The organism is Pseudonocardia sp. ICBG601, from assembly GCF_020496245.1.
On sequence record NZ_JAHLJA010000150.1, the window covers coordinates 855,930 to 911,738 of the forward strand.

Genomic DNA, 55,809 nt, shown 5'->3' on the forward strand with positions numbered 1-55,809 from the left:
CGGGAGATGAGCACGACCAGCGGGAACGTCACGAGGAACACGACGACGAGGTCGAGGACCGTGGACATGCCCAGGGTGAACGCGAAGCCGCGGACCTCGCCGACGGCCAGGATGTAGAGCACCGCGGCGGCGAGGAAGCTGACCGCGTCGGCGGTGAGGATCGTGCGCCGCGCCCGCTCCCAGGATCGCGGTACGGCCGAGCGGAAGGTGCGGCCGTCGCGCATCTCGTCCTTGAGCCGTTCGAAGAAGATGACGAACGAGTCGGCCGTGATGCCGATGGCGATGATGAACCCGGCGACGCCCGCCAGGTCCAGGGTGAACCCGATCCAGCGCCCGAGCAGGATCAGCACCGCGTAGACGACCAGGCCGGACAGGGCCAGCGACAGCATCGTCAGGATGCCGAGCAGGCGGTAGTAGAACAGGCAGTAGGCGAACACCAGCACCAGGCCGACGGCGCCGGCGATGAGCCCGGCCTCCAGCGAGGCGAGCCCGAGGCTGGCGGAGACGGTCTGGGCGTTGCCGGAGTCGAACGACAGCGGCAGCGAGCCGTAGCGCAGCACCTGGGCGAGCTGCTGGGCCCGGTCCTGGTTGAACTGCCCCGAGATCTGGGTCTGCCCGAAGATCGGCTGGTTGATCGTCGGGGCCGAGACGACGTCGCCGTCGAGGACGAACGCGACGTTCTTGCCGACGTTCTCGGTCGTGTACCGGCCCCAGGTGTCGGCGCCCTGCGGCTTGAAGGTCAGCCCGACCACCCAGCCGACGCCCTGCTGGTTCTGCTGGGCCTGGGCCGAGGCGATCTCGGTGCCCTCGAGGAACGACGGGCCGAGCAGGTACTTGGTCTGCCCGTCCTCGCTGCAGGCGACCAGCGGCTTGGTCGGGTCGTCGTAGCCCTGCAGGGGGTCCGGTGCGCCGCAGTTCAGCGACAGCAGCGCCTGCAGCTGGGTGGCCTGGTCGGTGCTCTGTCGGGTCTCGCGGAGCTTCGTGACCTCGGCGGCGACGCGCGGGTCGTCCGGCGCGAGCCCGCTCGGGCTCGGCGTCGGGGACGGCGCGGGTGTCGGCGGCGGGTCCTGCAGCGGCGAGACCTGCGCGACCGGCGCGACGGGACGGCTCTGCTCACCCATGCCCTGCGGCTGCGCCGGGGCGGGGCTCGCGGGGGCCTGGCTCGCGGGGGCCTGGCCGGACTGCGCGTCCTGGCCCGGCGCGGGCTGCTGCCCGGCGGCCTGGTTCGCGGGGACGGGGCCCTGCAGCACCTCGCGGAAGCGCAGCTGCGCGGTCTGGCCCAGGGAACGGGCCTGCTCGCCGGCGTCGCCGGGGACGGTGATGACGATGTTGCTGCCGTCCAGCTGGACCTCGGCGCCGCTGACACCGAGCCCGTTGACGCGCTGCTCGATGATGTCCTGCGCCTGGATCAGCTGGTCACGCGGCGGTGGCTGCCCGTCGGTGGTGCGGGCGGTGAGCGTGACGCGGGTGCCACCCTGCAGGTCGATGCCCAGCTTCGGCGTGAGGTTGCCGCCCCCGGTGAGGAACACCAGTGCGTACAGCACCACGACGATGCCTGCGAAGGCCGTCAGGTAGCGCCAGGGGCGCACGTGCTGCTGCCCCGACGACGTTGCCACGTGATCGTTCTCCTGATCCGACTCGTGCGGCGGCCGCGGCCGGCCTCACGGTCGGTCGCCGTCCCACCGGGCCGGTGCGGCAGAGCCGCGGCCGGGCCCGGTACGGACGCCGAGGCCGCCGGAACGGGCCGCGCGGCCCGTTCCCGACGTGCTCAGTGGATGGTCGGCTTGTTCTCCGACGCGTCCTTGTCGGCCGGCTCGGCGACGGTCTCCTCCGTCGCCTCCTCGGCCGCGACCTTCTCCCGGATCGCCGCACGCAGCCAGGTGGTGACCACGCCGTCGGCGATCTCGAGGTCGATCGTGTCCTCGTACGAGGCGTCGACGATGGTGCCCCGCAGCCCGGACGTGGTGACGACGACGTCGCCGTCCTCCAGCGCCTGCTGCATCGCCTGCGTCTCCGCCATCTGCCTGCGCTGCTTGCGGCCGTTCAGGAACAACGGCACGAACAGCAGCAGGATGATGAGGAACGGCAGCAGGGAGAAGATGCTCGAGCCGCCACCGGCCTGCTGGGCGAGGATTGAAGTCATCGTGCGGGGTCTCCGTCTCGTCTCGTAATCGTGAGTGTGCCAGCCGGGACCGACACCGACGGCCGGCCCCCTCCCGGAGGCGGACCGCTCGTCGCAGTGCGACGGGCCGAACGGCGTCATCCGGGGCCCGCCGGCTGCCCGACATGCCCCGGAACGAGCCGGACGCCCGGATCGTTCCGGTACGCCCGCATCGGGACGCCCGCCGGGCACGCGGTGTCCGGAGGACTCCGCGCGGTGTGCGGACACCAGGGTGCCCGTGGTCCCGGCCGGGCGGTGCCCGATCCGTTCGGTCCGTCCGGATCCTCCCATGTGTGACGGCCCGCGCACTCCGGTGCCCCGACGGCACGCCGGGTCAGAACAGCGGGTCGACCCGGTGTCCGGCCGGTGCGTCCGCGGGCGGGGTCAGCCCGAGGTGGGTCCAGGCCAGCGGGGTCGCGACCCGCCCGCGCGGGGTGCGGGCGATCATCCCGGCCCGCACCAGGTAGGGCTCGCAGACCTCCTCGACGGTCCCCGGCTCCTCCCCCACGGCGACGGCGAGGGTCGAGACGCCGACCGGGCCGCCGTGGAAGGAGCGGACCAGCGCGCCGAGCACGGCGCGGTCGAGCCGGTCGAGGCCGAGCTCGTCGACGTCGTAGACAGCCAGCGCGTCGCGGGCGACCTCCCGGGTGACGACGCCGTCCGCGCGGACCTCGGCGTAGTCGCGGACCCGGCGCAGCAGCCGGTTCGCCACCCGCGGGGTGCCGCGGCAGCGCCCGGCGATCTCGGCCGCGCCGTCCGTGCGCAGGTCGATGCCGAGGATCCCGGCGGCACGGCGGAGCACGCGTTCCAGCTCGGGGACGTCGTAGAACTCCATCTGCCCGGTGAACCCGAACCGGTCGCGCAGCGGACCGGTCAGCGACCCGGCCCGCGTCGTGGCCCCGACCAGGGTGAACGGTGCGACGTCGAGCGGGATCGAGGTGGCGCCCGGGCCCTTGCCGACCACCACGTCGACCCGGAAGTCCTCCATCGCGAGGTAGAGCATCTCCTCGGCGGGGCGGGCGGTGCGGTGGATCTCGTCGATGAACAGCACGTCGCCGGGCACGAGGTTGGACAGCATCGCGGCGAGGTCCCCCGCCCGCTCCAGCGCGGGGCCGGAGGTGAGCCGGATCGCGGCGCCCATCTCCTGGGCGATGATCATGGCGAGGCTGGTCTTGCCGAGGCCGGGCGGGCCGGACAGCAGGATGTGGTCCGGCGGGTCGCCGCGGCGCCGGGCGCCCTCCAGCACCAGCTGGAGCTGCTCGCGGACCCGTGGCTGCCCCACGAACTCCTCCAGCGAGCGGGGCCGCAGCGACGCCTCGACGTCGGTGTCCCCGGGCTGGGCCGCGGCGTCGACGGCCCGCTCGTCGAGATGTCCGTCGATCCCGGCGTAGGGGTCGGGGTCGGTCACCGCGACCTGCCGAGGCTCGACAGCGCGGTGCGCAGCAGGTCCCGGGCGTCGGTGTCGGGTGCGTGGGCCAGCACCGCGTCCACGGCCTGCTCGGCCGGGCGCTGGGTGAAGCCGAGCCCGAGCAGCGCCTCGACGACCTGCTCGCGCACCCCGAGCACCGGGGCCGGGGCGGCCGCGACGGCACCCGCGGGCACCGCGACGGGCGCGGTCACCTTGTCGCGCAGCTCCACGACCAGGCGCTCGGCGCTCTTGCGCCCGACGCCGGGGATGCGGGTGAGCACGGCGAGGTCGCCGTCGGCGAGGGCACGGCGCAGCGTGTCCGGCTCCAGCACCGCGATCGTGGCGAGCGCGAGCCGCGTCCCGATCCCGGACACCGTCTGCAGCAGCAGGAACAGCTCGCGTTCCTCGGCGTCGGCGAACCCGTAGAGGGTCAGGGAGTCCTCGCGCACCACCAGCGTGGTCGGCAGCCGGGCCTCCTCGCCGCGACGCAGCCCGCCCAGCGTGGCGGGCGTGGCGTACACCGCGAGCCCGACCCCGCCGACCTCGACGACGGCGTGGTCCAGCCCGATCTCCAGCACCGGACCGCGCACCGAGTGGATCACTGACAGGTCCCCCTCCCACGAACGACCGTTCGAGGCACCGACGCTACCGGGCCGCACCGACGGGACCGCACGCGACACCACGCCACCACCGGGCGAGACGGGTCAGCGCGCGCGCCATCCGCCCGCCGAGCGGGCGTCGGCCGCGGCGCGGGCCGCGGCCCACTGCTGGGCGGCACTGGGCCGGGCGCCGCCCTGCTCCCGCTGCGCCTCGGCGAGCCGGGCCCGGTGCACCGCGGCCAGCTCCTCGGCGCGGGCCTGCGCCTGCGCCATCCGGTCGATCATCGGGGAGCGCCAGCAGTGGCAGATGGCCAGCGCGAGCGCGTCGGCGGCGTCGGCGGGCTTCGGGGGTGCGTCGAGGCCGAGCAGCCGGGTGACCATCGCGGTGACCTGCGCCTTGCCCGCGCGGCCCTCCCCGGTGACGGCGGCCTTGACCTCGCTGGGGGTGTGGAAGGCGACCGGCAGCCCGGCCCGTGCGGCGACGAGCGCGACGACCCCGCTGACCTGCGCGGTGCCCATCACTGTGCGGACGTTGTTCTGGCTGAACACCCGCTCGACGGCGATCACGTCGGGGCGGTGCCGGGCCACCCAGCGCTCCACCTCGTCGGCGACGGTGAGCAGCCGCCGTTCCAGCGGCAGGTCCGGCTCGCTGCGGGCGACGCCGACGTCGACGAACCCGACGGTCCGGCCCGCACCGGCCTCGACGACGCCGATCCCGCACCGCGTCAGTCCGGGGTCGACCCCGAGCACCCGCACCGCGTCCCCCTCGCCTCGGATCCGCACGGCCGTTCGAGAACCGTACCGGTGGGGGCGCTCCCACCCGTGCGGCACGCCGGACCGGCGGGTCCGGGCCGGGCCGGGCGGACCGGGATGACAGGGTGCGCGGGTGACGTCGTTCCTCCGGGTCCTCGCGTGGGTGTGGGCCGCGCTGCTGCTGGTCGTGCTGGTGGGGACCTTCCGCCCCGAGACCCCGGCGATCGGGCTCGCGGGGTCGTTCCTGTCCGGCGCGTACCCGCTGCACGTGGCACTGGCCGCGGTGCTGGGGATCCTGTTCGGGCTGGCGGCGCGGGCCGCGGGTGCCCGGTTCACCGGCGTCGCGACGGCGGTGCTCGCCCTGGCGGCGGTCGTCGGGTCGGTCACGGTGCTGGCCGCGCAGGGCCGGGCCGCGTCCGAGCAGGGCGTCCCGCTGGACTGGACGGCGGCGCTGACCGAGCTGGGCCAGCCGGACGGGAGGCCGGACCGGTCGGTGGAGTTCGCCCCCGGCCGCACGCTGGACCTCTACCTGCCGACCGGCGCGGGTCCGCACCCGACGATGGTGTGGGTGCACGGCGGGTCGTGGACGGGCGGGGACCGCGGCGACCGCACCGCGCTGAACCGGTGGCTCGCCGAGCGCGGCTGGGCGGTCGCGGCGGTGGACTACCGGCTGCCGCCGCCCGAGCCCGTCGGCCGCGACCAGCAGCGCGACGTCGCGTGCGCCGTCGACTGGGTGCGCGCGCACGCGCGCGAGGCGGGTCTGGACCCCGCGCGGCTGGTGCTGGCCGGGCAGTCCGCCGGCGCGACGCTGGCGCTGTCGACCACGTCCGGGCTGCTCGACGGGACGCTGGCGTGCTCCGAGGCACCGGCCGCGTACGGCGGCACCGGCCCGGCCGACGCCCCGCCGCCGACGCCCGGCCCGCCGCCGGTCGGCGTGGTCGCCTACTACCCGCCCGTCGACCTGACGCTGGTCGACCCGGACCTGCAGCGCACCCTGTTCGGCGGCACCGCCGACGAGGCGCCGGGCCTGCTGCGGCTGCTCTCCCCCGCCGAGCAGGTCCGCCCGGGGCTCCCGCCGACCCTGCTGCTGCTCGGCTCCGCGGACCACTACGTCCTGCCCGACCGGGTCGCCGCCTACGACCGGGAGCTCCGCGCCGCGGGGGTCGACGGCAGGTTGGTCACCGTCCCCTACGCCGACCACGTCTTCGACCGGCCCTTCGGCAGCCCGGGCGCGCAGCTGACCCGGGAGGCCGTGATCCGGTTCCTGACCGGGCTGAACTGATGCGGGTCGAGGTCACCGCCCTGCTGGCCGCGTCCCGGCACGCCTACGAGGGCAGGCCCGCGGACGGGCCCCGGCCCGACCCGGAGCCGCCGCTGCGCCGCGAGGTCCGGGTCCGTGCCGGCCACGGGATCGTCGGCGACCGCTACGCCGGCCGCCCGGCCCACGCCCGCGCCGCGGTGACCCTGCTGGCCGCGGAGTCGCTGGACCACCTGCGCGCGGTGCTCGGCGACTCCGTCGACGCGACCCCGCTGGCGGCGCGGCGCAACGTCGTCCTGCGCGGCGCCCCGGTCGATGCGCTCGCCGCACCGGGCCGCGGCGGCACCGGCGCGCTGTTCGCCCTGGACTCCGGCGACGGGCCGGTCCGCTTCCGCGCGCACCGCGCCGCCGCGCCGTGCCGCTGGATGGACACCGAGATCGGCGACGGCGCGTGGGCGGCGCTGCGCGGCCGGGGCGGTGTCCGCTGCGAGCCCCTCGACGACGGCGTGCTCCGCCTCGGACCGGCCGAGCTGACGATCCTGGAACCGGCGGCAGCCGTACCGCCGGACGCCGGGCACGGACCGTCCGGCGGGGTGTCCACACCGTCCGCCGCGACGACGTAACAGCAGGTGGGAGGTTTGCGACCCTACCGGCGTCGGCCCCGGAGGAGGTGACGCCGATGCCCCTGGTCCCGCATCCCCGCCGCCCCGACGAGCCACCGGCCGTCCCCACGCAGGCGGGCGTCGTCGTCCACCGGGGTCTGCCCGGGGACCGGGCGACCTGGGCGCGCCGGGCCGGCCGGATCGGCGGGCTCCTGGTCGCCCTGGCCGACGCCGAGTCCGCCGGACTGGAGCTGCCCGCGTCGCTGGCCGGGCGCCGCGCGCTGTGGGCGTGGTCGCGTTCCGCGGAACGCGCGGTCGCCGCGGCGGGCGACGCCGACGCGGTCGTCGTGATCCACACCGACGACGCCGACGTCCTCGCCGCCGCCGGACGTGACCTGGCCGCGGTGCTGCGCCACGAACGCGACACCCGCCGCACCGCCACCCCCGGCGACGCCCCGAGCGGCGGCACGAACGGCGGCACGGCCGCGACGGGCCCGGCCGGACGGCTCTGCGCGATCCTGCACGCGGCGGCCCGCCGGCAGGACGTCGCGGTGGAGCAGCTCGTCGCCGAGCTGGGCCGTGCCGCCCGGGTCCTCGCGCCCGGACACCTGCGCCACCCCTCCGGAGCCGGGTACGGCACCGGCGCCGCCCCCGCACCGGGAGCGGTCGCCGGCTGACCCCGGCCCCGGGGGCCGGGGCCCGGGTCAGTGCGCGGCGGCGTCCCAGCTGCGGCCGGACCCGACCGACACCTCCAGCGGCACCGACAGGTCGGCCGCGGCCGCCATCTCCCGGCGCACGAGTGCCTCCAGGGTCTCGCGCTCGCCGTCGGCGACCTCGAGGACGAGCTCGTCGTGCACCTGCAGCAGCATCCGGCTGCGCAGCCCCTCGGCCTGCAGCGCGCGGTACACCCCGAGCATCGCGACCTTGATGATGTCCGCCGCGCTGCCCTGGATCGGGGCGTTGAGCGCCATCCGCTCGGCCATCTCCCGGCGCTGACGGTTGTCGCTGGTCAGGTCGGGCAGGTAGCGGCGCCGCCCCAGGATGGTGGCGGTGTAGCCGTCCTTGCGGGCCTGGTCGACGACACCCGCGAGGTAGTCGCGCACCCCGCCGAACCCGGCGAAGTAGTCGTCCATCAGCCCCTTGGCCTCCTCGGTGGAGATCCGCAGCTGCCCGGACAGGCCGTAGGCCGACAGCCCGTAGGCCAGGCCGTAGTTCATCGCCTTGATCTTGGCGCGCTGCTCGACCGACACCTCGGTCGCCGCGACGCCGAAGACCCGGGCCGCGGTCTCGGCGTGGAAGTCGTGCTGCGAGCGGAACGCCTCGATCAGCGCGGCGTCCTCGGACAGGTGCGCCATGATCCGCATCTCGATCTGGCTGTAGTCCGCGGTGAGCAGCTCCGCGTACGGCGCGCCGTCGGGCCCGGACCCGACGACGAACGCGTCCCGGATTCGGCGCCCGGCGGCGGTGCGGATCGGCACGTTCTGCAGGTTCGGGTCGGTCGAGGACAGCCGGCCGGTCGCGGCGATCGTCTGCGAGTACGTGGTGTGGATCCGGCCGTCCTCGGCGACGGACTTCATGAGCCCGTCGACGGTCACCTTGAGCCGGGTCGCGTCGCGGTGCTGCAGCAGGAACTGCAGGAACGGGTGCTCGGTCTGCTCGTAGAGGCTCGCCAAGGCGTCCGCGTCGGTGGTGTAGCCGGTCTTGGTGCGCTTGGTCTTGGGCATCTCCAGCTCGTCGAACAGGACGACCTGCAGCTGCTTGGGCGAGCCGAGGTTGATCTCCTTGCCGATCACCTCGTAGGCCTGCCGCGCGGCCTCGCGGACCTGGCCGCCGAAGTCGGACTCCAGGTCGGACAGGGTCTCGCCGTCGACGGCGATCCCGGCGGCCTCGCAGTCGGCCAGCACGAACGCCAGCGGCAGCTCCAGGTCGGCCAGCAGCTCGCTGCCGCCCCGCTCGGCCAGGTCGGCGTCGAGGGCGTCGGCGAGCTCGGCGATCGCCGAGGCCGCGAGCATCTCCTGCCCCGCGGCCTGGGCGTCGGCCTCCTCCTCGCCGCCGAGCAGCGACAGCTGCCCGTCGGCGGGCTCCTCGGTGCGCAGCTCGCGGCGCAGGTAGCGCAGCGCGAGGTCCGCCAGGTCGAAGGTCCGCTGCCCGGGCTTGGCGAGGTACGCGGCGAGCGCGGTGTCGCTGGTCAGCCCGCCCAGGGTCCAGCCCCGCGCGCGCAACGCGTGCAGCACCGGCTTCACGTCGTGCGCGGCCTTCGGCACGGACGCGTCGGCGAGCCAGTCGCCCAGGGCGGCCTCGTCGTCCGGGGTGAGGCCGGTCAGCGCGAGGTAGCCGGCGGCCGGGACACCGGCGGTGGCGCCGGCGGCCCGTTGCTCGACGGTCGGCTCCCCCGCGGCGAGCGCGATCCCGTCGAGGTCGCGCCCGGCGATCGGGCCGGTGACCCCGGCGAAGCTCACCGCGACGCGACGCCCGTCGCGGGCGTGGGCGTCGAGCCAGGCCCGCACCGCGCCGGGTGCGACGACCTCGCCGGCGACCTCGAAGCCGGACTCGGCCTCGGGCTCGGCGGAGGACAGGGTGGAGAACAGGCGCTCGCGCAGCACCCGGAACTCCAGCTCGTCGAACAGGCGGTGCACCGCGTCGCGGTCCCACGGGCGCAGCTCGAGCTCCTCGGGGGCGGCGCCGAGGTCGACGTCGCGCACCAGCTCGGTGAGCTGGCGGTTGAGCAGCACGTTCGCCAGGTTGGCCCGCAGGTTGTCCCCGGCCTTGCCCTTGACCTCGTCGACCCGGTCGGTGAGCTCGGCGAGCGAGCCGAACTCCCGGACCCACTTGGCCGCGGTCTTCTCCCCCACCCCGGGGATGGAGGGCAGGTTGTCCGAGGGGTCGCCGCGCAGCGCCGCGAAGTCCGGGTACTGGGTCGGGGTGAGCCCGTAGCGCTTGTCGACCTCGGCCGGGTCGATCCGGCCGAGGTCGGACACGCCGCGCTTGGGGTACAGGACGGTGACGTCGTCGGTGACCAGCTGGAACGCGTCACGGTCGCCGGTGGTGATGAGCACCTGGTAGCCGCGCCCCTCGGCCTGGGTGGCGAGGGTGGCGATGAGGTCGTCGGCCTCGTACCCGTCGACGGCGAACACCGGGATGTTCAGCGCCGTCAGGACCTCCTTGATGAGGTCGATCTGGCCGCGGAAGTCGTCCGGCGTCGACGAACGGTTCGCCTTGTACTCGGCGTACCGCTCCGAGCGGAAGGTCTTGCGCGACACGTCGAAGGCCACGGCGAGGTGGGTCGGCTCCTCGTCGCGCAGCAGGTTGATCAGCATCGAGGTGAAGCCGTAGACCGCGTTCGTGGTCTGCCCGGTACCGGTGCGGAAGTTCTCCGCGGGCAGCGCGAAGAACGCCCGGTAGGCCAGGGAGTGGCCGTCGAGCAGCAACAGGCGCGGCTTCGCCGGTGCCTTCTTCTTCGCCGAGGCCGACTTCTGGGTGCCCTGCGTCGCTGTGCTCATCGGCGGCGAGTCTAGAACCGACCCCCGACAGTGAACGCGGCCGCCGGTCAGCTCCCGGCCCGGCCCAGCGGCACACCGTCACCCGCGGCGGTCCGCTCCAGCAGCGGCACCAGCGTCCGCAGCGCCCAGTCCACGCTCAGCGGGGACAGGTTCTCGGTCAGCCCCCGGGCGAGCACCGGGCTCAGGACGCTGTACCGGCCGGCCGCCACGGCGGGCAGCCGTCGCCACAGCTCCGAGGCCTCCGCCGCGGCGGTCCCGGCGGCGTCGGTCGCCGGGCAGAGCAGGACACCCGCCGGCCGCAGGACGTCCACCTGCTCGGGCGAGTACTCGGTGACCGCGTCCGGGCCGGTGGTGTGCACCCTCAGGCCGAGGTCGCGCAGCAGGCCCACCATCGGGCTCGCGTCGCCCTGGACGTAGACCTGGCCGTGGTAGGTCGACCCGACGACGACCGGCAGCCCGCCCAGCCCACGCAGCCGCGCCGCCGCCGTCGTCACCGTGTCCCGGTACCGCTGCGCCAGGCCCTCGACCCGGTCCTCGCGGCCGAGCGCCGCGGCCACCGTCGCGAGGCCGTCGTGCCAGGTGGTCTCCCACCCGAGGCAGACCGTCGGCGCGATCCGGGAGAGCACGTCGTACTGCTCGCCGGCCGGGGGCATCCCGACCAGCAGGTCCGGCCGGGCCGCCACCACCCGCTCGGGCTCGGCCTGCGACGTCGGGATGTCCATCCGGGTCAGCCCGGCCACCCCCGCCTCGGTCTGCCACGGCAGGTTCCCCGAGCCCCAGGCGTCGGTGAACCCGTAGAGGACGGGCCGCACGCCCAGCGCGAGGACCAGGTCCAGGTCGAGGTAGTCCGACAGCGCCACCACCCGCTCCGGGGCCGCGGGCACCGTGGTCTCCCCCGCCTCGTGGCGCACGGTCCGGGGGAACCCGCCGGCGGCCGGCGCCCCGTCGGTGTCGCCGGGGGCGGGGCGCCCGCAGGCGGCGAGCAGGGCCAGGCCGAGGCCGCCGGCGAGCAGCCGGCGACGGCTGGTGGCGGGGGCGGGCATGCGGGTCTCCGTCGTGGTCGCGCCGTCCCGGGTGGACGGCTCCCGGGGCAGGAGTCTCACCCGGTCCCGGCGTGCCAGACGGACACGACGTGTCGGCAGACGGTCAGCCCGTCCCGTCGAGCCGGGCGACCGGCGTCGACCAGCGTCCCGGTGTGGTCCCGGTCTCCCGGCGGAACGCGGCGACGAACGCCGCCTCCGACCGGTAGCCGACCCGGTGGGCGACCGCCCGCACCGGCCGCGCACCGGTCAGCAGCGGGAGCGCGGACAGCACCCGGCAGCGCCGGCGCCAGCTCTCGAAGCCCAGTCCGGTCTCCTCGGTGAACCGCCGGGTCAGCGTGCGGGCGCTCACCCCGACCACGAACCCCCACTGTTCCAGGGTGCGCCGGTCCTGCGGGGTGCCGAGCAGCGTGGTCGCGACCAGGCGCACCGGCGCGGACCGCGGCATCGGCAGGTCCGGGAGCACCGTCGGCCCACCGACGAGCTGGTCGCACAGGACCTCCTCGGCCCGGGCGCGCACCGGCGCGTCGAGGACCGGTGACAGCAGGTGCTCGGCGAGCGCGGTCGTCAGCGGCGGGGTCGGGAACCCCGTCAGCCCGACCGGCACCGTCGCGCGCCGGTCGCGGTCGACGTAGCCGACGAGGAAGGTCGTCCCGGCCGGGGCCGACACCGCGTGCCGGACACCGGCGGGGATCCAGACCCCGCTGCCCGGCACCGCCGTCCGCACGAGGTCACCGGCCCGGACCCGGACGCCGCCGGAGACCACGACGAGGAACTCGTGGTCGACGTGGGAGTGGACCGCCCACGCGGTGGGCGCGGTGATGATCCACCGGTACACCTCGATCCGCGGCCCGACCGCCCGGTCGACCACCTCGAGGACCTGCGCCCCCACCGACACGACCACCACCCCACTCAGGACAGGCTCACCTTACCCAGTGGTGTGCCGACCCCGAGGACGACGATGCGGCCGCCCCCACCAGGGGGACGGCCGCACCGGGACGGGACCTGCCGCTCAGCCGACCTCGGCCATGACCTCGTCGGAGACGTCGAAGTTGGCGTAGACGTTCTGGACCTCGTCGGAGTCCTCGAGCGCCTCGATCAGCTTGAAGACCTTCTTCGCGCCGTCGGCGTCCAGCTCGACCTGCATCGACGGCACGAAGACCGCCTCCGCGGAGTCGTAGTCGATGTCGTTCTGCTGGAGCGCGGTCCGCACCGCGACGACGTCGGTCGGCTCGGAGACGACCTCCCAGCTCTCGCCGAGGTCGTTCACCTCCTCGGCGCCGGCGTCGAGGACGGCCATCAGCACGTCGTCCTCGGACAGCTCGGCCTTCGGCAGCACCACGACGCCCTTGCGCTGGAACAGGTACGCCACCGACCCCGGGTCGGCCATGGTGCCGCCGTTGCGGGTCATCGCCGTCCGGACCTCGGTCGCCGCCCGGTTCCGGTTGTCGGACAGGCACTCGACCAGCACCGCGACCCCGTTCGGGCCGTAGCCCTCGTAGGTGATCGTCTGGTAGTCGGCGCCACCGGCGTCGGCACCCGAACCACGCTTGACCGCACGGTCGATGTTGTCGTTCGGGACCGAGCTCTTCTTCGCCTTCTGGATGGCGTCGTAGAGCGTCGGGTTGCCGTCGGGGTCACCGCCGCCGGTCCGGGCCGCGACCTCGATGTTCTTGATCAGCTTGGCGAACATCTTGCCGCGGCGGGCGTCGATCACGGCCTTCTTGTGCTTGGTCGTCGCCCACTTGGAGTGACCGCTCATCGGCTCGTCTGCCCACCTCTCGTGCTCGCACCGCGCACGAGACGCGCGGTGAGGGGCAGGTCCGACGCCCCGCAGCGCGAGCTGCGGTCGGGCCGACCTGCGGGAACCCGTCAATGTTACCGACGACGCGGCTCCGTGCCGGGCCGGGCCCGCGCACACCCCGCGCGTCACCGACATATGCAAGATCGACTATGCTTCGCCACCGCGTCCCGCCGGGAACCCGGCGAGGACTACTCTGACAACCGTTATCGGCACCTGCACCGGGCGCCGGTCGCGAGAGGAGCGCACGTGTTCGGAGCAGTGGCAGGCAAGGCCGTCGGGCTCGTCGTGAGCGGGCTGGCCGGCGCGGTCGCCTACGACGGCGTCAAGAAGGTCGCGCGCTCCGGCGCCGTCCGCGAGGCCGCCGTCTCGGTGACCACCTGGGGCCTCAAGGGCGCCCGCGCCGCCGAGACCGGCGCCGAGAAGGCCCGGCTGGCGACCGCCGACATCGTGGCCGAGGCCCGTGGCCGCATCGGCGAGGAGGCCCCCGCCCCGGGCAACGGCCACGGGCACGGCCACGAGCACTGATCCCGGTCCTCCGGGCACGACGAGCGAGACGAGCGAGACCGTGAGCACCGACACCGCCGGCCCGGACGCCACCGTCCACAGCGACGCCGCGGGCCGCATCCGCTTCGCCGTCCCCGCGCTGCGCGGGCGCACCGCGCTGGCCGTGGCCGTCGAGGACGAGCTGGACCACGTCGGCGGGGTGCGGCAGGTGCACGCCTACCCGCGCACCGGCAACGTCGTCGTCTGGTACCGCCCCGGCTGCGACCGCGTCGAGCTCGTCGAGGCCATCGGCAAGGGCCTGGGTGCCGAGCCGGAGGCCACCGCGGCCCGCACGCCGCGCTCGGCCGACCAGCACAACGGCGAGCTGGCCCGGCTGGTCGTCGGCGGGGTCGCGCTGGCCGCGCTCGGCTTCCGCCGCTACGCGCTGCGCCGCCCGCCGCTGCTCGGCCCGGCCAGCCGCACCGTCGCCACCGGCGTCACGATCTTCACCGGCTACCCGTTCCTGCGTGGCGCGCTGCGCTCGCTGGCCGGCGGCCGGGGCGCGGGCACCGACGCGCTCGTCTCGGCGGCGACCGTCGCCAGCCTCGTGCTGCGCGAGAACGTCGTCGCACTGACCGTGCTGTGGCTGCTCAACATCGGCGAGTACCTCCAGGACCTGACGCTGCGCCGCTCCCGGCGCGCGATCTCGGAGCTGCTCACCGGCGCCACCACCCGTACCTGGACCCGCACCGTCACCCCCGACCGCGGCACCGTCGAGGTCGAGGTCGACATCGCCGACCTGTCGGTGGGCGACGAGGTCGTGGTGCACGAGCGGATCGTGCTGCCCGTCGACGGCGAGGTCGTCGAGGGCGAGGGCGTCGCCGACCAGGCCGCGATCACCGGCGAGCAGCTGCCGGTCTCGGTCGCCCCGGGCGACACCCTGCACGCCGGGTCGGTGCTGCTGCGCGGCCGGATCGTGGTCCGGGCGACGGCCGTCGGCCAGGACACCGCGATCGGCCGGATCATCGACCGGGTCGAGCAGGCCCAGGACGACCGGGCCCCGATCCAGACCGTCGGCGAGAACTTCTCCCGCCGGTTCGTGCCCGCCTCGTTCCTCCTCTCGGCGCTGACCCTGGTCGTCACCCGCGACGTGCGGCGCGCGATGACGATGCTGCTCATCGCCTGCCCGTGCGCGGTCGGCCTGTCCACCCCGACGGCGATCTCCGCGGCGATCGGCAACGGCGCGCGGCGCGGCATCCTCATCAAGGGCGGCGCGCACCTCGAGGCGGCAGGCCGGGTCGACGCGGTCGTGTTCGACAAGACCGGCACGCTCACCCAGGGCCGCCCGGTCGTCACCAACGTCATCTCCTTCCACGACGACTGGTCGCCCGAGCAGGTCCTGGCCTACGCCGCGTCGTCGGAGATCCACTCGCGGCACCCGCTGGCCCAGGCGGTCATCCGCTCCACCGAGGAGCGGCGGATCGAGATCCCGCCGCACGAGGAGTGCGAGGTCCTGCTCGGCCAGGGCATGCGCGTCCAGGCCGACGGCCGGGTACTGCTCATCGGCTCGCGCGACCTGCTCCGCGCCCAGGGCGTCACGGTGCCGCGCAAGGCCGCGGACTGGGTGCGGCGGCTGCAGAAGGCCTCGGAGACGCCGCTGCTGCTGGCCGTCGACGGGGCACTGGTCGGCCTGGTCTCGCTGCGCGACACCGTGCGGACCGAGGCCCGTGACGTGCTGGACCGGCTGCGCGCCGACGGCGTCACCCGGATCGTCATGCTCACCGGCGACCACCCGCAGACCGCGAAGGCCGTCGCCGAGGAGCTCGGCATCACCGAGTACCGGGCCGAGGTCATGCCCGAGCAGAAGCAGGACGTGGTGCGGGCGCTGCAGGCGCAGGGCCACACCGTCGCGATGATCGGCGACGGCACGAACGACGCCCCGGCGCTGGCGCTGGCCGACATCGGGATCGCGATGGGCGTGGCCGGGACCGACGTCGCGGTCGAGACCGCGGACGTCGCCCTCGCCGCCGACGACCTCAACGCACTGCTCGACCTGCGCGACCTGGGGCGGCGCTCGATCACCCTGATCCGGCAGAACTACGGCATGTCGATCGCGGTGAACGCGGCCGGGCTGCTGGTCTCCGCCGGCGGGGCGATGTCACCGGTGGTCGCGGCGATCCTGCACAACGCCTCCAGCGTCGCGGTCGTCGCCAACAGCTCCCGGCTGATCCGCTACCGGATCCCCGCGGGGGTGGCGACGACCGTCGTCGAGGGTGAGGTCGTCGCCGGATCCCCGGCCGCCTGAACCCCGCAGCCGGACCGGCGGCGGTTCAGCGCGCGGCCCGTCCGCCGGGACCACCGCGGTAGAAGGCCCGGGCGGCCGGGTGGAACAGCAGCGACATCGCGGCCACCACCTCGACGACGTGCAGGGCACGCAGGGACGCCGCGAGGAGCTCGGCGCTGCTCGCGTCGGCGAGGAAGCCCGCGACGGTGGTGCCGGCCGCCAACGCGCGCAGCGGCTCCGCCACCAGGGACGCCGTCCCGAGCAGCCCGAGCACACCGACCACCGTCCAGCGGTGCACCGCCGACCCGGACCGCAGCTGGACCACCAGCACCACCAGCACGGTGTACACCGCGCTCCGGAACGCGACCTCGGCGCCGCTGGGCGGGAGCGGACCGGCCAGCCGCACGAGCGTCTCGCTCAGTCCCGCCAGTAGCGCGCCCAGCCACAGCACGACGCTCGCCACCACCGCACCGGGCGGCGGGGCCGGGCGCAGCGCGGTCGGGTCGACGAGGAGGGACACCCCATCACTGTCCCCGCGGCGGACGGCCCGGCCCACACGGCACGCCCCCGGGTGGCCCTGGGGAATCCCCCACCCCGGGTCCGGTTCCCCGCGCGCGGGGACTAGCGGGGTCCGGCGCCCGCCCGGCGCTTCGCCGCGCCCCAGACGGCGGTGCCGACGAACAGGACGACCCCGATCACCGTCAGCCAGAACAGCCCCTTGACCACCAGGCCGAGGACGGCGAGCACCAGCCAGACGACGAGCAACACACCGATGAGAACGAGCACTCTTCAACCGTACGCCGGTGCAACGGTGCCGTGCGTGGCCGCGACCGGCCGCGGGCGGGTCAGCCCGCCGCGGCGCGCACCATGTCCACGAACAGCCCGTGCACCCGGCGGTCCCCGGTCAGCTCGGGGTGGAACGAGGTGGCGAGCACCGGGCCCTGCCGGACCGCGACCGCGCGCCCGGCCGCCTCACCGGCGTCGGCACCGGCGCTGGTGACGTCCGGGACGGAGGCGAGCACCTCGACGTCGCCGCCGGTCTTCTCCACCCACGGGGCGCGGATGAACACCGCGTGCACCGGACCACCGGTGAGCCCGGTGAACTCCAGGTCGGTCTCGAACGAGTCGACCTGGCGGCCGAAGGCGTTGCGCCGCACGACGACGTCGAGACCGCCGAGCTGGTGCTGGTCGGGGCGGCCGTCGAGGATCTCCTCGGCCAGCAGGATCATGCCGGCGCACGAGCCGTAGGCGGGCAGCCCGTCGCGCAGCCGGGCCCGCAGCGGCTCCAGCAGCTCGAAGGTGTCGAGCAGCTTGGACATGGTCGTCGACTCGCCGCCGGGCAGGACGATGCCGTCCACCGTGGCCAGCTCGGACGCACGGCGGACCGGTACGGCCTCGGCGCCCGCCGCGGTCAGCGCCGCCACGTGCTCGCGGACGTTGCCCTGCAGGGCCAGCACACCGATCCTCACCGCCATGCCCGCCAGCCTAGACCCGTGCGACCTGCGGTAACCGCCCGTCCGGGGGTGAGCCGCGGCACCGTACGGCGGTGCCGCGGCCCGGGGTGCGGGACGGATCCTGGGTTCCCGCGCGGTGCCGGGCACGGTCCGCCCGGGGACACGGGGGTGGGGCGTCATGGACATCGGAGCGACGGTGCGGGTCTTCCGGGCCGAACCCCTGGCCGCGCCGGGCGACCCGGTCCGGGCGCCGGCGCACCCGCCGACCGACGGGGCGGCGCCCCCGGCCGCGCCGGTCCCGGACGGCACGCCGCCGAGGGTCCCCGGCCGGGCCGGTGAACCGGTGTGTGCCCCGCGCTGACCACACCGTCGGACGGCACCGCACCGGACGTCGCGGGCGTCGTCGTCGGCTGGCGGTGCTGGCGTGTCGCGGGCCCGGCCACCGCGCCGCGGCTGCGCTCCCCGGTGCACGTGGCCACCGAGTGGCCGCCCGGCGGGGTCGTCGCCGCGCACTGCGAGCTGCGCGGACACGAGGCACCGGACCCGGCCTGCACCTGCGGGGTGCACGCGGTCCGCGACCCGGCCCGGGTCGGCGGCGTCGGGTTCGGTCCCGGCACCGTGCTGGGCTGCGTCGCGCTGTGGGGTCTCGTCGTCGAGGGCGAGCACGGCTGGCGGGCCGGCGCCGCGGCACCGCTGGTGCTGTTCTGCGGGCCCGCGCTGGGCGATCCGGAGCGCAGCGGGCTGGCGCGGACCTACCGGGTCGGGGTGCACCGGCTGCCGCTCCCGGTCGCGGCCACCGTCGAGCTACCGCTCCCGGTCGCGACGGCGGGCGCGGTCCGGGCCGCCGCCGCCGACGGCCGGGGCCTCGACGACGCCGCGGCCGCGTTCGTGACGGCCGTGCCCGTGCCGGACGCCCCGGCGCGCCCGGTGCGCGTGCCGCGACCCCGCCGGTTCGCGCTCGGGACGACGGCGGTGCTGGCCGTGCTCACCGCGGCGGCGGCCTCCCCCGTCGAGCACGTCCCCGTGCCCGGGCCGGTGCCCGCGCCGCCCGGGGAGGTCGTCCCCCGGTGAGCCGGGTCAGCCCGCCTCGACCTCGCCGCGCTTCGCCTGCTTCGCGGCGGCCCCGCGCAGCGCCTCGGCGACGGCCGGGGCCACGCTCGTGTCGAACACGCTCGGCACGATGAACGACGGGTTCGGCTCGGCGACGACGTCGGCGATCGCCTCGGCCGCGGCGAGCATCATCTCGTCGGTGATGTCGTGCGCCTGGGCGTCGAGCAGCCCGCGGAACACACCGGGGAACGCGAGCACGTTGTTGATCTGGTTCGGGTAGTCCGACCGGCCGGTCGCGACGACGGCGGCGTGCTTCATCGCCAGCGTCGGGTCGACCTCGGGGTCCGGGTTGGCCAGCGCGAACACGATCGAGTCGTCGTTCATCGACCGCAGCTCGTCCTCGCCGAACAGGTTCGGCGCGCTGACCCCGATGAAGACGTCGGCCCCGACGAGCGCGTCGGCCAGGGTGCCCCGCTTGCCGTCCTTGTTGGTCTGCGCGGCGATCGAGACGAGGTTGTCGTCCATCCCCTCGCGTCCGGTGTGGACGATGCCGTCCACGTCGACGGCGACGACGTCGGCGGTCTGCTCCGAGCCGAGCAGCCGGATGATCGCCGAGCCGGCCGCGCCGACCCCGCAGACGACGACGCGGATGTCGGAGAACTTCTTGCCGACCACGCGCAGCGCGTTGCGCAGCGCGCCGAGGACGACGACGGCGGTGCCGTGCTGGTCGTCGTGGAAGACCGGGATGTCGAGCAGCTCGCGCAGCCGGCGCTCGATCTCGAAGCAGCGCGGCGCGGCGATGTCCTCCAGGTTGATGCCGCCGTAGCCGGGGGCGATCAGCTGGACGGTGCGGATGATCTCCTCGGTGTCCTGGGTGTCGAGGCAGACCGGCCAGGCGTCGACGTTGGCGAACTGCTTGAACAGCGCCGCCTTGCCCTCCATCACCGGCATCGCCGCGGCGGCGCCGATGTTGCCCAGGCCGAGCACAGCGGACCCGTCGGTGACGACGGCGACGGTGTTGCGCTTGATCGTCAGGCGCCGGGCGTCGGACGGGTTCTCCGCGATCGCCATCGACACCCGCGCGACGCCCGGGGTGTAGGCGCGCGACAGGTCGTCACGGGTGCGGAGGTTCACCTTGGACCGCACCTCGATCTTGCCGCCGAGGTGGAGCAGGAAGGTCCGGTCCGAGACCTTGCGGACCGAGAAGCCCTCGAGCTGCTCGATGGCGGTCTTGATCTCCTCGACGTGCTCGGTGTTGCGGGCGTTGACCGAGATGTCGACGACGAGACTCTCGGTGCGTGCCTCGACGACGTCGAAGGCGGTGACGACGCCACCGACCTGGCCGACGGCGGCGGTGAGGTCACCGGCCGAGGTGGGGTGGGCGGGGGCGTCGACGCGTGCGGTGATGGCGTAACCGGGACCGGGAATGGACACGGCCCGGAACAGTACCGCCGGGAGTGTGGTTACCGTGGGGTCAACGATGTGACGACGCGCGTCACCGCTCGTCGGCGTCGTCCGCGGGGATCCGCGGCAGCGGCCCGGTGGGGGCGTCGGCGACGGCCATCTTCGCCGCCGAGTCGGTCGGGGCGTGCCCGCCGAGCGCGGCGAGCGCGGCGTCGTTGCCGACGTCGGCCCCGGCCCGCTCGGACAGCAGCCAGCGCACCTCCAGCAGGTCGCAGTAGGCCTGCACGGCGTCGCCCGCGCCGCCGAGCGCGGCGTGCGCCCGCGCGGACCCGGGGTCGAGGCAGTGGTCGATCCAGCTGCGGGCCGCGGCGCGTTCGGTGACCGGGTGGCCGGTGCGGCGCTGCATCCAGTCGCGATGGGCGTTGAGGTCGCCGAGCAGGATCCGGGCCTGGCCCTCCCCCACGCCGACGCCGGTCAGCCTGCGCAGCGTCTCGGAGTGGTAATTGCGGTCGCCGACGGCGATGTGCAGCCGCGACCGCCCGTCGCCGACCGGGAGCAGGGACACCTCGTCGACGGCGAAGCCCAGGTCGTTGAGCTCGCGGATGGCGCCCTCGACGCGGTAGCGGTCGCCGAAGGCGAAGACCGGCGAGGTGTGCAGCGCCTCCCACAGCTCCCGGTAGCGCTCGGGCAGGGCGGTCGCCTCGTCGATGAGCTGCGGGATCATCTCCGGCGGGCGTTCCAGCGAGGTCGCGAGGTCGATCATCCCGGCGGCGATGTTCTCGACCAGGATCGTCACGTCGTGCTCGCGCTGGCCGTCGGACAGGCCGTCCGGGTGCACCTCGCTGGTCTCGGCGTCGACGAGGAAGGCCTGCAGGGTCTGCCCGTCGCGGGTGAACAGGGTGTTGTTGAGCGAGCAGTCGCCCCAGAACACGCCGTGCCGGTGCAGCTCGACCAGCAGCGAGATCATCGCGTCGAACAGCCGCGCGCGGTGTCGCGGCCGGTTCGGGGGCAGCCGCAGGAACAGCCTGCGGTACTGCCAGGACCCGCTCAGGTACCGGGTCACCAGGATCGCGGTCTCGTGCGCGGGCTGGTTCACCAGCCCGGCCGGGCGGACCGCGGGCAGGCACTGGTGCTCGAGGCGGCGCAGCACGTCGTACTCGCGCCGGGCGATCCGCTCCGGCATGTCCTTGAGTGCCCACAGTGCACCGTCGGCCTCGACGAACCGGACCAGGTGCCGGCTCGGGCCGACCTCCATGTCACGCAACGGGACCCGCGTCTCGTCCCACCGTTCCAGCGGCTCGTTCCAGGGCAGCGCGATCAGCTCGGGGCCGGGGGCCCGCAGCACCAGCTCCGGCGGGGCGTCCATTCAGGACACCCCCCGCACGCCGCGGGCGGGTGGGGCGGTGGAGCCGCGGATGACCAGCCGGGTCGGCAGGGTCGCGAGCGGCTCGACCGGCTCGCCGGCCAGCGTCGCCAGCGCCATCCGGGCCGCGACGGCACCCTGCTCGGCCGCCGGCTGGGCCACGGTGGACAGATCGGTCAGCGCGGCCAGCGGGTGGTCGTCGATGCCGATGACCGACACGTCGCCGGGCACTGCGAGCCCGGCCCGGCGCAGCGTGCCGACGGCGCCGAGGGCGACCTCGTCGGTGTGGGCGTAGACCGCCGTCGGCGGGTCGGACAGCCCGAGCAGCTCCCCCATCGCGCGCGCCCCGCCCTCCGGGCTCCAGGGCACGCTCACCGTCAGGGCGGGGTCGTACTCCACGCCGGCGTCGGCGAGCGCCGCCCGGTAGGCGGCGGCACGCCCCTCGGGCTGGCCAGGGTCGAGCTCCGGGTCGGTGGTGACGATCATCCCGATCCTCCGGTGTCCGAGGTGGAGCAGGTGGTCGACGGCCTGGCGACCGGCGACGCACTCGTCGATCGACACCGAGGGGTGGTTGCCGATCCGGGTCCCCGCCGACACGATGCCGACGCCGATCCGCTCCAGCCGGGCGCGCTCGGCGTCGTCGACCCCGAACCCGAGCAGCACGACGGCGTCGGCACGCCGGCGGGCGGGCAGCTCGGCGAAGAACGCGCGCCGGGCCGCGGCGTCGCCCAGGTGGTAGAGCAGCACGTCGCGCCCGGCCTCGCGCAGCACGTCGGACAGCCCCTCCAGCGCGGCCCCGAACCACCACCGCGACAGGTGCGGGACGACGGCGGCGATCCGCCCCGTGGTGCCCCGCGCGAGCCCGGAGGCGTCCGGGCTGACGACGTACTCCAGGGCGCGCGCGGCCTCCCACACGCGGGCGCGGGTGGCCTCGGCGACGTGGGGGTGATCGCTGAGCGCGCGTGACGCGGTGGCCGGTGAGACCTTGGCCAGCCGGGCCACGTCGGCCAGGTTGACCGGTTCGGGCACGACACATGTATGCCCAAAGCTGGAAGCGATTGCAAGAGCGGATGTTATCCGACTGCGCTGGACCATCGCCTGTCGATCAGTAAGGATCGTCGCCGACCAGCCCGACTGCTGTGAGCCTTGACACTCCCGAGTGAAAGGCTCACAGTCTCGGTTGGAAACGCTTCCAACGTCGCCGACGAGCGACGGGACACAGCAGCGGTATCGGACACGGGAGTTCGGAGTTGACCATGCGTCGCACACGGTGGAGGAGGACGCTGGCCGCCGGTGCGGCCACCGTCGCCCTCGCCCTGCTGGCGGGCTGCGGAGGCGCACCCGCGGGCCCGCCGGTCCTCAACTGGTACATCAACCCCGACGACGGGGGGCAGGCGGAGATCGCCCAGCGCTGCTCGGCGGCGTCGAACGGGCAGTACCAGATCGCGGTGTCGGTGCTGCCGCGCCAGTCCGCGGAGCAGCGTCAGCAGCTGATCCGCCGGCTCGCGGCCAACGACAGCTCGATCGACATCATGTCCATCGACCCGCCCTACATCCCCGAGTTCGCCGAGGCGAAGTTCCTGGCCCCGGTGCCCGAGGAGGTCGCGCAGCGGACCACCGCCGGGATCGTGAACTCCGCGAAGGAGGGCGCGAGCTGGAACGGCAAGCTGGTCACGGTGCCGTTCTGGGCCAACACCCAGCTGCTCTGGTACCGCAAGTCGCAGGTCGCCGGCACCGGGCTGGACCTGTCGAAGCCGGTCACCTGGGACCAGGTCGTGCAGACCGCGCAGGCCAAGAACTCGATCATCGCCGCGCAGGGCATCCGCGCGGAGTCGCTGACCGTCTGGCTGAACGCGCTGGTCGAGGGCGGCGGCGGGCAGATCGTCACCAACGCCTCGCCGCAGAACCCGGAGGGCGTCCAGCTCGGCCTGGACTCCCCCGCCGCGACGAAGGCCGCCGAGATCATGAAGGCCGTCTCGGCCGTCGGCGGTCCCGGCTTCTCGACCAACTCCGAGGACGAGAACTCCAACGCCTTCCAGTCCGGTGACGCGATGTTCCAGGTCAACTGGCCGTTCGTCTGGGGCAAGGTCAACAGCGCCGTCGAGGAGGGGACCGTCCCGCAGTCCACGCCGGACGACTTCGGCTGGGCGCTCTACCCGCAGACCGAGGCCGGCAAGCCCTCGGCCCCGCCCTACGGCGGCATCAACCTCGGCGTCGGCGCCTTCAGCAAGCACACCGACCTGGCCTACCAGGCCACCGAGTGCATCACCTCGACCGAGAACCAGAAGCAGTACTTCCTCACCAACGGCAACCCGGCCGCCCGGATCTCGGTCTTCACCGACCCGGACGTGGTGAAGAAGTTCCCGATGGCCAAGGTCATCGCGCAGTCGCTGCAGCAGGCCAAGCCGCGCCCGCAGACGGCGTACTACAGCGAGGTCTCCGAGTCCATCCAGCGCACCTACCACCCGACCGCGGGCATCGACCCGCCGACCGTCGGCCCCGCGACCGCCGCGCTGATCAAGGCGGTCCTCGCCAAGGAGGAGCTGCTGTGACCACGACGACCGAGCGGCCCGGGACCGGGACCGGGGCCTCCCCGGCCCCGCGCGGTGCCAGCGACCGCAGCCGGGCCGAGCAGAAGCTCGGCTGGTACCTCGCGGGCCCGGCGTTCGCCGTGATGCTGCTGGTGACGGCCTACCCGATCATCCAGGCCGTCTACTACTCGCTGTTCGACTACCGGCTGACCGACCCGGACAACATCTCCTTCGTCGGCCTGAAGAACTACGCGGTCATCCTCACCGACTCGATCTGGTGGACCTCCTTCGGCGTCACAGTGTTCATCACCGTGGTCACCGTCGCGGTCGAGCTGGTGCTGGGCTTCCTGCTCGCGCTGGTCATGATGAACGCGCTCAAGGCGATCCGGCCGGTGCTGCGCGCCGCGATCCTGATCCCCTACGCGGTCATCACGGTCGTGTCGGCGTTCGCCTGGCAGTACGCGTTCTCCCTCGACTCGGGCTTCGTGAACTCCTGGTTCGGCTGGCTGCCCGGGATCTCGGCCGACACCGACTGGTTCGGCTCGACCGGCTCGTCGCTGTTCGTGATCTGCCTGGCCGAGATCTGGAAGACCACCCCGTTCATCTCGCTGCTGCTGCTCGCGGGTCTGGCCCAGGTGCCCGACGTGCTGCAGGAGGCCGCCCGCGTCGACGGCGCGACCTGGTGGCAGCGGATGTGGAAGGTCACCCTCCCGAACATGAAGGCGGCGATCATGGTCGCCCTGCTGTTCCGGACCCTGGACGCGTTCCGCGTGTTCGACTCGGTGTTCGTGATGACGGCCGGGGCGAACAACACCGAGACGGTGTCGTTCCTGGCCTACCGCCAGACCATCGCCCGCGTCGAGATCGGGCTCGGCTCCGCGGTGTCGGTGCTGCTGTTCCTGTCCGTCGTGATCATCTGCATCGGGTTCATCAAGGGGTTCAAGGTCGACCTGTCCCAGGCCCGAGGGGAGAAGTGATGTCCACCCGCGAGAGAGTCCTCTGGATCGTCGCCGGCATCGCGATCGTCATCTACGCCCTGTTCCCGGTGGGCTGGATCGTGTCGCTGTCGCTGAAGTCGAGCGACGACATCGCCAACAAGCAGTTCCTGCCGACCTCGGTGTCGTGGAGCAACTACGAGCAGATCCTCGTCGGGGACGCGGCCGGGCTGTTCCTGCCCGCGCTGCGCAACTCCTTCGGCATCTGCATCATCGCGACGTTCCTGGCGTGCGTGCTGTCGATGTTCGCCGCCTACGCGATCGCCCGGCTCGACTTCCGGGGCAAGCGGCTGATCCTGTCGACCGCGCTGGCGGTGGCGATCTTCCCGGTCATCTCGATCGTGACGCCGCTGTTCAACCTGTGGCGCCAGATCGGGCTCTACGACACCTGGCCCGGCCTGATCATCCCCTACCTGTCGCTGACCCTGCCGCTGTCGATCTGGACCATGTCGGCGTTCTTCCGCGAGATCCCGTGGGAGATGGAGCAGGCCGCGCAGGTCGACGGCGCCACCACCTGGCAGGCGTTCCGCAAGGTGATCGTCCCGCTGGCGACGCCCGGGGTGTTCACCACCGCGATCCTGGCGTTCTTCATCGCCTGGAACGACTTCGCCTACGGCATCTCGCTGACCTCGACCGGCGCGTCCCGCCCGGTCCCGGCCGCGCTGGGCCTGTTCTCCGGGGCCTCGCAGTTCGAGTCGCCCAACGGCCCGATCGCCGCCGCCGCGGTGATCGTGACCATCCCCGTCGTCGTGCTCGTCCTGCTGTTCCAGCGGCGCATCGTCGCCGGGCTCACCAACGGCGCCGTCAAGGGCTGACACCCCCGTACACAGAGAGAGGAACCGACCGGCCATGGCGTCGATCGAGATGAAGAACATCGTCAAGAAGTACGGGGACGGCTACCCGGCCGTGAACGACGTGAGCATGGACATCGCCGACGGCGAGTTCATGATCCTCGTCGGCCCGTCCGGCTGCGGGAAGTCGACGCTGCTGCGGATGATCGTCGGCCTGGAGGACATCACCTCCGGCGACATGGTCATCGCCGGCAACCGCGTCAACGACAAGGCCCCGCGGGACCGCAACCTGTCGATGGTGTTCCAGAACTACGCGCTCTACCCGCACCTGTCGGTCTACGAGAACATCGCGTTCCCGCTGCGCCTGGCCAAGGCCCCCGAGGACGAGGTCAAGCAGAAGGTCGACACCGCGGCGAAGGTCCTGGAGCTGCAGGAGCACCTGCAGCGCAAGCCCGCGAACCTGTCCGGCGGTCAGCGCCAGCGGGTCGCGATGGGCCGCGCCATCGTCCGCGACGCCGACGCGTTCCTGTTCGACGAGCCGCTGTCCAACCTGGACGCGAAGCTGCGCGGGCAGATGCGCACCGAGATCGCCCGCCTGCAGCGCAGGCTGGGCATCACCACGGTGTACGTCACGCACGACCAGACCGAGGCGATGACCCTCGGCGACCGGGTCTGCGTGCTGCGCAAGGGCGTCATCCAGCAGGTCGCCTCGCCACGCGAGCTCTACGAGCAGCCGGTCAACCTGTTCGTCGCCGGGTTCATCGGGTCGCCGCCGATGAACTTCCTGCCCGCGACCGTGTCGGGGAACCGGCTGGAGACGCCGTTCGGCCCGATCGAGCTCGACGCCGCGCGCGCCGAGAAGGTCGCCGGTCGCGAGCTGGTGCTGGTCGGCATCCGGCCGGAGTACTTCGAGGACGCGTCGCTGGTCGACGAGGCCAAGAAGCACGTCGGGTCCACCTTCACCGCGAAGGTCGACGTGACCGAGTGGCTGGGCGACTCGCAGTACGCCTACATCCCCTACGAGGCCCCGGCCGAGGTGGAGACCAAGCTCAAGGAGCTGTCGCGCGAGCTCGACGCCGACCAGCTGCGCACGCAGGCGATCGTGTCGATCGACTCCACGAGCCGGATCCGGGAGGGCCGCGACGCCGAGTTCTGGCTGGACGCGCGCAAGATCCACGTGTTCGACCCGGAGTCGGGCGAGAACCTCACCCGCGACCCCGAGGCCGGTGCCGAGCTGACCCGGATCGCGGCCGAGGACCGCGCCGAGCAGGTGGCGCAGGCCCGCGGCGAGGGCTGAGCCTGTCCGACCCCCGGGGGCGCCTCCGTGACGCACGACGTCACGGGGGCGCCCCCGGTGCCGTCCCCGGTGTCGCGGCGGGGACGGGTCAGAGGGCGCGGACGTCGCGCCGGTAGCGGGTCTCGGCGACCCCGGCCAGCGTCCGGGCCATCACCGCGAAGACGAAGCGCTGCGACGGGTAGGCCGCCAGCCATCCCAGCCGACCGGCCATCCCGCGCGGGGTGAACCGCAGGGTCTGGGTGTACCGGCTGGTCAGCCGGTCGGTCGGGGTGACGGCGAGCTCGAGCCGGGCGTCGCCGGGGAGTCGGTCCGCGGCACGCAGCACCAGCCGCCGCCCCGGCTCGACCGTCTCCACGGTCCAGCGGTCCAGCGGCTCCCCTGGGACGAGGCGGGCCGGGCCGTCGCCGTGCCGGCGCGGGACGACACCGGGCCCGCCGGCGAGGACGTCGAGGTGGCCGGTCAGCGTCGCGACGCCCGGGACGGTGTACCAGCCGTGCGGGCCGCCGAGCGTCTCGATCACCGACCAGACGGCGCGGGCGGGGGCGGCCACGTCGTGGGTGTCGGTCGTCGACCACTCGAGCGGACCGCTGCCGGGCGGGTCGGACGGTCCCGGTCCGGCCGCGCCGACGCCGTCGAGGGCACGGCGGACCGCCGTACGGTACGGGGTCCGTCCGCCGGGCGGGGTGCCGATGAGCGCGTCGAGGGCTGCGAGGTCGTCGGGGTCGGCCACCAGCTCGTGGCGCATCGACTCGACCAGCGGCTCGGCCAGGCCCCGGCCGACCGGGGTGAGCGCGGCGACGGCGCGGGCGGTGAGCCGCGGCGCCGACAGGGGGACGGGCACCGGGAACGGCCGCAGCAGCCCCGCCTCGGCGGCGAACTCGCTCATCAGGGACCGGTAGGTGTGCACGTCGGGGCCGCCGACGTCGAACGCCCGGTCCACCCCGGCGGGCAGGTCGAGGCAGCCGACGAGGTCGTACAGCACGTCGTCGACGGCGATCGGCTGGATGCGGTTCCAGGCCCGGTCGGGCAGCGGCAGGACCAGCGGGCCGCCCATCGCGGTCTCGGTGAGGTGCCGGATCATCTCGAAGCTGGCCGAGCCGGTGCCGACGACGATCCCGGCCCGCAGCACGGCGGCCGGGACCGGACCGGCGAGCAGGATGTCCCCGACCTCGCGGCGCGACGACAGGTGCTGCGACACCCGCCGGGTGCCGGCCTCGGGCTGCAGCCCGCCCAGGTAGACGATGCGGCGCACGCCGGCCGCGGCGGCGCCGTCGGCCAGCGCGTGCGCGGCGGTGCGGTCGCGGTCGGCGTAGCCGGGGCCGTCCATGGCGTGCACCAGGTGGACGACGGCGTCGACGCCCGCACAGGCCCGGCGCACGTCGGCCGGGGTCTGGGCGTCGCCGCGCACGGCGTCGACCGCCTCGCCCCACGGGTGCGCGGCCAGCTTGCCCGGGGTGCGGACGAGCACCCGGACGTCGTGGCCGGCGTCGAGCAGGCGCGGGACGAGCCGGGAGCCGACGTAGCCGGTGGCGCCGAGGACGAGCACGTGCATGGGCTGATCCTCGCGGTCCCCGGCGCCCGGCGCGCGCCGGGGTGACGACCGGCTCAGGCGATCCCGGCCAGCCGCAGCCCGGCCGTCGTCGCCGCGGCGAGGACGACGACCAGCACGAACGGCACCCGGAGGACCAGCGCACCGGCGGCCACGGCGACCCCGGCCGGGCGGGCCCAGCCGGCGAACCCGGCGCCCTCGAACCAGGTGCCGGTGGCGACGAGCGCGACGAGCAGCCCGACCGCGCCCAGCTCGACCAGGCGCACGGTGCGCGGGGACAGGGTGACCCGGTCGTGCAGGACGAGGGGCAGCAGCCGCATGAGGTAGGTCCCGCCGGCGAGGACGAGCAGCGCGGCGACGGTCACGACTCCTCCTCCGTCCGCCCGGCGGCGGTGACGCCGAGCAGCCCGGCCAGCACGGACAGGCCCGCCGGCAGGAACGGGGCGCAGGCCAGCGAGACCGCGGCGGCGGCCGCACCGACCCGGCGGGCGTCGACCCGGCGCAGCATCGGGACGAGCATCGCCAGCATCGCGGCCGGGAAGGCGGCGTCGAGGCCGAACGCGGCCGGGTCCGGCACGCTCGCGCCGAGCACGAGACCGGCCGCGGTGCCGAGCTGCCAGGACACGTACTTGACAACGCCGAGGATCCGGAACGCGCGCCACCCCCGGCCGGGGACGTCCGTGCGGGCCAGCACGAACGCCGTCGACTCGTCGGTGACGACGTGTGCCGCGGGCACCCGCGCCCAGCCCCCGCCCAGGTGCCGGGCCAGTGCCAGGCCGAACGGCAGGTGCCGCAGGTTGAGCACCAGCCCCGCGGCGACGGCGGCCCACACGCCTCCCCCGGCGGCCAGCACCCCGGTGACGAGCAGCTGGGCGCCGCCCGCGAACACGAGCAGCGACATCGCCATCGTCATGGCCGGGGACAGCCCGGCGGCCGGCGCGAGCGCGCCGAACGACACCCCGACGACGGCGACGGCCACCGAGATGGTGACGGCGTCGCGGACGTCCCCGCGGGTCGTTCGCTGTATCGAACGCATGCCCGATACAGTGAACAACGATGCCTGTGTTCGTCAAGCCGAACGAGGAGACCGATGGACCGAACGTCTGGGCCGCCGCTCGCGACGATCGCGGCGGCGATCCGCCGGGAGCGCGAACGCCTCGGGATCTCCTCGGCCGAGCTGGCCCGCCGGGCCGGGATCGCGAAGTCGACGCTGTCGCAGCTGGAGGCGGGGACCGGGAACCCGAGCGTCGAGACGCTGTGGGCGATCGCCGTCGTCGCGGGGGTGCCGTTCAGCGCGCTGGTGGAGCCGCCGTCGTCGCCGGTGCGGGTGGTGCGCTTCGCCGACCGTCCCGCGATCCGGTCGGAGGAGGCCGCGTACACCGGCGCGCTGCTCTCGCCGTGCCCGCCGGGCGCCCGCCGCGACCTGCACCTCATCACCTGTGAGCCCGGGCCGGCGCGGACGGCGCACGCCCACTCCCCCGGCACCGTCGAGCACATGGTGGTGTCCACGGGCCGGTGGAGCGTCGGACCGGACGACGAGCAGATCGAGCTCGACCCGGGTGACCACGTCACCTTCCCCGCCGACCGGCCGCACAGCTACCGGGCGCTCACGCCGGGTGCGACCGCGGTGCTGGTGATGGAGTACCGCTGATCAGGTTCCGCTGGCGCCGCGGGTCGCCGAGCCGGGCTCGCGGTCCGGGCCGCCCTCGGTGATGCGGTGCAGCAGCCCGTCGAGGAGCCCCTCGTCGTTGCCGCCCGCGTCGCCGGAGTCGTCCCCGCCCTTCTCGGACTCGGGCAGGGCGTACTGGCGGACCCAGTCGACCTGCATCTCCGAGGGCTTCACGTCGCCGCCGCCCTTGGGGAACCAGTCGAGCTGGATCGTCAGGTGCATCGGCCCGGGAGGCAGGACCGAGGTGTCGTCGGTGTGCCACCACTGCTTGCCGTCGACGAAGGCGGTCACGCCCTTCGGCGTCCACTCGACCGCCCAGTTGTGCCACTGGGTCGCGTCGATGTCGACCGAGCCCTGGACCTGGGAGTTGTCCTCGCCGTAGTGCAGGAACAGGTTGGTCTTCTGCCGGGTGTGGTCGGTCATCTCCATGAAGTCGATCTCGCCGCCGACCGGGAAGTTCTCGGCGGTCGGCCAGAGCAGCAGCAACGCGTTGTACGACGGGTCCGACGCGGGCGCCCGCACCCGGCCCTCCCAGCGGCCGTACTTCTGGCTGCTGTCGGACCAGGCCATGCCGCCGGTGGTGCCGTCGGCGTCGCCGTCGATGGTGAGCAGACCGTCCTTCACCGAGATCGCCGACGGGGAACGGGTCCCCTTGCCGGCGTGGCCGGGGCCGTCGTAGGGGCTCCAGCCCGTGAGGGCGTCGCCGTCGAAGTCGTCGACCTTGGTGGGCTCGCCCCAGTCGTGCGCGACGGCGGCGGTGGTCGCCGCGCCCGGGTAGGACGGGACCGCCGGGGTAGCCGGGGCCGCGCCGGCGGCGCAGTCCGCGGGGGCGGGGGCCGCGCCGGGGGCCGGCTCGCCGGCCGGGGTGGCCGCGGCGCCGCCGGGTGCCGTGCCCGGGGTCGCGTTCGCCGAGGTCGTGTCGGCGGGTGAGCCCGTGCCGGGGCTCGTGTCGCCGCTGGGGCTCATGTCGTCGCCGGAGCCCTGGTCGTCGCCGGAGCCCTGGTCTCCGCCCGGTTTCCGGTCGCCGCCGGAGTCCTGCCCCTTGTCGCCGGTGCCGGAGTCGCCCGCGCCCGATGTCGTGTTGCCGGAGTCCCCACCGGAACCCGAGCCCTGGTCCGAGCCGGACCCGGAACCGCGGTCGCCCCCCGAGCCGGACCCCGCGTCGTTCCCCGAGCCGCCCGATCCCGACGGTCCCCCGCCGCCGCCGGAGCCGTCGCCGTCATCGGACCCGGAGCCGGAGCCGGAGTCGTCGCCGCTCCCCGAGCCGCCGTCGTGCCCCGACCCGTCGCCGGAGGAGCCGTGGTCACCACCGGAGGAGCCGTGGTCGTCCGAGGAGCCGTGGTCGTCGCCCGAGCCGCCCGCGGAGGGGCCGTCCCCCTCGGGCCCGGCCGCCCCGGGAGTGGCGGAGGCGCCGGGCTTCCCCGATCCGGCGCCTCCGTCACCACCGGTGGCCGGACCACCCGAACCGGCTCCCCCACCCGGGGCGGCACCCGTCGTGGGGCAGTCCGCGGTCGTCGTCGTTCCCGGTCGGCCGTCCCCGGTGTCCGCGAACGCCGCAGCCGGAAAGCTGATCAACATCGCGGCGGCGATCGCCACGACCCTCACAGAGCGTCCCATCAGGCTCCTCCGTAACAGTGGTCTCCTGATCCCCACGGAACGCTAGATGCCACAGAGTCACCATGAGCACCTGTGTCACCACATCGAGTAGGCAACCCCTCCACCGAGCGACCGCGGACCGTGGCCGGAACGGACACCCCACGCGTCCGAGGGACCGATCGGGTCACCGGACCGTGGCCCGCACCCGGGCGGGAACGACGAGAGCCCCGTCCGGCGGTGTGCCGGACGGGGCTCTCGGGGCGGAACGGGGGTGCTTACCAGCCGCGAGCGGCGTAGCGCTGCTCCTCGGGGATGTCGGCGATGTTGATGCCGACCATGGCCTCACCGAGACCGCGGGAGACCTTGGCGATCATCTCGGGGTCGTCGTGGAAGGTCGTGGCCTTCACGATCGCCGACGCGCGCTGCGCCGGGTCGCCGGACTTGAAGATGCCGGAGCCGACGAACACGCCCTCGGCGCCGAGCTGCATCATCATCGCGGCGTCGGCCGGGGTCGCGATGCCACCGGCGGTGAACAGCACGACCGGCAGCTTCCCGGTGCGGGCCACCTCGGCGACCAGCTCGACCGGGGCGCGCAGCTCCTTGGCCGCGATGTAGAGCTCGGCGGCGTCGAGCGAGGCGAGCCGGCCGATCTCGGCGCGGATCGAGCGCATGTGCCGGGTGGCCTCGACGACGTTGCCGGTGCCGGCCTCGCCCTTCGAGCGGATCATCGCCGCGCCCTCGGAGATGCGGCGCAGGGCCTCACCGAGGTTGGTGGCACCGCAGACGAACGGGGCGGTGAAGCTCCACTTGTCGATGTGGTGCGCCTCGTCGGCCGGGGTCAGCACCTCGGACTCGTCGATGTAGTCGACGCCGAGGGACTGCAGGACCTGGGCCTCGACGAAGTGGCCGATGCGGGCCTTCGCCATGACCGGGATGGACACGGCCTCGACGATGCCGGTGATCATGTCCGGGTCCGACATGCGGGCCACGCCGCCGTTGGCACGGATGTCGGCCGGGACGCGCTCGAGGGCCATGACGGCGACGGCCCCGGCGTCCTCGGCGATCTTGGCCTGATCCGGGGTGACGACGTCCATGATCACGCCGCCCTTCAGCATCTCGGCCATCCCGCGCTTCACCCGCGCGGTGCCGTGCTGCGGACCGGCGGTGTCGGGGGTGTTCTCAGCTGCGGACACGGGTGATCGGAGCTCCTCACATGACGGTCGGACTGCGTGGCGATTCTACGTGAGGTCGCGCAGGTGAACGCGGCGGTTCCGGATCGGCGATCTCGAAGTACACCGGCTCCGGTGCGGTGCCGTGCAGCCGCAGCATCCGCACCAGCCGCCGGGACCGCAGGGCACGGGTGTCGCGGACGGCGTCGTTGTGCACCCGGCGGGCCAGCACGACCAGTACCTCGGCGTCGGCGAGGTCGCCGCAGGGCCCGGGCTGCCCCGGCCCCCGCCCGACGACGGCGAGCTGCCTGGTCAGGGCGTTCTCCGCGGCCTCGCGGGCGGCGCGGCTCCCGGCCGGGTCCCGGCCGTCCGGGGCAGGAGCGGGCAGTGCCCGCGCGGCGACGGCGGCCCGGCGCAGGTCCGGCGGTGCGGCGGGACCGAGCGCGTCGGCGACGGCGAGCGCCACCCGGGCCCGGGCGTCCAGCGCCGCGGCGAGCCCGGCCCGGGCGGCGTCGACCCGCACGTGCAGCCGGTGCAGGCGCCGGACCCGTGTCACGCACCACAGGGTGAGAGCCGCCACCAGCAGCGCCGCGAGGACCACTCCCCCGGCCACGACGACCGTGCTCACCGCGCGCCCCCGCGCACCAGCGGCCGCGGTGCGCCGGCGATCGCCGCCCGGTACACGCGCAGCACGTCGGAGGCCACGACCGGCCAGTCGTAGCGCTGCGCCCGGTCCCGCCCGGCGGCGGCGAGCCGGGCGCGGGCGGTGTCGTCGTCGAGCAGGCGGGTCAGCGCCGCGGCCAGGGCGGCGTCGTCGCCGGGTGGGAACAGGGCACCGGCACGGCCGTCGTCGAGGACGGCGCGGAAGGACTCCAGGTCCGCGGCCAGCACCGGGGCGCCCGCGGCCATGGCCTCGGTCAGTACCATCCCGAAGCTCTCCCCGCCGCGGTGCGGCGCGCAGAACACCGCGACCGAGCGCAGCGCGGCGGCCTTGGTCACCTCGTCGACCGGCCCGAGCAGGTCGATCCGGCCCGCCAGCCCCGGCCCCGCGGCGCGCCGCAGCCGGTCGCCGTCGCCGCGGCCGACGACGAGCAGCCGCACGTCCGGGCGGTCGGCGACGACCCGGCGCAGTGCGGCCAGCAGCACCGGCATGCCCTTGCGGGGCTCGTCGAAGCGGCCGACGTACCCGACCCGCACCGCGGGCGGCAGGTCCAGCGCCGGACCGTTGGCGAACCGGGCGACGTCGACGCCGTTGGGGATCTCGGTGGCGTCACCGCCCAGGTGCTCGACCTGGACCCGACGGGCGGTCGCCGACACCGCGATCCGCGCCGTCACCCGCTCCAGCAGGGGGCGCGCCACGGGTCCGAACGCGGCGAGGACCCGGGACCGCTCGGTGGAGGTGTGGAAGGTCGCGACGACCGGCCCCCGGGCGTCGAGCAGCGCGAGCGCCGACACCGACGGGGTCGTGGGCTCGTGGACGTGCAGCACGTCGAAGTCGTGCGCGGCGAGCCAGCGCCGGGTGCGGTGGCGGGTCAGCGGGCCGAACGCGACGCGGGCGACGGAGCCGTTGTAGGGGACGCCGACGGCCCGCCCGGCCGGGGTGACGAACTCGGGCGCGGTGCCGGTCGTCGGGGCCAGGACCTCGACCGTGTGCCCGAGCGTGCGCAGCGCGGCGGCCAGGTCCAGGACGTGGCGCTGCACTCCCCCGGCGACGTCGAGGGAGTACGGGCAGACGATCCCGATCCTCATCCCGTGCCGACCGGCTGGAGCATGTGCCAGTCCCACGGACGGCGGGCGATCATGTCGCCGAACGCGTCGGCGAGGTGCTGGACGGCACCGGGACCGGGCGGGACCGGCGCGCCGACCTCGACACCCCAGGCGTCGTCGGTGAAGTAGGGGTAGGCCGGGTGCAGCGCGGCGCCGGTGAGCCGGGCGAGACGCGCCGGGCCGGACGGCAGCCGGGCGGGCCCCCCGAGGAACGTCACGTCGGTCCCGGTGCCGGTCAGGTCGCGGTCGGCGACCAGGCAGACGACGCCGCCGCGGCGCAGCCGCCCGGTCAGCGCGCGGTGCGCGGCGCGGGGGTCGTCGGCGGTCACGACCTCGAACCCGAGCGCGCGCCGGTAGGCGAGGAACCGGCGGAACAGCGGCTCGGGGCGCAGCCGCTGCACGACGGTGGTCAGCGCCGGTTCGAGCCCGAGCCGGTCGAGCTCGCGCAGCAGGTAGAGCCCGGCGAGGTCCCAGTTGCCGGCGTGCGGGAGGGCGAACACGACCCCGCGCCCGGACCGGGTGGCCGCCAGCGCGCCGGCGACGCCGTGGGCGTGCGGGTGCATCGCGGCGTGCACCGCGGCGGGGTCGAGGCCGGGCAGCGCGAACGCCTCGCGCCAGTAGCGGGCGTAGCTGCGCATCCCGGCGGCGACCAGGGCGTCGAGCTCGGCGGGCGTCGCGTCGGGGCGGGCCCGGTGCAGGTTGTGGCGCAGCCGTCGCACCCCGGGGCCGTCGCGGCGGACCGCGAGCGCGGCGCCGGCGTCGAACACCCGTCCGACGACGCCGGCCGGCAGCCGCCCCGCGACCCGCCAGCCCGCCGCGTACCCGGCGGCGCTCAGCGCGTCGGTGGTGCGCGTCCGCAGGTCAGGCACGCGGTGCCTCGCGGGAGCTGAGCCGCACCGCCAGGATCCGCTGGCCGAGGGTCACCGCCGTCCCGATCGCCAGCACGACGAGGGTGACGGTCAGCGCCCACGGCACCCCGATGCCGGACAGGAACGCCCCGACCAGACCGAGGATGAGCCGTTCGGCGCGTTCGACGAGGCCGCCCTCGGCGGTGAGCCCGACGGACTCGGCGCGGGCCTTGACGTACGACACGATCTGGCCGCCGACCAGGGCCACCAGCGCCGCGGCGCCGGCCAGGGGCTCGGCCCCGCCGGTCAGCGCCCACCAGGCGAGCCCGGCGAACAGGGCGCCGTCGACGATCCGGTCGCAGGTGGAGTCGAGCACCGCCCCGAACGGGGTGCCGTGCCCGCGGGCCCGGGCCATCGCGCCGTCGATCAGGTCGGTCAGCACGAACAGCGTGACCAGCACCGCGCCGAGGGCCAGCCAGCCGGTCGGCAGGAACGCCAGCGAGCAGGCCACGGCCCCGACGGTGCCGAGCACGGTCACGGTGTCCGGGCTGACACCGCGGTCGATCAGGGCCCGCCCGACGGGGTCGGTGAGCCGGTTGACGTGCGCGCGGGCGAACAGGTTCAGCATCGGCGGCTGCGTGCTCCCGTGCAGGACGGCGGCGGTGGGGGACGCTGCCAGCGTAGTCCGACACCGGGTCCGCCCGCCGTCGGCGCGGCCGCAGTCAGCGGCGTGGCGGTTCCCACGCCTGCGCCAGCTGGTCGCGGGTCTCGGCGAGCAGCTGCGGGATCACCTTCGTCTGCCCGACGACGGCGATGAAGTTCGCGTCCCCGCCCCAGCGCGGGACGACGTGCTGGTGCAGGTGCTCGGCCAGCGACCCGCCCGCGACGTGGCCCAGGTTCAGGCCCACGTTGAACGCGTGCGGCGCCGCGACCTTCTTCATGGTCACGACGGCCTGCCGGGTGAACGCCATCAGCTCGCCGGCCTCGGAGTCGGTGAGGTCCTCCAGGTCCGCGACGTGCCGGTAGGGCAGCACCATCAGGTGCCCCGGGTTGTACGGGTGCAGGTTCAGCAGGGCGAACACCTCGTCGCCGCGCGCGACGACGAGGTTGTCCGCGTCCGGGTCCGTCGAGTCGCCCAGGGTGTCCCCCCGGGCGATCCGGCAGAACGGGCAGCCGGTGTCACCGGCGCCCTGGATGTAGGCGAGCCGGTGCGGGGTCCACAGCCGGGCGAAGCCGTCGGGCGTCCCGGTCCCCTCCTGCGGGACCCACTCCTGCTCCATGAGCCGATCCTAGGCGCCGGGCCCGAAGCTCTCCGCGGTCGGCGAGGTGTTCGTGCGCGAACGCACCCACTCGATGATCGAGGTGACCGCCTGCTCGACCGGCACCGCGTTGGTCTGCGAGCCGTCACGGAAGCGGAAGCTGACCGCACCCGCCTCGACGTCGCGACCGCCCACGAGCAGCAGGAACGGCACCTTCTGCAGCGTGTGGGTGCGGATCTTCTTCTGCATCCGGTCGTCGCCGGAGTCGACGTCGATCCGGATGCCCGCGGCGCGCAGCCGGGCGGCGACGTCGCGGACGTAGTCGTCCTGGGCCTCGGTGACCGGGATCCCCACCACCTGGACGGGGGCCAGCCACGCCGGGAAGGCGCCGGCGTAGTGCTCGGTGAGCACGCCGAAGAAGCGCTCGATCGAGCCGAACAGCGCGCGGTGGATCATGACCGGGCGCTGCCGGGAGCCGTCGGAGGAGGTGTACTCCAGCTCGAAGCGGTCCGGCAGCATCAGGTCGACCTGGATGGTCGACATCTGCCAGTAGCGGCCGATCGCGTCGCGGGCCTGCACCGAGATCTTGGGGGCGTAGAACGCGGCGCCGCCCGGGTCGTCGTGCAGGGTCAGCCCGAAGCTCTCGGCGGCGTCGCGCAGCGCCTGGGTGGCCTCGGCCCACGACTCGTCGGAGCCGATCGACTTCTCCGGGTTGCGGGTCGACAGCTCCAGGTAGAAGTCGTCGAGGCCGTAGTCGCGCAGCAGGTCCAGCACGAACTGCAGCAGGCTGCGGATCTCACCCTGCATCTGCTCGCGGGTGCAGTAGATGTGCGCGTCGTCCTGGCTGAACCCGCGGGCCCGGGTGAGGCCGTGCACCACACCGGACTTCTCGTAGCGGTAGACGGTGCCGAACTCGAACAGCCGCAGCGGCAGCTCGCGGTAGGACCGTCCGCGCGAGGCGAAGATCAGGTTGTGCATCGGGCAGTTCATCGGCTTGAGGTAGTAGTCGACGGCCGGCCGCTTCAGCTCGCCGTCGGCGGTGTACTCCGCGTCGAGCTGCATGGGCGGGTACATGCCCTCGGCGTACCACTCCAGGTGGCCGGACTTCTCGAACAGCGCGCCCTTGGTGGCGTGCGGGGTGTAGACGAACTCGTACCCGGCCGCGGCGTGCCGCTCGCGGGACAGGTCCTCCAGCTCCTTGCGGACGACGCCGCCCTTGGGGTGGAAGACCGGCAGGCCCGACCCGATCTCGTCCGGGAAGCTGAACAGGTCCAGCTCGCTGCCCAGGCGGCGGTGGTCGCGCCGCTCGGCCTCGGCGATGCGCTCCAGGTAGGCGTCGTGCGCCTCCTGCGACTCCCACGCGGTGCCGTAGATCCGCTGGAGCTGGGCGTTGCGCTGGTCGCCCCGCCAGTACGCGGCGGCCGAGCGGGTCAGCGAGAACGCCGGGATGAACTTGGTGGTCGGCAGGTGCGGGCCACGGCACAGGTCCGACCAGACGACGGCGCCGGTGTGGGCGTGCACGTTGTCGTAGACGGTGAGCTCGCCGGAGGAGTCGACCTCCATGACCTCGCCGTCGTCGGCGCCGCCCTTGAGGTCGATCAGCTCCAGCTTGTACGGCTGGTCGGCCAGCTCCGCGCGGGCCTCGTCCTGCGAGGCGTAGCGACGGCGCTCGAAGCGCTGCCCCGCCTTCACGATCTTCTTCATCGCCGACTCGATCTTCTTCAGATCCTCGGGGGTGAAGGGGGTGTCGACGTCGAAGTCGTAGTAGAAGCCGTCGGTGACCGGCGGGCCGATGCCCAGCTTGGCCTTCGGGAACAGCTGCTGGACGGCCTGGGCGAGCACGTGCGCCGCCGAGTGCCGGATGACGCTGCGCCCCTCCTCGGTGTTCGCCGGGACCGGCACGACCTCGGCGTCGGCCTCGGGGGCCCAGGCCAGGTCGCGCAGGGCGCCCTCGGCGTCGCGCACGACGACGATCGCCTCGGGACCGCTGGTCGGCAGCCCGCCCTCCCGGACGCGCGCGCCGGCGGTCGTCCCGGCCGGCACCCGGATCGGGGCGGACGCGGGCGGGGCGGACGGTGCGGACACGGGGGTGCCTCCAGGGTGGTGCGAACGGATGGACCTCCGATGCTAGTCGGGGGCCGCGAACCGGTTTCGACCGCCGGGAAGACACCCGGCGGGTGCGGGTGTTGCAGCCGTCGTGGTCCCTCTCTCCGTGCTCGACCTGGTCCCCGTGGCCGACGGCTCGTCGGCCACCGACGCGCTGGCGCACAGCACCCGCCTGGTGCGACGGGCCGAGGAGCTGGGCTTCACCCGCTACTGGGTCGCCGAGCACCACGGCATGCCCGGGATCGCCAGCTCGTCGCCGCCGGTGCTGATCGCGCACCTGGCCGGGGCGACCGAGCGGATCACCGTCGGCTCGGGCGGGGTGATGCTGCCCAACCACCGCCCGCTCGTCGTCGCGGAGCAGTTCGGCACCCTCGAAGCGCTGCACCCCGGCCGGATCGACCTCGGCATCGGGCGCGCCCCGGGCACCGACCCCCGGACCGCCGCCGCGCTGCGCGGGACCGGGGCGGACCGGCTGCACGCCCCGGACGACTTCCCCGACCAGCTCGTGGAGCTCGCGGCCTACTTCCGTGGCGACGCCGGGGTGCTCGCCGTCCCGGCCGCGGGGAACGCGCCGACGATGTGGCTGCTCGGCTCGTCGGGCTACTCGGCGAAGGTCGCCGGGATGCTCGGGCTGCCGTTCGCCTTCGCCCACCACTTCTCGGCCGCGAACACGCTGCCCGCGCTGGAGCTCTACCGCGAGCACTTCCGGCCCTCGGCGATGCTGGAGCAGCCGTACTCGATGATCGCCGCCGCCGTGACCTGCGCCGACACCGACGAGCGCGCCCGCGAGCTGGCGGTGCCCTCGGCGCTGCAGTTCCTGCACCTGCGCCTCGGCGACCCGCGCCCGCTGCCCGGCCCCGAGGAGGTCGCGGCCTTCGACTGGACCGACGCGGCCCGGGCGTTCGTCGAGCAGCGCCAGGCCGACCAGGTCATCGGGTCGCCGGAGACCGTGCGGGCCGGCGTCGAGGAGCTCGTGGCCCGGACCGGGGTGGACGAGCTGATGGTGACGACCTCGACCTTCCGCGGCGAGGACCGGCTGCACTCCTACGAGCTGCTGGCCGGCGCCGTCGGCCTGCGCCCGGCGGCCGCGGCCGCCTGACCCGGGGAGTGTGGGGCATGATCGCGGGCGTGAACGACGCCGCCGCCCGCTTCCGGGCCGCGATCGAGGCCGGAGACCTCGACGCGGCCGTCGCCCTCTGCCGCGACGACGTCGAGTTCCGCTCGCCGGTCGTGCACCGCCCCTACCGGGGCCGGGACGCGTTGCGCCCCATCCTGGGCGCGGTGTTCACCGTCTTCGGCGGGTTCCACTACGTCGCCGAGTACTCCGGCGACGACGGGCACGTCCTCGAGTTCGCCGCGACCGTCGGGGAGCGCGAGGTGCAGGGCGTCGACGTCCTGCGCACCGACGACGAGGGCCGGATCCGCGAGCTCACCGTGCTCGTGCGGCCGCTGTCGGCCGCGGTCGCGCTGCGCGACCGCATGGGCCCGCTGCTCTCCTGACCCGTCGCCGCAGGTCGGCGTCGGGGTTGCCGCCGCCCGTCGATCGACGACGGCCGGTCGTCCCGCCGGGTGCGGCCGTCCGGCCGTCCGGCGCTGGGCCGCCCGCGCGTCGTCGCACGCAACCGGCCGTTGCTCGACGCAGTGATCGTGTCGCCTGTGCATCCCTTCGGCCGCGGGCACGATGGTCCGCATGCCGCACCATGATCGGGCGATCCGGTCACGGAGCGCGCCATCACCCCGCTGACGTGCCGACATTCGAGTGACGTCGATCGGGTGGGCACAACGCCGCCCTCCGGTCCCTCGTTGACACAGCGAACTCGTTGACCGGGTGAGACCACGCCACCGTCCGGCTCCGCCGGCCGTCGACCAGAAGGGAGAGCCGGTTGCCCGCAGGCCCGCCCCCACCGCCGCGGTCGCGCCGCTCCCCCGAGTCCGATTCCCACGGATCGTCCGGCTCCGGTCGTGCGGTCGACACCGAGGAGCGCCCGACCGGTCGGCACGGCAGCGACCAGGTCGCCCGCGCCGACTCCGGCGCCCCGGCCCGGCACGGCGCCCCCGCCGGTGGACGGCGCGCGCGGTCCGCCGAGCCGGAGGCCCGTTCCTTCGCCGACGTCGTCCGGGCGACCGGGTCGACCGGACGTTCCGGCCCGGACGGGGCACGCGGCACCGGGGAGGACGGCGGCACCGGCCGTCGGCGCTCCCGGCGGGCCGGCGAGGCCGCTCCCGCGACCGCCGCCCCCGGTACCGGGGCCCCGGCGGATGGCGCCCCCGCACACAGCGCCCCTGCGAACGGCGCTCCCGTGAACGGCGCTCCCGTGAACGGCACCTCTGCGAACGGCTCGAGCAACGGCTCCGGGGGCAGCGGCTCCGGCACCCCCGGCCCCGCGGGCAGCGGCTCGGGCGGCAACGGCTTCGGCACCCACGGATCCGGGGGCAACGGCTCCGGCGTCAACGGCTCCGGGGGCACCACGAAGGTCGGGCTGCGCGTGCGCGGCGGCACCGTGCCCCGCGAGCCCGGCAGCACCCCGCGGCCCGGCACCACCGGCGCGACCCCCGCGGGCCCGCCCCCCGCGGCCGAGCCCCGGCACACCACCGGCCCGCAGCGGCGCCCCGGCGCCGGCGGGCCCGGCCGACCGGGCCCCGCGCCGTCGTTCCCGGCCGGGCAGCCCACCGCGCCGGCCCCGGCCGGGCCGGTCGACCACCCGGGGACCGGGGCACCACGGCCCGGCACCGGCGACGCCCACGGCGCCGCGCCTGCCCCGGGGCACCGGAACACCGGGCCGCAGGCCCGGCCCCGCCCCGCCCCGGCGGCGCCGAGCGCCCCCGGCGCCGGTCCGCAGAGCGCCGCGCCGCGCCCCGGGCAGCACCCGTCGCTGCCGCCGGTCCCCCGCCCCGCCGTGCCCCCGACCGGTGCCACCCGGCCCGGCCCGGCCTCCGCCGCCACCTCGGCCAGCACCGGGGCCACCGCTGCGGCCACCACGGCCGTCGCCGCGCCCTCGGCACCGTTCCCGGGCCCGGCGGCCCCGGACGGCGCCGCCGCGGCCACCCGCACCGGCCGCCGTCGTCGTCCCGAGCCGGACGAGGGCGCCGGGTCCACCACCGACGCCCTGCCCGCGCGCACCGGCGGGCGCCGCCGCCGTCCCGGACCCGGCGACGCCGCGACCGCGCTCGCCCCCGCCGCCGAGGCCCCGACCGGGCTCGTGCCCGCCACCGCCCCGCGCGGCGACGGCGGTGCGCCCACCGCCCTGGTCGCCGCCCCCGGCGACGAGGCGGGCACCGAGTACGTCGACGCCGCGGCCCCCGGCCCGCGCCGCCGTCGCCGCGCCGAGCCCGACGGACCGTTCGACCGGGTCATCGCACTCGTCGGGCCCGGCGTGGGTGTCGTGCGCCGCCGCCTCGGCATCCTCGACGCCGACCAGAAGGCCGCCCTCTCCCCCGAGGAGCGCCGGACCCGGCGTCGCCGGCAGGTCGTGTACTCGCTGGTCGGTACGGCCGCGTCGGTCGTGCTGCTGCCGCTGCTGCTGCTCGGGCTCGGCTGGCTGCTGTTCCCGATCCCCAGCACCGACGACGCGGTGCAGAACCAGATCGCCACCGTCTCCTACGCCGACGGCGGCCAGCTCGCCCGCCTCGTGCCCGAGCAGGGCAACCGGATCAAGGTCGGGATGGACGCCATCCCGGTGCACGTGCGCGAGGCCGTGCTGGCGGCCGAGGACCGGTCGTTCTACTCGAACCCGGGCTTCGACTTCACCGGCATCCTGCGTGCGATGGTCGCCCAGCTGACCGGCGGCGTCGGCGGCGGGTCGACGATCACCCAGCAGTACGTCAAGAACACCCTGGTCGGCAACGACGCGACGTACTGGCGCAAGTACAAGGAACTGATCGTCTCGCTGAAGGTCTCCGGGCAGAAGTCCAAGGACGAGATCCTCAACGACTACCTCAACGCCATCTACTTCGGTCGCGGCGCCTACGGCATCGAGTCCGCCAGCCTCGCCTACTACGGCAAGCCCGCGGCCCAGCTGACCCCCAGCGAGGGCGCGCTGCTCGCCGGGATCATCCAGTCGCCCTCCAACTGGGACCCGGCGAACTCCCCGGACCGGGCGAAGCAGCGCTGGAACTTCGTCCTCGACGGCATGGCCGCCCAGGGCTGGATCTCCAAGGCCGACCGGCAGGCCGCCGTGTTCCCGCAGACCATCGCCCCGGAGAACACCTCGCGCTCGTCGTCGCTGACCGACGCCCGCGGCCACATCCTCAACGCGGTCCGCTCCGAGCTGGGCTCGCTGGGCATCTCCGAGCAGGCGTTCGCCCAGGGCGGCCTCCAGGTGACGACGACGATCGACCCGCAGCGCCAGCAGCAGCTCACCGACTCGGTCGAGCAGAAGCTGCGCGGCGAGCCGGAGCTGCTGCGCACCGGCGCGGTCGCGATCGACCCGCGGACCGGCGGCATCCTCGGCTACTACGGCGGGTCGAACGGCACCGGCCTGGACTACGCCCAGGTCATGAAGCAGCCCGGGTCGACGTTCAAGCCGTTCGCCGTGCTCGCCGGGCTCCTGAACGACCCGCCGATCGGCCTGGGCACCACCTTCGACGGCTCCGAGCGGCCGGGGCTGCGCAACGCCGAGGGTGCCAACTGCCCGCGCTGCGACCTCAAGCAGGCGATGACGATCTCCAACAACGTCGTCTTCACCAAGCTCGCCGCGCAGGTCGGGCCGCAGAAGGTCGCCGACGCCGCCCGCCTCGCCGGGATCACCGCGCCGCTGGAGAACCCCGACGCGCGGCTCCCGCTGGGCAACAAGGAGGTCACGCCGGTCCAGCTGGCGTCGGCCTACGCCACCATCGCCGCGGGGGGCGTCTGGCACGCCCCGCACATGGTGTCCAAGGTCGTCGACTCCGACGGCCGGGTGCTCTACGAGTACCAGCCGGGCGAGGGCGAGCAGCGCTTCCCCGAGCAGGTGGCGCGCAACGTCGTCGAGGCGATGATGAACGTCGTCGACAACGACGGGCTGCAGCTGCCCGACGGGCAGGAGGCCGCCGGCAAGACCGGCACCGTCCAGTCCCGCTTCGAGGGCCAGAACAACGACGCCTGGTTCGCCGGTTTCACCCCCGGGATCGCGACGGCCGTGTGGGTCGGCACCGACCGCAACGACCCGATCCAGGACTCCGCGGGCCGCCCGATCAACGGCGCCGACCTGCCCGGATCGGTGTGGAAGGCGTTCATGTCCGACACCGTGCGCACCACCGGCACGGCCGAGTTCCCGGCGTTCAGGCCGATCGGCGAGTCGCCCTCCACCCTGGCGCCCAACGAGCCGACCGCCCCGCCGACGCCGACGAGCACGCCGTCGGCCGAGCCCACGCCGGAGCCGAGCACGGACCCGGTCGCCCCCACCGATCCCCCGGCCCCGGTCGAGCCGACCGGCGTTCCGGAGCCCACCGGCGACCCGGTGCCCGCCCAGCAGGACGAGACGCAGCCGGGTGCCGACGCGGGCCGCGCCGCCGACCCGACCGTCGGCTGATCCGCCCCGTTCGCGCCGCGGTCGGGCTACCGTGGACGGGTGACCGGTGACCATCACTTCGAGGTGGTGGCCTGGCGGGCGGACCGCAGGCTCACCCTCTACGTGCCGGGCATCGAGGCGTCGACCACCGTCGACGACCCCCGGGTGGCCGAGGACGCGGTCCGCGACCTGATCGCGGACCTCACCGGCGTCGACCGCGGGGTCATCACCTGCGACATCCGGCTCGGACGCCCCTGGCGGTCCGGGATCTGAGACCTCCCGGTCAGCGGGCCGGCGGCACCAGGATCGTCGCCGCCGCCGCGCAGACCGACTCGGTGAGCGCGTCGAGCACCGTGGTGCTGAGCTTCCAGTGCTGCCAGTACAGCGGGACGTCGAGGTGCCGCTCGGTGTCGAGCAGCACGAGCCGCCCGGCGGCCGCGGCCTCCCGCGCCGGGCCGTCGGTGAACATCCCCCAGCCCAGACCCGCACGGATCGCCTCGTGGTACCCGTCGGCGGCGGGCACCCGTTGCGCCGGGCCGGTGCACGGCCGGTGGGTGAGCCCGCGGACGAACCGGGTCTGCAACACGTCCTTCGACCCGAAGTCGACCCGCGGGGCGAGCGGGAACGCCTCGGCCGGGTCCCGCCCGGCGAACCACCGGTCGTACACCGGCCGGGCGGCGACGGGCCGGTAGCGGGTCGCGCCCAGCGGCCGGACCGCGCAGCCCTGCACCGGTGCCGACGACGTCGTCACCGCCCCGACCACCGAGCCCTCACGGAGCAGGGCCGCGGTGTACTTCTCATCGTCGACGTGCAGGTCCAGCCGGACCCCGTGCCGCGCGGCCAGGGGGACCACCGCGGACAGGAACCAGTGGGTCACCGAGTCCGCGTTCACCGCGATCGGCAGGTGCGTGCCCGCGGTGTCGGCGCTGCCGAACCCGGCCTCGACCTCCCCCTCCAGCACCGCGATCTGCCGGGCCAGCCGCAGCAGTGCGGCCCCCTCCTCGGTCGCGACGCACGGACGCGTGCGGCGCACCAGGATCCGGCGCGCCTGCCGTTCCAGGGCCTTGATCCGCTGGGACACCGCGGACGGCGTGATCGACAGCCGCGCGGCGGCGGCGTCGAAACCGCCCTCCTCCACCACGGCGCTCAGGGTGGCCAGCCGCTCCCGGTCGTACATGAAGCGAATCTACAGTTCATGACGTTCTTTCAGTTGCTGACACACTTCTGATGCGATCGGCCTAGCGTCGGTGGCGTGAGTGTGCTGGCGGGATTCGGGACGGGACTGTCGCTGATCGCGGCGATCGGGGCGCAGAACGCGTTCGTGCTGCGGCAGGGGCTGCGACGCGAGCACGTGCCGGCGGTGGTGGTGTTCTGCGTGCTGGCCGACCTGGTGCTGGTGACCGCGGCGGTCGCGGGCGTCGGGCTGCTCGTCGACCGCGTACCGGGGCTGGTCGAGGTGGTGCGCTGGGGCGGCGTCGTGTGGCTGACCGGCTACGGCCTGCTGGCGCTGCGGCGCGCCCTCCGGCCCGGTGCGCTCGACGCCGACCCCCACGGCTCGGCCCGGCCCCTCGTGCCCGTCCTGGGGAGCGCGGCGGCCCTGACCTTCCTCAACCCGCACATGATGCTGGACCTGCTGGTGCTCGGGTCGCTGGCCGCCGCGCACGGCGACGACGGCCGGTGGGCGTTCGGCGCCGGGGTGGTCGTGGCCAGCCTGACCTGGTTCTCCGGGCTCGGCTTCGGCGCGGCGCGGCTCGCGGGGCTGTTCGCCCGGCCGACGGCGTGGCGGGTGCTCGACGGCGTCGTCGCCACGGTGATGCTCGGCCTGGCGGTCGCGCTGGCCGCCGGATGAGGAGTGGGGGTACAACATCGTCCATGTCCGCCGAGTACGTGCCGGGGCGACCGCCCGCCGCGCTGCACGGGCACGTGCTGCGCTACCTCGGCTACCGCGAGCACGCCGCCGCTCCCCTGCGTCGTCGCCAGCCGCCGTCCGCCGGGACCGCGCTGATCCTGGGGCTGCACCCGCTGACGCTGTCCGGGCCGGCCGTCGGGACCGGGTCGGCGGCCGCGTTCGTCGGCGGCCTGAGCGACACCTGGGTGCTGACCGAGTTCACCGGCCCGCAGGCCGGGGTGCAGGTGGACCTGACCCCGGCGGCGACCTACACCCTCCTCGGCGGGCGGGCGCTGCCCGGCGGCACGGTGCCCCGCCTCGACGAGCTCGACGACCCCGTGCTCGCCGCGCTGCCCGCCCGGCTGGCCGCCGAGCCGACCTGGGACGGCCGGTTCGCGCTGGTCAGCGCGCTGCTCGCGGACCGGCTCCTGGACGACCGGGCCCGCGTCCCCGCACCCGAGGTGCGCTACGCCTGGGACCGGCTCAGTGCGACCGCGGGCCGGGTCGGCGTCGCGGAGCTGGCCGCCGAGACCGGCTGGAGCCGCCGCCACCTGCAGTCCCGGTTCCGGACCCAGGTCGGTCTCGCGCCCGGGACCGTCCGCCGGGTGCTGCGCTTCGCGCGCGCCGCGGAGCTGGTCGGGGCCGGGCGGGCACCGCTCGCCGTGGTCGCCGCCGGCTGCGGCTACGCCGACCAGGCCCACCTCACCCGCGAGTTCCGGGCGCTCGCGGGGATCACACCCGCCGCGTTCCGGGCCGAGCAGTTCCCATTGCTTCAAGACGCACCGCCGCGTCCCGGTCAGGATCGGGCGTCATGAGCATCCACCCCACCCTCCGCTACGACGACCCCCGCGCCGCGATCGCGTTCCTCACCACCGCGCTCGGCTTCCGGGAGGTCGCCGTCCACACCGGCGACGACGGCGGGGTCGCCCACGCCGAGCTCGCCTGGGACGACGGCGACGACACCGGCCTGGTCCTGATCGGACCGCGCCGCGCCGGGGGCGACCGCTTCGACACCGGTCGCGCCGTGATCTACCTGACCTGCGACGACCCGGACGCGGTGCACGCCCGCGCGGCCGCTGCCGGCGCGGAGATCACCATGGCGCCGGTCGACCAGGACTACGGTTCGCGCGAGTGCGCCGTCGCCGACCCGGAGGGCAACACGTGGAGCGTGGGGACCTACCGGCCGTCCCCGGGGCGCCCGTGACCGCACGCCACCCGGACCCCGCCGACCCGCTGCCGTGGCTGCGGGAGATCTGCCTGTCCCTGCCCGAGGTGACCGAGAAGGTCAGCCACGGGTCGCCGTCGTGGTTCGTGCGGAAGATGTTCGTCTCCTACGCCGAGCACCACCACGGCCACCCGCACCTGGCGTTCTGGTGCGCCGCGCCGCCGGGCGTGCAGGCCGAGCTGGTCGCCGAGGACCCGGCCCGGTTCTTCCGGCCCGCCTATGTCGGCCACCGCGGCTGGCTCGGGGTGGTGCTCGACGGCACCGGCCCCGACGCCGCCGACCGCGACGAGATCACCGAGATCGTGACCGACGCGTGGCGCTGCGTGGCCCCGGCCCGGCTGGCCGCCCGGCTCGACAGCTGACTCAGGCCGCGGCGCCCGACTCGCGGACGGACCGGAGCAGCGCCGTCAGCAGCCGGGCGTGGTCGGCGTCGGCCTGGCTCGGGACGAGGAAGCGGCGGCGCAGGAAGGCATAGGACAGCTCGTTGCGCGGGTCGGCGAGCGCCTGCTGGCCGCCAGCTCCGCTGTGGCCGAACGACCCGGCCGCGAGCATCGGGTAGACCTCCGAGGAGACGTGGAACCCGACCGCCCACGCCTTGTGCCGGCGCAGGACCAGGTCGAACCCGGCGGTCTGGATCTGGGCGAACGCGGCGAGGGTGTCCGGGCGGAGCAGCGCGGGGCGGCCGTCGACCGGGCCGGTCGCCGCGGCGTAGAGCGTCGCGAGCGCGCGGGCGGTCCCGATCCCGCCGAGCGAGGCCGGCCCGCGGGAACGGACGACCGGGTGGGCGGGCAGCTCCCACACCTCGCAGCCGTCGGGGTGCCTGCGGTTGAACGCGATCCCGGGGAGACCGTCCGGTGCACCCGCGCCCGCGGCGAGCTCCCGCAGCCGCTCGGGCGTGGCGATCATGGGCTGGGGGGCGAGGAACCGCCGCTCGTCCTCCGCGGGCAGCCCGAGGTGCAGGTCCAGGCCCAGCGGCCCGGTCAGCAGCTCGCGGACGAGCGCGCCGACCTCGGCCGAGGTGGCGCGGCGGACGACCTCGCCGGTGAGGGCCGACTCCACCAGGGCGTGGTAGCCCGACGACGTGCCGGGACGCCAGAACGGGCGCTGCGCGCCGAGCCGCTCGGCGACCAGGTGGTCGTCGGAGAGCTCGTCGACGGAGAAGCCCTCGGGTGTGCCGACCAGGCCCGCCTGGTGGGCGAGCAGCTCGCGCAGCAGCAGGTCCTGCTTCCCACCGGTAGCGAACTCCGGCCAGTAGTGCGCGACCCGCTCGTCCAGGTCGAGGACGCCCTGCTGGACGAGCAGCGCGACCAGGAGGTGGGTCACGCCCTTGGACGCCGAGTAGATGCCCTGCAGCGAGTCGGGCCCGGTCTCCGGCCCGGCCCACAGGTCCACCACCGGGCGCCCCCGGTACCGGGCCGCGACCTGGGCGTCGAGCGGCGCCCCCTCCGCCGCGAGCAGCGCGGCGAACGCGTCCCGCACGGGCTCGAACCCGTCGGCCACCGTGCCCCGGACCGCGTCCGTGGCCGTTCCCGTGATCGTCATACCGCTCCCCGCTCTCCCGCCGACGCCAGTTAGTAACCATTGGATACTAACCGGCGCGGGAACCGGGTCGAGCCCCGACCGCCGCCGCCGGACGAGGGACCGGTCACGTCCTAGAGTCCGGGGCATGACCCGGACGCCGGAGGAGCCCGCAGCGAAGCGACCGCCGGGCCGCCCGGCGCGGATCAGCCGCGACGCGATCGTCGAGGCGGTCGCCGCCACCGCGAACCTCGACACGATGACCGTGCGCGAGGTGGCCGCGCGGTTGCAGGTCACCCACGGGGCGCTCTACCGCTGGGTGCGCACCCGCGACGAGCTGGTCGACCTGGTCAGCGGGACCCTGGTCGACCGCGTCGTGCGCAGGATCGACGGCGCCGCCGGGGAACCACCGACCGCCCCGGAGCTCCTGCGACGCCTGGGGTGGGCCATGCACGACGAGTTCCTCGCCCTGCCCGGCTACGCCACCCACCTGTCCCGGCCGCACCGCCACCACGGGCCGTCGGTGGAGCGGATCCGGGACACCGTCGTCACGGCGCTGGTCCGCGACGGCGTCGACGGGGCGATGGCCGAGCAGAGCTGGCAGATCTTCGTCACGTGCACGGTCGGCTGGCTGGCCGCCGTCGAGAACGCCCAGCACCCCGGCGCGGGGACGCCGCACTTCGCGGTCTTCCTCGACGTCCTCGTCCGGGGGCTGCCCGCCCGGGACCCCGGCACCGGCCGGTAGCGCGGGACCACGCGCTCCCACGTCCGGATCCCCGCGGGAGGCACGGCGGTGATCACCGGTTGTGGAGGATGGCGCCCGCGTCGCGAACGGATCGCTCCATAACCGGTGATCTTCCGGCGCCGGCGGGGCCGAGGCGGCGCCCGGTCAGGCGTTCGCGCCGCTCACCGCGGAACCGGCCGGAGCCGGGGAGGTGTGCTCGGCGGCCGGCGCCGCGGCCTTCTGCGGACGGCGGGCGCGCAGCCGCGCGAGCAGGCTCCCCTCGGGGCGTTCGGCCAGTGCCGAGGTGAACCGGTCGAGGAAGATCGCCACGATGACGACGGCGAGCCCGCCCTCGACGCCGGTCGCGATGTCGAGCTGGGTGACCGCGCTGACCACCGTCGTGCCCAGCCCGTCGGCACCGGCCAGGCCCGCGACGACCACCATCGACAACGCCAGCATGATCACCTGGTTGACGCCGGCCATGATCGAGGGCAGCGCCATCGGCAGCTGCACCTCGCGCAGGATCTGACGCGGGTGCGCCCCGAACGCGTGCGCGGCCTCCACGACCTCACCGTCGACACCCCGGATGCCCAGCTCGGTGAGCCGGACCGCCGGCGCGATCGAGAACACGATCGTCGCGACGACGCCCGGCACCACGCCGATGCCGAACAGCAGCACCACCGGGATCAGGTAGACGAACGCCGGGACCGTCTGTGCCAGGTCGAGGACCGGGCGCAGCGTCCGGCTCGCCGCGCGGCTGCGGGCGGCCCAGATGCCCAGCGGCACACCGATCGCCACCGCGATCAGCGCCGCGACGAGCACCAGGCCGAAGGTCTCCATCGTCTCGGTCCACAGGTCGAACGAGGACACGAGGAGGAAGCCGACCAGGGTGAACACCGCGAACCCGACCCCGCGCACGAGCAGCGCGAGCGCCACGAGCAGTACCAGCCAGACCCACCACACCGGGGCGGTGAAGACCGAGGTCACGGCCTCGACGACGGCAGTGATCGCGACCCCGATGGCGTCGAACACGACCCCGGCGTTCTGCAGCAGCCAGAGGATGAACGCCTCGACGTAGCTCCCGAACTCGAACCTGGGCATCAGGCGTTCCTCCCGTCGGCGGCGGCCTCGTCGTGGGTCGACAGGGCGGCGAGCACGGCACCCCGCGGGACGACGCCGGTGAGGCGGCCGTCGTCGACGACCGCGAGCGGGACCGGGTTGCGTCCGACCTGGTGCAGCAGGTCGATGAGCGGCCGGTCCGGTTCGGTGGTGCGGTACTCCTCGACCAGGGCGGACCGGTCGATGCCGGTGGCGCCCCGTCCCGCGGCGTGGCCGAGCCAGTCGTCGCGGACGACGCCGAGGATGCGGTGGTCGTCGTCGACGACGTAGGCGCCGGTCGCCTCGGCCCGGCCGAGCCGGACCAGCACGTCGGCGGGGCGCTCGTCGAGGGTCACGGTGATGCGGGCCTCGCGGATCACGTCGGCGGCGGTGAGCACCCGGCTGCGGTCGACGTCGGAGACGAACTCGGCGACGTAGTCGTCGGCCGGGGACTCCAGGATCTGCGGTCCGGTGCCGACCTGGACCAGGCGGCCGTCCTTGAGCAGCAGGATGCGGTCGCCGAGCAGCATGGCCTCGTTGAGGTCGTGGGTGATGAACACGATGGTCTTCTTCAGGTCCCGCTGCAGACGGACGAGCAGTTGCTGCATGTCGCGCCGGATCAGCGGGTCCAGCGCGGAGTAGGGCTCGTCCATCAGGAGCACGTCGGTGTCGCTGGCCAGCGCCCGGGCGAGCCCGACGCGTTGCTGCATACCGCCCGAGAGCTGGCCGGGCAGCGCGTCGGCGCGCTCGCCGAGGCCGACCTGCTCCAGCGCCCACTCCGCCTTCTCCCGGCGGGTGCGGGCGTCGACGCCGCGGATCTGCAGCCCGTACTCGGCGTTCTGCCGGACGGTGCGGTGCGGCAGCAGCGCGAAGTGCTGGAACACCATCGCGATCCGCTCGTTGCGCAGGGTGCGCAGGTCGGCGTCGCCGAGGGAGCCGAGGTCGCGGCCGTCGACGGTGATGCTGCCCGAGGTCGGTTCGATGAGCCGGTTCAGCAGCCGGACCAGCGTCGACTTGCCCGATCCGGACAGGCCCATGATCACGAACAGCTCGCCGTCGGCGATGTCGAAGGACACGTCGTGCACGGCGAGGGTGGCGCCGGTGCGGCGCTGGATCCCGCTGCGCCCCTCGCCCTCCCCGGCCAGCCGGACGGCCTCGTCGGCGGCCCTGCCGTCGCCGAAGACCTTGGTCAGGTTCCGTACCTCGATCATGCTCCGGCTCCCACCCACTGGCGGACGCGGTCCGGGTGCGCGGCCACGTAGTCCCGCGCCACCACCTCCACGTCCTCGTTGTCCACGTCGACCCGCTGGAGCATCTGCTCGACATCGGCCAGCGGCAGCTCGAACCGGCGCAGCATCGCCGCGAATCCGGGGCTGGTGCGTGCCAGGTCCGGGCTCGCCGCGGTCCAGGCCGAGTACGCCGGCATGGCGCAGGCGCCGTCGCCGGTGGTGTAGCAGTCCTCCCGTGCCGGGGTCGGCTCCGTCAGCTTCGTCAGCCGGAGCTCCTCGAAGATGTAGTGCGGGCGGTACAGGTAGACCAGGATCGGCTGGCGGCGCTCGTAGGCGCGGCGCAGCTCCGCGATCTGCGCGGCCTCGCTGGAGGTCACCTGCTCCAGGTCCAGCCGGTAGCCGGCGAGGCGCTTCGCGTTGTACTCGGTGGTGAGGAAGCTGGGGTCGGAGTCGACGAGCCGGTTGCCGAGGGCGTCGGCGTAGTCGTTCAGCTGGGTCACGCTGGTCAGCCCGGCCAGCGGCTGACCCGGCTCGACCGCGTAGCTGGGGACGTACCAGCCCTGCTCGGCTCCCTGGTAGGTCGGATGCACCAGCCCGATCCGGTCCTGCGCCTTCGCGGCCAGCTCGGACTGGTTGGGCATCGCGACCTCGGTGAGGGCGTCGACGTCGCCGCGCTGGGCGCCGGCCCAGGCGGTCGCGGGTCCGACCTGGATGGTCTTGAGCCGCCCGACGCCGAGCTCCGGGTGGGTCGCGACGACCTCACCGAGGATCGCGTTGGTCAGCTTCGCCGCGCTCCACGGGAACTGGGCGAGCCGGACGGTCGGGCCGTCGGCGCCGGCGGACGCGCAGCCGGATGCGGCCAGCAGTACCGCGAGCAGGGTGGTGACCAGGCGGACCGTCCTGGTCCGGGGTACGGCAACGGGCGGATCGGCCACGGGGGCACGTCCTCTCGGGGGTCGTCGACTCTCCGCGTCCCGGTCGGCTTCAGGACACGCGGGCAGGCGTCAACGACAGGCGGACGACCACATCCGGCACAGGTCGACGTGCAGACGCGACGTCAGCCGGAGGTCGGGAATCACGCAAACGAGCCTTCACGACTGTTCCGGACGGCGCAACAGCGAGCACTACCATCGTGATGTGCCTGCGACGTCGCTGCTCGAACTGGACGGTCTGCGCCACGAGTACTCCGACACCGGTGATCCCGGCGACGGCCGTGCGCCCCTGCTGTTCCTGCACGAGGGGCTCGGCTCGGTCGGTCTGTGGCGCGGCTTCCACGAACGGGTCGCGGCCGCGTCCGGGCGCCGGGCCGTCGCGTACTCCCGGCTCGGGCACGGCCGCTCCGACCGGCCCCGCGACCCGCGGACCACGGCGTTCATGGCGACCGAGGCGGCGACGACCGTCCCGGCCCTGTGCGCCGCGCTCGGTCTGGACCGCCCGGTCCTCGTCGGACACTCCGACGGCGGCACGATCGCGCTGCTCGCGGCCGCGGCGATGCCGGTGAGCGGGGTGGTGGTCCTCGCCCCGCACGTGCTGACCGAGCCGTTCGCCCTCACCGCGATCCGGGCGGCCCGCACCGCGTTCGACGACGGCGACCTCCGCACCCGGATGGCCCGCCACCACGACGACCCGGACGCCGCGTTCCGCGGGTGGAACGACATGTGGCTGGCCGAGGAGTTCACCTCCTGGGACGTCCGCGACGCGCTGGCCGGCATCACCGCCCCGGTGCTGGGTCTGCAGGGCGATGACGACCCCTACGGCACCGTTGTGCACGTGCGCGCGGTGGCCGAGCGGGCGTCCGGCCCGGTCACGGTCACCGAGCTGCCGTGCGGGCACGCGCCCCACCTGGAGCTCCCCGACGAGACCGCCGAGGCGATCACCGCGTTCCTGCGCACCCTGCCCTGATCGCGGGTTCGCGCGCGGAACCGTGGTGCGCGCGCGACGGGACGCAGGCGGGGTCCGGATCCGCGCGCGGACGCGTGATCATGGGGGCGGGGTGGCGGTCCAGGCGGTCCAGCGGGTGGGGGTCAGGGCCAGGACCGGGCCCTGCGGTGGCTGCGCGGCGTACGGCTCGTACCTCTCCGCGAGCGCCGCGACGGCGCGGGCGTGCAGGTCGCCGTCGTCGTGGATCGCGCAGGTGGCGTCCAGGCGGACCCACCACAGCTGCGACCAGTCGTCGTCGTAGTGGTCGGCGAGCAGGGCCACCCGCGGGTCGGCCTCGATGTCGCGCAGCCGCGCGAGGCGGCGGTGCCGCTTGGGCTTGACGTCGTCGACGGCCGACACCACCAGCCCGTCGACGAGTGCGAAGGTGACCGGCACCAGGCGCGGGGTGCCGTCGGTGGCGCGGATCGTCGCGAGCCGCGCCACCCGCGCGCCGGTCAGCAGCGCGCGGGCGGCGGTCTCGTCGAGGGAGGGCACGGGCTCAGGCCGCCGGGACGTCCACCCGGACGGCGAGCAGCTGCGCCAGGCGGGTGTCGCGGCGCTCGTGCTCGGCGAACCCGGGGGCGGTGCAGAGGAACAGGGTGTGGCCGTCGTCGCCGCCGAGTGCGCAGGCGTAGGTGCCGACCTGGCCGGTGGAGACCTCGCCGTCGACCAGCCCGCCGGGGCGGACCCGGATCGCCCGGTTGCCGATGGCGTCGGCGACCCAGATCGCACCCTCCGCGTCGGGGGCGGAGATGCCGTCCGGGGCGACGGTGAGCTCGGCGATGGCGTCGAACGGGTCCTCGGCGGCCGACGGCGGACCGAACAGCGCCCAGTCCCGGCGCGGGCCGAGGGTGCCGTCGTCGCCGACCGCGAAGGCGGACATCCGGTTGCCGAAGGTCTCGGCGACGACGAGGTCCCCACCGGACAGCGCGGGTCCGTTCGCGAAGTGCAGCGGCTCGCTCGCCACCGACACGGAACCGTCCGGCGCGACGCGCAGCAGCGGCGCGGCGGCGCGCGGGGCGCCGTTCATCAGGTCGAAGCCGAAGCTGCCCACCCAGAGGCCGCCGCCGTCGTCGACGATCATGTCGTTGAGCACGTGCTCGGCGTGGCCGGACAGGTCGGCGTGGGTGACGAGGGTGCCGTCGGTCTCGCGGCGCAGGATCCGCCGGTCCCGCATGGACACGATCAGCAGCCTGCCGTCGGGCAGCCAGCCCAGACCGGAGGGCTGCTGGGGCACCTCGGCCTCGGTGCGCAGGTCCGACCCGTCGGCGCGGGCCGAGAGGACCCGGTGGGTGTAGAAGTCGCTGACCCAGATCCTCCCGTCGTGCCAGCGTGGCCCCTCGAGGAACGACATGTCCGACAACACCGTCGACAGCTCCGTCATGGCGATCAGTCTGGCCTCCCGGGAATCGGGGCGCCAGCGCGGTCGTTGACCGTGCAACAACCACCGACCGTGGAGGTCCCGATGCCCGCCGTCTCCGTCGCCGACGTCAGCGCCCTGCCTCGCGTGCCCGTCCCGGGCCCGACCGACCTGGACCGGGGCGTCCGCAGCGTCACCACCGCCCCGCGCGGGTACGAGGGCGAGGGCTTCCCGGTCCGCCGTGCCTTCCAGGGGGTGGACCTGCGCGATCTCGACCCGTTCCTGCACATGGACCAGATGGGCGAGGTCGAGTACGCCCCGGGCGAGCCGAAGGGCACCTCCTGGCACCCGCACCGCGGCTTCGAGACCGTCACCTACATCATCGACGGGACCTTCGAGCACGGTGACAGCCACGGCGGCGGCGGGACGATCACCGACGGCGACACCCAGTGGATGACCGCCGGCTCGGGCCTGCTGCACATCGAGCGCCCGCCGGAGTCGCTGGTGCGCAGCGGCGGGCTGTTCCACGGCCTGCAGCTGTGGGTGAACCTCCCGCGCGCGGACAAGTGGCTGCCGCCGAAGTACCAGGACCTGCGCGGCGGTGAGGCCGCCCTGGTC

The 55,809-nt window shown here is 74.7% G+C and carries 56 protein-coding genes (2 of these 56 running past the window's edge); 23 read left to right on the plus strand and 33 right to left on the minus strand.

Translation table 11 applies throughout. The features are described from left to right. The 5 genes from secD to ruvC form a co-directional block, all read right to left on the minus strand. Window positions 1-1,616, minus strand: the 5' portion of a protein-coding gene (gene secD / locus KPL57_RS49640; protein ID WP_226357369.1) for a protein translocase subunit SecD. 130 nt of this gene lie to the left of the window's left edge; the window shows 1,616 of its 1,746 coding nt (coding positions 1-1,616); its start codon is at window positions 1,614-1,616; the stop codon falls past the left edge of the window. A gap of 152 nt (window positions 1,617-1,768) precedes the next feature. Then, window positions 1,769-2,143 (minus strand): preprotein translocase subunit YajC, encoded by a 375-nt coding sequence (gene yajC / locus KPL57_RS49645; protein WP_226357370.1) that lies wholly within the window; start codon window positions 2,141-2,143, stop codon window positions 1,769-1,771. Window positions 2,144-2,495: 352 nt separating this feature from the next. Continuing rightward, window positions 2,496-3,542, minus strand: coding sequence for a Holliday junction branch migration DNA helicase RuvB (ruvB, locus tag KPL57_RS49650; RefSeq protein WP_226357525.1), 1,047 nt, complete (start codon window positions 3,540-3,542; stop codon window positions 2,496-2,498). Between the two features lie 23 nt (window positions 3,543-3,565). Next, entirely contained in the window at window positions 3,566-4,171 is a 606-nt protein-coding gene (ruvA, locus tag KPL57_RS49655; protein ID WP_062395706.1) for a Holliday junction branch migration protein RuvA, read from the minus strand. Window positions 4,172-4,273: 102 nt separating this feature from the next. Next, entirely contained in the window at window positions 4,274-4,924 is a 651-nt protein-coding gene (gene ruvC / locus KPL57_RS49660) for a crossover junction endodeoxyribonuclease RuvC (protein WP_226357526.1), read from the minus strand. A gap of 130 nt (window positions 4,925-5,054) precedes the next feature. Here ruvC and KPL57_RS49665 point away from each other — a divergent pair, with 130 nt between their 5' ends. The 3 genes from KPL57_RS49665 to KPL57_RS49675 are packed head-to-tail and all read left to right on the plus strand — an operon-like array spanning window position 5,055 to window position 7,458. Then, window positions 5,055-6,203: an alpha/beta hydrolase gene (locus tag KPL57_RS49665; RefSeq protein ID WP_226357371.1), complete on the plus strand. Its 1,149-nt coding sequence runs from the start codon at window positions 5,055-5,057 to the stop codon at window positions 6,201-6,203. Continuing rightward, the gene (locus KPL57_RS49670; RefSeq protein WP_226357372.1) at window positions 6,203-6,802 is read left to right on the plus strand and encodes a molybdenum cofactor biosysynthesis protein; all 600 of its coding nucleotides are present in this window, start codon (window positions 6,203-6,205) and stop codon (window positions 6,800-6,802) included. The genes KPL57_RS49665 and KPL57_RS49670 overlap by 1 nt, the downstream gene beginning before the upstream one ends. A 56-nt stretch (window positions 6,803-6,858) precedes the next feature. Beyond that, window positions 6,859-7,458 (plus strand): hypothetical protein, encoded by a 600-nt coding sequence (locus tag KPL57_RS49675; RefSeq protein ID WP_226357373.1) that lies wholly within the window; start codon window positions 6,859-6,861, stop codon window positions 7,456-7,458. A 27-nt stretch (window positions 7,459-7,485) separates the two neighbouring features. Here the strand turns inward: KPL57_RS49675 and polA are convergent, their stop codons facing one another. The 4 genes from polA to KPL57_RS49695 all read right to left on the minus strand — a co-directional run bounded on the left by polA (window position 7,486) and on the right by KPL57_RS49695 (window position 13,083). Continuing rightward, window positions 7,486-10,281, minus strand: a complete 2,796-nt coding sequence (gene polA, locus KPL57_RS49680) for a DNA polymerase I (RefSeq protein WP_226357374.1) — start codon at window positions 10,279-10,281, stop codon at window positions 7,486-7,488. Between the two features lie 47 nt (window positions 10,282-10,328). Continuing rightward, the gene (locus KPL57_RS49685; RefSeq protein WP_226357375.1) at window positions 10,329-11,324 is read right to left on the minus strand and encodes an ABC transporter substrate-binding protein; all 996 of its coding nucleotides are present in this window, start codon (window positions 11,322-11,324) and stop codon (window positions 10,329-10,331) included. A 103-nt stretch (window positions 11,325-11,427) separates the two neighbouring features. Next, a complete protein-coding gene (locus tag KPL57_RS70865) occupies window positions 11,428-12,228 on the minus strand; it encodes an AraC family transcriptional regulator (RefSeq protein ID WP_226357376.1) in 801 nt (266 codons plus the stop codon). A gap of 105 nt (window positions 12,229-12,333) precedes the next feature. Further along, the gene (locus tag KPL57_RS49695; RefSeq protein WP_208823674.1) at window positions 12,334-13,083 is read right to left on the minus strand and encodes a YebC/PmpR family DNA-binding transcriptional regulator; all 750 of its coding nucleotides are present in this window, start codon (window positions 13,081-13,083) and stop codon (window positions 12,334-12,336) included. Window positions 13,084-13,371: 288 nt separating this feature from the next. On the opposite strand from KPL57_RS49695, the gene KPL57_RS49700 reads away from it, so the two are divergent. Together KPL57_RS49700 and KPL57_RS49705 are read left to right on the plus strand one after the other, a co-directional pair. Continuing rightward, window positions 13,372-13,650, plus strand: a complete 279-nt coding sequence (locus tag KPL57_RS49700) for a DUF1490 family protein (RefSeq protein WP_226357377.1) — start codon at window positions 13,372-13,374, stop codon at window positions 13,648-13,650. Between the two features lie 40 nt (window positions 13,651-13,690). Next, the gene (locus KPL57_RS49705) at window positions 13,691-15,913 is read left to right on the plus strand and encodes a cation-translocating P-type ATPase (RefSeq protein WP_226357378.1); all 2,223 of its coding nucleotides are present in this window, start codon (window positions 13,691-13,693) and stop codon (window positions 15,911-15,913) included. A 25-nt stretch (window positions 15,914-15,938) separates the two neighbouring features. Here KPL57_RS49705 and KPL57_RS49710 read toward each other — a convergent pair whose 3' ends face one another. From KPL57_RS49710 to pdxT, 3 genes are all read right to left on the minus strand, one after another. Continuing rightward, window positions 15,939-16,412, minus strand: a complete 474-nt coding sequence (locus KPL57_RS49710) for a hypothetical protein (protein ID WP_226357379.1) — start codon at window positions 16,410-16,412, stop codon at window positions 15,939-15,941. Window positions 16,413-16,513: 101 nt separating this feature from the next. After that, window positions 16,514-16,678 (minus strand): hypothetical protein, encoded by a 165-nt coding sequence (locus KPL57_RS49715; protein WP_226357380.1) that lies wholly within the window; start codon window positions 16,676-16,678, stop codon window positions 16,514-16,516. Between the two features lie 59 nt (window positions 16,679-16,737). Beyond that, complete coding sequence (gene pdxT / locus KPL57_RS49720) at window positions 16,738-17,367, minus strand: pyridoxal 5'-phosphate synthase glutaminase subunit PdxT (protein WP_226357381.1); 630 nt, start codon at window positions 17,365-17,367, stop codon at window positions 16,738-16,740. 157 nt (window positions 17,368-17,524) lie between these two features. On the opposite strand from pdxT, the gene KPL57_RS49725 reads away from it, so the two are divergent. Then, complete coding sequence (locus tag KPL57_RS49725) at window positions 17,525-17,707, plus strand: hypothetical protein (protein WP_226357382.1); 183 nt, start codon at window positions 17,525-17,527, stop codon at window positions 17,705-17,707. Then, window positions 17,692-18,417, plus strand: coding sequence for a hypothetical protein (locus tag KPL57_RS49730; RefSeq protein WP_226357383.1), 726 nt, complete (start codon window positions 17,692-17,694; stop codon window positions 18,415-18,417). Before KPL57_RS49725 ends, KPL57_RS49730 begins: the two co-directional genes overlap by 16 nt. Window positions 18,418-18,423: 6 nt before the next feature. On the opposite strand, the gene KPL57_RS49735 is transcribed toward KPL57_RS49730, so the two are convergent. The 3 genes from KPL57_RS49735 to KPL57_RS49745 form a co-directional block, all read right to left on the minus strand. Further along, on the minus strand, window positions 18,424-19,830 hold the full coding sequence (locus KPL57_RS49735; RefSeq protein ID WP_226357384.1) for an NAD-dependent malic enzyme: 1,407 nt from the start codon (window positions 19,828-19,830) through the stop codon (window positions 18,424-18,426). 61 nt (window positions 19,831-19,891) lie between these two features. Next, window positions 19,892-21,166, minus strand: a complete 1,275-nt coding sequence (locus KPL57_RS49740) for a DUF4032 domain-containing protein (protein ID WP_226357385.1) — start codon at window positions 21,164-21,166, stop codon at window positions 19,892-19,894. Next, window positions 21,167-22,192: a LacI family DNA-binding transcriptional regulator gene (locus KPL57_RS49745; protein ID WP_226357386.1), complete on the minus strand. Its 1,026-nt coding sequence runs from the start codon at window positions 22,190-22,192 to the stop codon at window positions 21,167-21,169. 227 nt (window positions 22,193-22,419) lie between these two features. Here KPL57_RS49745 and KPL57_RS49750 point away from each other — a divergent pair, with 227 nt between their 5' ends. The 4 genes from KPL57_RS49750 to KPL57_RS49765 are packed head-to-tail and all read left to right on the plus strand — an operon-like array spanning window position 22,420 to window position 26,777. Then, entirely contained in the window at window positions 22,420-23,715 is a 1,296-nt protein-coding gene (locus KPL57_RS49750) for an extracellular solute-binding protein (protein WP_226357387.1), read from the plus strand. Beyond that, window positions 23,712-24,671 (plus strand): carbohydrate ABC transporter permease, encoded by a 960-nt coding sequence (locus KPL57_RS49755; RefSeq protein ID WP_226357388.1) that lies wholly within the window; start codon window positions 23,712-23,714, stop codon window positions 24,669-24,671. Before KPL57_RS49750 ends, KPL57_RS49755 begins: the two co-directional genes overlap by 4 nt. Further along, window positions 24,671-25,504 carry a carbohydrate ABC transporter permease gene (locus KPL57_RS49760; RefSeq protein WP_226357389.1) on the plus strand — a complete coding sequence of 278 codons (834 nt, stop codon included), beginning with the start codon at window positions 24,671-24,673 and terminating at the stop codon, window positions 25,502-25,504. Before KPL57_RS49755 ends, KPL57_RS49760 begins: the two co-directional genes overlap by 1 nt. 34 nt (window positions 25,505-25,538) lie before the next feature. Continuing rightward, window positions 25,539-26,777 carry an ABC transporter ATP-binding protein gene (locus KPL57_RS49765; RefSeq protein WP_226357390.1) on the plus strand — a complete coding sequence of 413 codons (1,239 nt, stop codon included), beginning with the start codon at window positions 25,539-25,541 and terminating at the stop codon, window positions 26,775-26,777. 88 nt (window positions 26,778-26,865) lie between these two features. Here the strand turns inward: KPL57_RS49765 and KPL57_RS49770 are convergent, their stop codons facing one another. The 3 genes from KPL57_RS49770 to KPL57_RS49780 are packed head-to-tail and all read right to left on the minus strand — an operon-like array spanning window position 26,866 to window position 29,362. Continuing rightward, the gene (locus KPL57_RS49770) at window positions 26,866-28,329 is read right to left on the minus strand and encodes a DUF2867 domain-containing protein (protein WP_226357391.1); all 1,464 of its coding nucleotides are present in this window, start codon (window positions 28,327-28,329) and stop codon (window positions 26,866-26,868) included. Between the two features lie 53 nt (window positions 28,330-28,382). Beyond that, on the minus strand, window positions 28,383-28,691 hold the full coding sequence (locus KPL57_RS49775; RefSeq protein WP_226357392.1) for an AzlD domain-containing protein: 309 nt from the start codon (window positions 28,689-28,691) through the stop codon (window positions 28,383-28,385). Next, window positions 28,688-29,362 (minus strand): AzlC family ABC transporter permease, encoded by a 675-nt coding sequence (locus KPL57_RS49780; protein WP_226357393.1) that lies wholly within the window; start codon window positions 29,360-29,362, stop codon window positions 28,688-28,690. The genes KPL57_RS49775 and KPL57_RS49780 overlap by 4 nt, the downstream gene beginning before the upstream one ends. Before the next feature lie 54 nt (window positions 29,363-29,416). Between KPL57_RS49780 and KPL57_RS49785 the strand changes: the two genes are divergently transcribed. After that, window positions 29,417-29,977, plus strand: a complete 561-nt coding sequence (locus KPL57_RS49785) for a helix-turn-helix domain-containing protein (RefSeq protein ID WP_226357394.1) — start codon at window positions 29,417-29,419, stop codon at window positions 29,975-29,977. Here KPL57_RS49785 and KPL57_RS49790 read toward each other — a convergent pair whose 3' ends face one another. The 8 genes from KPL57_RS49790 to thrS all read right to left on the minus strand — a co-directional run bounded on the left by KPL57_RS49790 (window position 29,978) and on the right by thrS (window position 38,719). Next, window positions 29,978-31,612 (minus strand): glycoside hydrolase family 16 protein, encoded by a 1,635-nt coding sequence (locus tag KPL57_RS49790; protein WP_226357395.1) that lies wholly within the window; start codon window positions 31,610-31,612, stop codon window positions 29,978-29,980. A 254-nt stretch (window positions 31,613-31,866) separates the two neighbouring features. Continuing rightward, window positions 31,867-32,784, minus strand: coding sequence for a pyridoxal 5'-phosphate synthase lyase subunit PdxS (pdxS, locus tag KPL57_RS49795; protein ID WP_226357396.1), 918 nt, complete (start codon window positions 32,782-32,784; stop codon window positions 31,867-31,869). A gap of 16 nt (window positions 32,785-32,800) precedes the next feature. Continuing rightward, entirely contained in the window at window positions 32,801-33,388 is a 588-nt protein-coding gene (locus KPL57_RS49800; RefSeq protein WP_226357397.1) for an NUDIX hydrolase, read from the minus strand. Continuing rightward, window positions 33,385-34,509 carry a glycosyltransferase family 4 protein gene (locus KPL57_RS49805; RefSeq protein ID WP_226357398.1) on the minus strand — a complete coding sequence of 375 codons (1,125 nt, stop codon included), beginning with the start codon at window positions 34,507-34,509 and terminating at the stop codon, window positions 33,385-33,387. The genes KPL57_RS49800 and KPL57_RS49805 overlap by 4 nt, the downstream gene beginning before the upstream one ends. Further along, window positions 34,506-35,396 (minus strand): phosphatidylinositol mannoside acyltransferase, encoded by an 891-nt coding sequence (locus KPL57_RS49810; RefSeq protein ID WP_226357399.1) that lies wholly within the window; start codon window positions 35,394-35,396, stop codon window positions 34,506-34,508. The genes KPL57_RS49805 and KPL57_RS49810 overlap by 4 nt, the downstream gene beginning before the upstream one ends. Further along, complete coding sequence (gene pgsA / locus KPL57_RS49815; RefSeq protein ID WP_226357400.1) at window positions 35,389-36,003, minus strand: phosphatidylinositol phosphate synthase; 615 nt, start codon at window positions 36,001-36,003, stop codon at window positions 35,389-35,391. The genes KPL57_RS49810 and pgsA overlap by 8 nt, the downstream gene beginning before the upstream one ends. A 94-nt stretch (window positions 36,004-36,097) precedes the next feature. Then, the gene (locus KPL57_RS49820) at window positions 36,098-36,655 is read right to left on the minus strand and encodes an HIT domain-containing protein (RefSeq protein ID WP_226357401.1); all 558 of its coding nucleotides are present in this window, start codon (window positions 36,653-36,655) and stop codon (window positions 36,098-36,100) included. A 9-nt stretch (window positions 36,656-36,664) separates the two neighbouring features. Further along, on the minus strand, window positions 36,665-38,719 hold the full coding sequence (gene thrS / locus KPL57_RS49825; protein WP_226357402.1) for a threonine--tRNA ligase: 2,055 nt from the start codon (window positions 38,717-38,719) through the stop codon (window positions 36,665-36,667). 112 nt (window positions 38,720-38,831) lie between these two features. Here thrS and KPL57_RS49830 point away from each other — a divergent pair, with 112 nt between their 5' ends. The 4 genes from KPL57_RS49830 (at window position 38,832) to KPL57_RS49845 (ending at window position 44,502) form a co-directional block, all read left to right on the plus strand. After that, window positions 38,832-39,839: an LLM class flavin-dependent oxidoreductase gene (locus KPL57_RS49830; protein ID WP_226357403.1), complete on the plus strand. Its 1,008-nt coding sequence runs from the start codon at window positions 38,832-38,834 to the stop codon at window positions 39,837-39,839. A gap of 17 nt (window positions 39,840-39,856) precedes the next feature. After that, window positions 39,857-40,240 (plus strand): nuclear transport factor 2 family protein, encoded by a 384-nt coding sequence (locus KPL57_RS49835; protein WP_226357404.1) that lies wholly within the window; start codon window positions 39,857-39,859, stop codon window positions 40,238-40,240. A gap of 383 nt (window positions 40,241-40,623) precedes the next feature. Further along, window positions 40,624-44,250 (plus strand): transglycosylase domain-containing protein, encoded by a 3,627-nt coding sequence (locus tag KPL57_RS68050; RefSeq protein ID WP_264199418.1) that lies wholly within the window; start codon window positions 40,624-40,626, stop codon window positions 44,248-44,250. Between the two features lie 39 nt (window positions 44,251-44,289). Next, window positions 44,290-44,502, plus strand: a complete 213-nt coding sequence (locus tag KPL57_RS49845) for a hypothetical protein (protein ID WP_073574628.1) — start codon at window positions 44,290-44,292, stop codon at window positions 44,500-44,502. Window positions 44,503-44,512: 10 nt separating this feature from the next. Here the strand turns inward: KPL57_RS49845 and KPL57_RS49850 are convergent, their stop codons facing one another. After that, entirely contained in the window at window positions 44,513-45,406 is an 894-nt protein-coding gene (locus tag KPL57_RS49850; protein ID WP_226357405.1) for a LysR family transcriptional regulator ArgP, read from the minus strand. Between the two features lie 75 nt (window positions 45,407-45,481). Between KPL57_RS49850 and KPL57_RS49855 the strand changes: the two genes are divergently transcribed. From KPL57_RS49855 to KPL57_RS49870, 4 genes are read left to right on the plus strand one after another with little or no spacing between them, the layout of a single operon-like run. After that, window positions 45,482-46,078 carry a LysE/ArgO family amino acid transporter gene (locus KPL57_RS49855; RefSeq protein ID WP_226357406.1) on the plus strand — a complete coding sequence of 199 codons (597 nt, stop codon included), beginning with the start codon at window positions 45,482-45,484 and terminating at the stop codon, window positions 46,076-46,078. A gap of 23 nt (window positions 46,079-46,101) precedes the next feature. Continuing rightward, window positions 46,102-46,932, plus strand: coding sequence for an AraC family transcriptional regulator (locus KPL57_RS49860; RefSeq protein WP_226357407.1), 831 nt, complete (start codon window positions 46,102-46,104; stop codon window positions 46,930-46,932). Continuing rightward, window positions 46,929-47,321: a VOC family protein gene (locus KPL57_RS49865; protein ID WP_226357408.1), complete on the plus strand. Its 393-nt coding sequence runs from the start codon at window positions 46,929-46,931 to the stop codon at window positions 47,319-47,321. The genes KPL57_RS49860 and KPL57_RS49865 overlap by 4 nt, the downstream gene beginning before the upstream one ends. Further along, on the plus strand, window positions 47,318-47,704 hold the full coding sequence (locus tag KPL57_RS49870) for an MmcQ/YjbR family DNA-binding protein (RefSeq protein ID WP_226357409.1): 387 nt from the start codon (window positions 47,318-47,320) through the stop codon (window positions 47,702-47,704). Before KPL57_RS49865 ends, KPL57_RS49870 begins: the two co-directional genes overlap by 4 nt. Before the next feature lies 1 nt (window position 47,705). Here KPL57_RS49870 and KPL57_RS49875 read toward each other — a convergent pair whose 3' ends face one another. Next, entirely contained in the window at window positions 47,706-48,884 is a 1,179-nt protein-coding gene (locus tag KPL57_RS49875; protein ID WP_226357410.1) for a serine hydrolase domain-containing protein, read from the minus strand. A 124-nt stretch (window positions 48,885-49,008) separates the two neighbouring features. Here KPL57_RS49875 and KPL57_RS49880 point away from each other — a divergent pair, with 124 nt between their 5' ends. Continuing rightward, window positions 49,009-49,605, plus strand: coding sequence for a TetR/AcrR family transcriptional regulator (locus tag KPL57_RS49880; protein WP_226357411.1), 597 nt, complete (start codon window positions 49,009-49,011; stop codon window positions 49,603-49,605). A gap of 144 nt (window positions 49,606-49,749) precedes the next feature. On the opposite strand, the gene KPL57_RS49885 is transcribed toward KPL57_RS49880, so the two are convergent. From KPL57_RS49885 to KPL57_RS49895, 3 genes are read right to left on the minus strand one after another with little or no spacing between them, the layout of a single operon-like run. Continuing rightward, window positions 49,750-50,685 (minus strand): proline/glycine betaine ABC transporter permease, encoded by a 936-nt coding sequence (locus KPL57_RS49885; protein ID WP_226357412.1) that lies wholly within the window; start codon window positions 50,683-50,685, stop codon window positions 49,750-49,752. Then, window positions 50,685-51,893 (minus strand): glycine betaine/L-proline ABC transporter ATP-binding protein, encoded by a 1,209-nt coding sequence (locus KPL57_RS49890; RefSeq protein WP_226357413.1) that lies wholly within the window; start codon window positions 51,891-51,893, stop codon window positions 50,685-50,687. Before KPL57_RS49890 ends, KPL57_RS49885 begins: the two co-directional genes overlap by 1 nt. Then, window positions 51,890-52,846 carry a glycine betaine ABC transporter substrate-binding protein gene (locus KPL57_RS49895; RefSeq protein ID WP_226357414.1) on the minus strand — a complete coding sequence of 319 codons (957 nt, stop codon included), beginning with the start codon at window positions 52,844-52,846 and terminating at the stop codon, window positions 51,890-51,892. Before KPL57_RS49895 ends, KPL57_RS49890 begins: the two co-directional genes overlap by 4 nt. 202 nt (window positions 52,847-53,048) lie before the next feature. Between KPL57_RS49895 and KPL57_RS49900 the strand changes: the two genes are divergently transcribed. Then, window positions 53,049-53,813, plus strand: coding sequence for an alpha/beta fold hydrolase (locus tag KPL57_RS49900; RefSeq protein ID WP_226357415.1), 765 nt, complete (start codon window positions 53,049-53,051; stop codon window positions 53,811-53,813). Window positions 53,814-53,891: 78 nt separating this feature from the next. On the opposite strand, the gene KPL57_RS49905 is transcribed toward KPL57_RS49900, so the two are convergent. Together KPL57_RS49905 and KPL57_RS49910 are read right to left on the minus strand one after the other, a co-directional pair. After that, window positions 53,892-54,326, minus strand: a complete 435-nt coding sequence (locus KPL57_RS49905; protein ID WP_226357416.1) for a TIGR03668 family PPOX class F420-dependent oxidoreductase — start codon at window positions 54,324-54,326, stop codon at window positions 53,892-53,894. 4 nt (window positions 54,327-54,330) lie between these two features. After that, a complete protein-coding gene (locus tag KPL57_RS49910; RefSeq protein ID WP_226357417.1) occupies window positions 54,331-55,215 on the minus strand; it encodes an SMP-30/gluconolactonase/LRE family protein in 885 nt (294 codons plus the stop codon). Window positions 55,216-55,296: 81 nt separating this feature from the next. Between KPL57_RS49910 and KPL57_RS49915 the strand changes: the two genes are divergently transcribed. Then, a protein-coding gene (locus KPL57_RS49915; RefSeq protein WP_226357418.1) for a pirin family protein crosses the window boundary here: on the plus strand, window positions 55,297-55,809 show its 5' portion. The gene runs 474 nt beyond the window's last position; 513 of the gene's 987 nt are visible here — the first part of the coding sequence; its start codon is at window positions 55,297-55,299; its stop codon lies beyond the right edge, outside the window.

Excerpts from the sequence above, each read along its gene's own strand:
- yajC (WP_226357370.1), bottom strand. The coding sequence starts at position 2,143 with ATGACTTCAATCCTCGCCCAGCAGGCCGGTGGCGGCTCGAGCATCTTC.
- KPL57_RS49670 (WP_226357372.1), top strand. The coding sequence starts at position 6,203 with ATGCGGGTCGAGGTCACCGCCCTGCTGGCCGCGTCCCGGCACGCCTAC.
- KPL57_RS49675 (WP_226357373.1), top strand. The coding sequence starts at position 6,859 with ATGCCCCTGGTCCCGCATCCCCGCCGCCCCGACGAGCCACCGGCCGTC.
- polA (WP_226357374.1), bottom strand. The coding sequence starts at position 10,281 with ATGAGCACAGCGACGCAGGGCACCCAGAAGTCGGCCTCGGCGAAGAAG.
- KPL57_RS49685 (WP_226357375.1), bottom strand. The coding sequence starts at position 11,324 with ATGCCCGCCCCCGCCACCAGCCGTCGCCGGCTGCTCGCCGGCGGCCTC.
- KPL57_RS49695 (WP_208823674.1), bottom strand. The coding sequence starts at position 13,083 with ATGAGCGGTCACTCCAAGTGGGCGACGACCAAGCACAAGAAGGCCGTG.
- pdxT (WP_226357381.1), bottom strand. The coding sequence starts at position 17,367 with ATGGCGGTGAGGATCGGTGTGCTGGCCCTGCAGGGCAACGTCCGCGAG.
- KPL57_RS49725 (WP_226357382.1), top strand. The coding sequence starts at position 17,525 with ATGGACATCGGAGCGACGGTGCGGGTCTTCCGGGCCGAACCCCTGGCC.
- KPL57_RS49740 (WP_226357385.1), bottom strand. The coding sequence starts at position 21,166 with ATGGACGCCCCGCCGGAGCTGGTGCTGCGGGCCCCCGGCCCCGAGCTG.
- KPL57_RS49750 (WP_226357387.1), top strand. The coding sequence starts at position 22,420 with ATGCGTCGCACACGGTGGAGGAGGACGCTGGCCGCCGGTGCGGCCACC.
- KPL57_RS49760 (WP_226357389.1), top strand. The coding sequence starts at position 24,671 with ATGTCCACCCGCGAGAGAGTCCTCTGGATCGTCGCCGGCATCGCGATC.
- KPL57_RS49765 (WP_226357390.1), top strand. The coding sequence starts at position 25,539 with ATGGCGTCGATCGAGATGAAGAACATCGTCAAGAAGTACGGGGACGGC.
- KPL57_RS49770 (WP_226357391.1), bottom strand. The coding sequence starts at position 28,329 with ATGCACGTGCTCGTCCTCGGCGCCACCGGCTACGTCGGCTCCCGGCTC.
- KPL57_RS49780 (WP_226357393.1), bottom strand. The coding sequence starts at position 29,362 with ATGCGTTCGATACAGCGAACGACCCGCGGGGACGTCCGCGACGCCGTC.
- KPL57_RS49785 (WP_226357394.1), top strand. The coding sequence starts at position 29,417 with ATGGACCGAACGTCTGGGCCGCCGCTCGCGACGATCGCGGCGGCGATC.
- KPL57_RS49790 (WP_226357395.1), bottom strand. The coding sequence starts at position 31,612 with ATGGGACGCTCTGTGAGGGTCGTGGCGATCGCCGCCGCGATGTTGATC.
- KPL57_RS49805 (WP_226357398.1), bottom strand. The coding sequence starts at position 34,509 with ATGAGGATCGGGATCGTCTGCCCGTACTCCCTCGACGTCGCCGGGGGA.
- pgsA (WP_226357400.1), bottom strand. The coding sequence starts at position 36,003 with ATGCTGAACCTGTTCGCCCGCGCGCACGTCAACCGGCTCACCGACCCC.
- KPL57_RS49820 (WP_226357401.1), bottom strand. The coding sequence starts at position 36,655 with ATGGAGCAGGAGTGGGTCCCGCAGGAGGGGACCGGGACGCCCGACGGC.
- KPL57_RS49835 (WP_226357404.1), top strand. The coding sequence starts at position 39,857 with ATGATCGCGGGCGTGAACGACGCCGCCGCCCGCTTCCGGGCCGCGATC.
- KPL57_RS49850 (WP_226357405.1), bottom strand. The coding sequence starts at position 45,406 with ATGTACGACCGGGAGCGGCTGGCCACCCTGAGCGCCGTGGTGGAGGAG.
- KPL57_RS49860 (WP_226357407.1), top strand. The coding sequence starts at position 46,102 with ATGTCCGCCGAGTACGTGCCGGGGCGACCGCCCGCCGCGCTGCACGGG.
- KPL57_RS49865 (WP_226357408.1), top strand. The coding sequence starts at position 46,929 with ATGAGCATCCACCCCACCCTCCGCTACGACGACCCCCGCGCCGCGATC.
- KPL57_RS49875 (WP_226357410.1), bottom strand. The coding sequence starts at position 48,884 with ATGACGATCACGGGAACGGCCACGGACGCGGTCCGGGGCACGGTGGCC.
- KPL57_RS49880 (WP_226357411.1), top strand. The coding sequence starts at position 49,009 with ATGACCCGGACGCCGGAGGAGCCCGCAGCGAAGCGACCGCCGGGCCGC.
- KPL57_RS49885 (WP_226357412.1), bottom strand. The coding sequence starts at position 50,685 with ATGCCCAGGTTCGAGTTCGGGAGCTACGTCGAGGCGTTCATCCTCTGG.
- KPL57_RS49890 (WP_226357413.1), bottom strand. The coding sequence starts at position 51,893 with ATGATCGAGGTACGGAACCTGACCAAGGTCTTCGGCGACGGCAGGGCC.
- KPL57_RS49910 (WP_226357417.1), bottom strand. The coding sequence starts at position 55,215 with ATGACGGAGCTGTCGACGGTGTTGTCGGACATGTCGTTCCTCGAGGGG.